The organism is Candidatus Pelagibacter sp. HIMB1695 (assembly GCF_052047655.1).
In the GTDB taxonomy this organism is placed as follows: Bacteria; Pseudomonadota; Alphaproteobacteria; order Pelagibacterales; family Pelagibacteraceae; genus Pelagibacter.
This window is the reverse complement of the sequence record NZ_JBNAJT010000001.1, coordinates 400,934-457,933: the sequence shown is the minus strand read 5'-3', so window position 1 is coordinate 457,933 and position 57,000 is coordinate 400,934. Positions and strand designations below refer to the sequence as shown.

The 57,000-nt window shown below is 29.8% G+C and carries 63 protein-coding genes and 1 pseudogene (2 of these 64 only partly in view); 45 read left to right on the top strand and 19 right to left on the bottom strand.

Annotated features, from left to right (window positions below):
- The 12 genes and pseudogenes from ACTTAX_RS02565 to ACTTAX_RS02510 form a co-directional block, all read left to right on the top strand.
- Positions 1-434 carry the 3' portion of a YtoQ family protein gene (locus ACTTAX_RS02565; RefSeq protein WP_440692613.1) on the top strand. It extends 16 nt beyond the left edge of the window, so only the last 434 of its 450 coding nucleotides appear in the window; its start codon lies off the left edge, out of view; its stop codon occupies positions 432-434.
- Positions 435-450: 16 nt separating this feature from the next.
- On the top strand, positions 451-1,566 hold the full coding sequence (locus ACTTAX_RS02560; RefSeq protein ID WP_440692611.1) for a dienelactone hydrolase family protein: 1,116 nt from the start codon (positions 451-453) through the stop codon (positions 1,564-1,566).
- 9 nt (positions 1,567-1,575) lie between these two features.
- Positions 1,576-2,157, top strand: coding sequence for a hypothetical protein (locus ACTTAX_RS02555; protein ID WP_440692609.1), 582 nt, complete (start codon positions 1,576-1,578; stop codon positions 2,155-2,157).
- Positions 2,158-2,215: 58 nt separating this feature from the next.
- A pseudogene (locus ACTTAX_RS02550) lies at positions 2,216-2,392 on the top strand (YtoQ family protein); the annotation flags it as partial.
- Between the two features lie 406 nt (positions 2,393-2,798).
- Positions 2,799-4,049 (top strand): hypothetical protein, encoded by a 1,251-nt coding sequence (locus ACTTAX_RS02545; RefSeq protein WP_440692607.1) that lies wholly within the window; start codon positions 2,799-2,801, stop codon positions 4,047-4,049.
- Between the two features lie 311 nt (positions 4,050-4,360).
- Positions 4,361-5,203, top strand: a complete 843-nt coding sequence (locus tag ACTTAX_RS02540) for a HalD/BesD family halogenase (RefSeq protein WP_440676756.1) — start codon at positions 4,361-4,363, stop codon at positions 5,201-5,203.
- A 1-nt stretch (position 5,204) separates the two neighbouring features.
- The gene (locus tag ACTTAX_RS02535; protein WP_440692606.1) at positions 5,205-6,101 is read left to right on the top strand and encodes an NAD(P)-dependent oxidoreductase; all 897 of its coding nucleotides are present in this window, start codon (positions 5,205-5,207) and stop codon (positions 6,099-6,101) included.
- Positions 6,098-6,829 (top strand): class II aldolase/adducin family protein, encoded by a 732-nt coding sequence (locus ACTTAX_RS02530; RefSeq protein WP_440692604.1) that lies wholly within the window; start codon positions 6,098-6,100, stop codon positions 6,827-6,829. The genes ACTTAX_RS02535 and ACTTAX_RS02530 overlap by 4 nt, the downstream gene beginning before the upstream one ends.
- Positions 6,829-8,043, top strand: coding sequence for a Coenzyme F420 hydrogenase/dehydrogenase, beta subunit C-terminal domain (locus ACTTAX_RS02525; protein ID WP_440692602.1), 1,215 nt, complete (start codon positions 6,829-6,831; stop codon positions 8,041-8,043). The genes ACTTAX_RS02530 and ACTTAX_RS02525 overlap by 1 nt, the downstream gene beginning before the upstream one ends.
- Before the next feature lie 6 nt (positions 8,044-8,049).
- Complete coding sequence (locus ACTTAX_RS02520; RefSeq protein WP_440692601.1) at positions 8,050-8,439, top strand: DUF2306 domain-containing protein; 390 nt, start codon at positions 8,050-8,052, stop codon at positions 8,437-8,439.
- A 102-nt stretch (positions 8,440-8,541) separates the two neighbouring features.
- Positions 8,542-9,468, top strand: coding sequence for a carbon-nitrogen hydrolase family protein (locus tag ACTTAX_RS02515; protein ID WP_440692600.1), 927 nt, complete (start codon positions 8,542-8,544; stop codon positions 9,466-9,468).
- A 24-nt stretch (positions 9,469-9,492) separates the two neighbouring features.
- A complete protein-coding gene (locus tag ACTTAX_RS02510) occupies positions 9,493-10,122 on the top strand; it encodes a LysE family translocator (RefSeq protein ID WP_440692598.1) in 630 nt (209 codons plus the stop codon).
- Between the two features lie 92 nt (positions 10,123-10,214).
- Here ACTTAX_RS02510 and ACTTAX_RS02505 read toward each other — a convergent pair whose 3' ends face one another.
- Both ACTTAX_RS02505 and ACTTAX_RS02500 read right to left on the bottom strand, forming a co-directional pair.
- Positions 10,215-10,886, bottom strand: a complete 672-nt coding sequence (locus ACTTAX_RS02505; protein ID WP_440692596.1) for a GNAT family N-acetyltransferase — start codon at positions 10,884-10,886, stop codon at positions 10,215-10,217.
- Between the two features lie 28 nt (positions 10,887-10,914).
- A complete protein-coding gene (locus ACTTAX_RS02500) occupies positions 10,915-11,118 on the bottom strand; it encodes a hypothetical protein (RefSeq protein WP_440692594.1) in 204 nt (67 codons plus the stop codon).
- 32 nt (positions 11,119-11,150) lie between these two features.
- Here ACTTAX_RS02500 and ACTTAX_RS02495 point away from each other — a divergent pair, with 32 nt between their 5' ends.
- The 7 genes from ACTTAX_RS02495 to ACTTAX_RS02465 all read left to right on the top strand — a co-directional run bounded on the left by ACTTAX_RS02495 (position 11,151) and on the right by ACTTAX_RS02465 (position 18,221).
- Positions 11,151-11,696: a DUF4174 domain-containing protein gene (locus ACTTAX_RS02495; protein ID WP_440692593.1), complete on the top strand. Its 546-nt coding sequence runs from the start codon at positions 11,151-11,153 to the stop codon at positions 11,694-11,696.
- On the top strand, positions 11,693-12,112 hold the full coding sequence (locus ACTTAX_RS02490) for a hypothetical protein (RefSeq protein WP_440692591.1): 420 nt from the start codon (positions 11,693-11,695) through the stop codon (positions 12,110-12,112). The genes ACTTAX_RS02495 and ACTTAX_RS02490 overlap by 4 nt, the downstream gene beginning before the upstream one ends.
- A gap of 46 nt (positions 12,113-12,158) precedes the next feature.
- A complete protein-coding gene (locus ACTTAX_RS02485; protein WP_440692590.1) occupies positions 12,159-13,505 on the top strand; it encodes an NAD(P)/FAD-dependent oxidoreductase in 1,347 nt (448 codons plus the stop codon).
- Between the two features lie 204 nt (positions 13,506-13,709).
- Positions 13,710-14,822 (top strand): RIP metalloprotease RseP, encoded by a 1,113-nt coding sequence (gene rseP / locus ACTTAX_RS02480; RefSeq protein WP_440692589.1) that lies wholly within the window; start codon positions 13,710-13,712, stop codon positions 14,820-14,822.
- Between the two features lie 157 nt (positions 14,823-14,979).
- Entirely contained in the window at positions 14,980-15,255 is a 276-nt protein-coding gene (locus ACTTAX_RS02475; protein WP_440692587.1) for an HU family DNA-binding protein, read from the top strand.
- Between the two features lie 146 nt (positions 15,256-15,401).
- Positions 15,402-16,703: an ammonium transporter gene (locus ACTTAX_RS02470; protein WP_440692586.1), complete on the top strand. Its 1,302-nt coding sequence runs from the start codon at positions 15,402-15,404 to the stop codon at positions 16,701-16,703.
- A 225-nt stretch (positions 16,704-16,928) separates the two neighbouring features.
- A complete protein-coding gene (locus tag ACTTAX_RS02465) occupies positions 16,929-18,221 on the top strand; it encodes an ammonium transporter (RefSeq protein ID WP_440692585.1) in 1,293 nt (430 codons plus the stop codon).
- 57 nt (positions 18,222-18,278) lie between these two features.
- On the opposite strand, the gene bcp is transcribed toward ACTTAX_RS02465, so the two are convergent.
- Positions 18,279-18,743, bottom strand: coding sequence for a thioredoxin-dependent thiol peroxidase (bcp, locus tag ACTTAX_RS02460; protein ID WP_440692584.1), 465 nt, complete (start codon positions 18,741-18,743; stop codon positions 18,279-18,281).
- A gap of 1 nt (position 18,744) precedes the next feature.
- Entirely contained in the window at positions 18,745-19,758 is a 1,014-nt protein-coding gene (locus ACTTAX_RS02455) for a rhamnosyl transferase (protein WP_440692583.1), read from the bottom strand.
- 88 nt (positions 19,759-19,846) lie between these two features.
- Here ACTTAX_RS02455 and ACTTAX_RS02450 point away from each other — a divergent pair, with 88 nt between their 5' ends.
- Positions 19,847-20,191: a rhodanese-like domain-containing protein gene (locus ACTTAX_RS02450; protein WP_440692581.1), complete on the top strand. Its 345-nt coding sequence runs from the start codon at positions 19,847-19,849 to the stop codon at positions 20,189-20,191.
- Here the strand turns inward: ACTTAX_RS02450 and ACTTAX_RS02445 are convergent.
- Together ACTTAX_RS02445 and ACTTAX_RS02440 are read right to left on the bottom strand one after the other, a co-directional pair.
- Positions 20,188-20,766: a 2-hydroxychromene-2-carboxylate isomerase gene (locus tag ACTTAX_RS02445; protein ID WP_440692580.1), complete on the bottom strand. Its 579-nt coding sequence runs from the start codon at positions 20,764-20,766 to the stop codon at positions 20,188-20,190. The two genes, ACTTAX_RS02450 and ACTTAX_RS02445, sit on opposite strands and share 4 nt — an antisense overlap.
- Complete coding sequence (locus ACTTAX_RS02440) at positions 20,759-21,232, bottom strand: ABA4-like family protein (RefSeq protein ID WP_440692579.1); 474 nt, start codon at positions 21,230-21,232, stop codon at positions 20,759-20,761. The genes ACTTAX_RS02445 and ACTTAX_RS02440 overlap by 8 nt, the downstream gene beginning before the upstream one ends.
- A 24-nt stretch (positions 21,233-21,256) precedes the next feature.
- Here ACTTAX_RS02440 and ACTTAX_RS02435 point away from each other — a divergent pair, with 24 nt between their 5' ends.
- Complete coding sequence (locus tag ACTTAX_RS02435) at positions 21,257-21,820, top strand: regulatory protein RecX (protein WP_440692578.1); 564 nt, start codon at positions 21,257-21,259, stop codon at positions 21,818-21,820.
- Between the two features lie 134 nt (positions 21,821-21,954).
- Here ACTTAX_RS02435 and ACTTAX_RS02430 read toward each other — a convergent pair whose 3' ends face one another.
- Both ACTTAX_RS02430 and ACTTAX_RS02425 read right to left on the bottom strand, forming a co-directional pair.
- Complete coding sequence (locus ACTTAX_RS02430; RefSeq protein ID WP_440692577.1) at positions 21,955-22,719, bottom strand: 3'(2'),5'-bisphosphate nucleotidase CysQ family protein; 765 nt, start codon at positions 22,717-22,719, stop codon at positions 21,955-21,957.
- 4 nt (positions 22,720-22,723) lie between these two features.
- Positions 22,724-22,894, bottom strand: coding sequence for a DUF3553 domain-containing protein (locus ACTTAX_RS02425; protein WP_440634941.1), 171 nt, complete (start codon positions 22,892-22,894; stop codon positions 22,724-22,726).
- A 41-nt stretch (positions 22,895-22,935) separates the two neighbouring features.
- Between ACTTAX_RS02425 and mnmA the strand changes: the two genes are divergently transcribed.
- From mnmA to ACTTAX_RS02360, 13 genes are all read left to right on the top strand, one after another.
- Positions 22,936-24,054, top strand: coding sequence for a tRNA 2-thiouridine(34) synthase MnmA (gene mnmA / locus ACTTAX_RS02420; protein WP_440692575.1), 1,119 nt, complete (start codon positions 22,936-22,938; stop codon positions 24,052-24,054).
- Positions 24,055-24,217: 163 nt separating this feature from the next.
- Positions 24,218-25,393 carry a trans-sulfuration enzyme family protein gene (locus ACTTAX_RS02415; RefSeq protein WP_440692574.1) on the top strand — a complete coding sequence of 392 codons (1,176 nt, stop codon included), beginning with the start codon at positions 24,218-24,220 and terminating at the stop codon, positions 25,391-25,393.
- Positions 25,394-25,396: 3 nt separating this feature from the next.
- The gene (locus ACTTAX_RS02410) at positions 25,397-26,617 is read left to right on the top strand and encodes an MFS transporter (protein WP_440692573.1); all 1,221 of its coding nucleotides are present in this window, start codon (positions 25,397-25,399) and stop codon (positions 26,615-26,617) included.
- Positions 26,618-26,621: 4 nt separating this feature from the next.
- Positions 26,622-27,779 (top strand): chorismate-binding protein, encoded by a 1,158-nt coding sequence (locus tag ACTTAX_RS02405; RefSeq protein WP_440692572.1) that lies wholly within the window; start codon positions 26,622-26,624, stop codon positions 27,777-27,779.
- On the top strand, positions 27,776-28,333 hold the full coding sequence (locus ACTTAX_RS02400; protein WP_440692571.1) for an aminodeoxychorismate/anthranilate synthase component II: 558 nt from the start codon (positions 27,776-27,778) through the stop codon (positions 28,331-28,333). Before ACTTAX_RS02405 ends, ACTTAX_RS02400 begins: the two co-directional genes overlap by 4 nt.
- Positions 28,296-29,045: an aminotransferase class IV gene (locus ACTTAX_RS02395; RefSeq protein ID WP_440692570.1), complete on the top strand. Its 750-nt coding sequence runs from the start codon at positions 28,296-28,298 to the stop codon at positions 29,043-29,045. Before ACTTAX_RS02400 ends, ACTTAX_RS02395 begins: the two co-directional genes overlap by 38 nt.
- Positions 29,042-29,440, top strand: a complete 399-nt coding sequence (locus tag ACTTAX_RS02390; RefSeq protein ID WP_440692569.1) for an HIT family protein — start codon at positions 29,042-29,044, stop codon at positions 29,438-29,440. The genes ACTTAX_RS02395 and ACTTAX_RS02390 overlap by 4 nt, the downstream gene beginning before the upstream one ends.
- A gap of 98 nt (positions 29,441-29,538) precedes the next feature.
- The gene (locus ACTTAX_RS02385) at positions 29,539-30,333 is read left to right on the top strand and encodes an adenylyl-sulfate reductase (protein ID WP_440692568.1); all 795 of its coding nucleotides are present in this window, start codon (positions 29,539-29,541) and stop codon (positions 30,331-30,333) included.
- 33 nt (positions 30,334-30,366) lie between these two features.
- Positions 30,367-30,837, top strand: coding sequence for an adenylyl-sulfate reductase subunit beta (aprB, locus tag ACTTAX_RS02380; protein ID WP_075506608.1), 471 nt, complete (start codon positions 30,367-30,369; stop codon positions 30,835-30,837).
- A complete protein-coding gene (gene aprA, locus ACTTAX_RS02375; protein ID WP_440692566.1) occupies positions 30,837-32,696 on the top strand; it encodes an adenylyl-sulfate reductase subunit alpha in 1,860 nt (619 codons plus the stop codon). The genes aprB and aprA overlap by 1 nt, the downstream gene beginning before the upstream one ends.
- Positions 32,697-32,723: 27 nt before the next feature.
- Positions 32,724-33,074, top strand: a complete 351-nt coding sequence (locus ACTTAX_RS02370) for a hypothetical protein (protein WP_440692565.1) — start codon at positions 32,724-32,726, stop codon at positions 33,072-33,074.
- 53 nt (positions 33,075-33,127) lie between these two features.
- On the top strand, positions 33,128-33,274 hold the full coding sequence (locus ACTTAX_RS02365; protein WP_440692563.1) for a hypothetical protein: 147 nt from the start codon (positions 33,128-33,130) through the stop codon (positions 33,272-33,274).
- Between the two features lie 30 nt (positions 33,275-33,304).
- The gene (locus ACTTAX_RS02360) at positions 33,305-34,384 is read left to right on the top strand and encodes a sulfite exporter TauE/SafE family protein (protein WP_440692561.1); all 1,080 of its coding nucleotides are present in this window, start codon (positions 33,305-33,307) and stop codon (positions 34,382-34,384) included.
- On the opposite strand, the gene ACTTAX_RS02355 is transcribed toward ACTTAX_RS02360, so the two are convergent.
- The 3 genes from ACTTAX_RS02355 to ACTTAX_RS02345 are packed head-to-tail and all read right to left on the bottom strand — an operon-like array spanning position 34,381 to position 36,929.
- Positions 34,381-35,454 (bottom strand): YeiH family protein, encoded by a 1,074-nt coding sequence (locus ACTTAX_RS02355; protein ID WP_440692560.1) that lies wholly within the window; start codon positions 35,452-35,454, stop codon positions 34,381-34,383. The two genes, ACTTAX_RS02360 and ACTTAX_RS02355, sit on opposite strands and share 4 nt — an antisense overlap.
- A 19-nt stretch (positions 35,455-35,473) precedes the next feature.
- A complete protein-coding gene (locus ACTTAX_RS02350; protein ID WP_440693745.1) occupies positions 35,474-36,640 on the bottom strand; it encodes a UxaA family hydrolase in 1,167 nt (388 codons plus the stop codon).
- A gap of 4 nt (positions 36,641-36,644) precedes the next feature.
- Complete coding sequence (locus ACTTAX_RS02345; RefSeq protein ID WP_440692559.1) at positions 36,645-36,929, bottom strand: UxaA family hydrolase; 285 nt, start codon at positions 36,927-36,929, stop codon at positions 36,645-36,647.
- A 119-nt stretch (positions 36,930-37,048) separates the two neighbouring features.
- Here ACTTAX_RS02345 and xsc point away from each other — a divergent pair, with 119 nt between their 5' ends.
- A complete protein-coding gene (gene xsc / locus ACTTAX_RS02340; RefSeq protein ID WP_440692557.1) occupies positions 37,049-38,833 on the top strand; it encodes a sulfoacetaldehyde acetyltransferase in 1,785 nt (594 codons plus the stop codon).
- 6 nt (positions 38,834-38,839) lie between these two features.
- Here xsc and ACTTAX_RS02335 read toward each other — a convergent pair whose 3' ends face one another.
- A complete protein-coding gene (locus ACTTAX_RS02335) occupies positions 38,840-39,256 on the bottom strand; it encodes a MarR family winged helix-turn-helix transcriptional regulator (RefSeq protein ID WP_440692555.1) in 417 nt (138 codons plus the stop codon).
- Between the two features lie 179 nt (positions 39,257-39,435).
- On the opposite strand from ACTTAX_RS02335, the gene sauS reads away from it, so the two are divergent.
- Together sauS and ACTTAX_RS02325 are read left to right on the top strand one after the other, a co-directional pair.
- Positions 39,436-40,857: an acylating sulfoacetaldehyde dehydrogenase gene (sauS, locus tag ACTTAX_RS02330; RefSeq protein ID WP_440692553.1), complete on the top strand. Its 1,422-nt coding sequence runs from the start codon at positions 39,436-39,438 to the stop codon at positions 40,855-40,857.
- Between the two features lie 3 nt (positions 40,858-40,860).
- Positions 40,861-42,372, top strand: coding sequence for an AMP-binding protein (locus ACTTAX_RS02325; protein ID WP_440692552.1), 1,512 nt, complete (start codon positions 40,861-40,863; stop codon positions 42,370-42,372).
- A 1-nt stretch (position 42,373) separates the two neighbouring features.
- Here the strand turns inward: ACTTAX_RS02325 and ACTTAX_RS02320 are convergent, their stop codons facing one another.
- Complete coding sequence (locus tag ACTTAX_RS02320) at positions 42,374-43,348, bottom strand: Gfo/Idh/MocA family protein (RefSeq protein WP_440692550.1); 975 nt, start codon at positions 43,346-43,348, stop codon at positions 42,374-42,376.
- Positions 43,348-43,764 carry a GlcG/HbpS family heme-binding protein gene (locus ACTTAX_RS02315; protein ID WP_440692548.1) on the bottom strand — a complete coding sequence of 139 codons (417 nt, stop codon included), beginning with the start codon at positions 43,762-43,764 and terminating at the stop codon, positions 43,348-43,350. The genes ACTTAX_RS02320 and ACTTAX_RS02315 overlap by 1 nt, the downstream gene beginning before the upstream one ends.
- Before the next feature lie 172 nt (positions 43,765-43,936).
- Here ACTTAX_RS02315 and ACTTAX_RS02310 point away from each other — a divergent pair, with 172 nt between their 5' ends.
- The 7 genes from ACTTAX_RS02310 to ACTTAX_RS02280 all read left to right on the top strand — a co-directional run bounded on the left by ACTTAX_RS02310 (position 43,937) and on the right by ACTTAX_RS02280 (position 50,927).
- The gene (locus ACTTAX_RS02310; protein ID WP_440692546.1) at positions 43,937-44,917 is read left to right on the top strand and encodes a tripartite tricarboxylate transporter substrate binding protein; all 981 of its coding nucleotides are present in this window, start codon (positions 43,937-43,939) and stop codon (positions 44,915-44,917) included.
- Between the two features lie 43 nt (positions 44,918-44,960).
- Entirely contained in the window at positions 44,961-45,467 is a 507-nt protein-coding gene (locus ACTTAX_RS02305; protein ID WP_440692544.1) for a tripartite tricarboxylate transporter TctB family protein, read from the top strand.
- A gap of 1 nt (position 45,468) precedes the next feature.
- Entirely contained in the window at positions 45,469-46,947 is a 1,479-nt protein-coding gene (locus ACTTAX_RS02300; RefSeq protein WP_440692542.1) for a tripartite tricarboxylate transporter permease, read from the top strand.
- A gap of 2 nt (positions 46,948-46,949) precedes the next feature.
- Positions 46,950-47,765 (top strand): cupin domain-containing protein, encoded by an 816-nt coding sequence (locus tag ACTTAX_RS02295; protein WP_440692540.1) that lies wholly within the window; start codon positions 46,950-46,952, stop codon positions 47,763-47,765.
- A 128-nt stretch (positions 47,766-47,893) separates the two neighbouring features.
- Complete coding sequence (locus ACTTAX_RS02290; protein WP_440692538.1) at positions 47,894-48,853, top strand: Bug family tripartite tricarboxylate transporter substrate binding protein; 960 nt, start codon at positions 47,894-47,896, stop codon at positions 48,851-48,853.
- A 49-nt stretch (positions 48,854-48,902) separates the two neighbouring features.
- Positions 48,903-49,427 carry a tripartite tricarboxylate transporter TctB family protein gene (locus ACTTAX_RS02285; protein WP_440692536.1) on the top strand — a complete coding sequence of 175 codons (525 nt, stop codon included), beginning with the start codon at positions 48,903-48,905 and terminating at the stop codon, positions 49,425-49,427.
- On the top strand, positions 49,428-50,927 hold the full coding sequence (locus ACTTAX_RS02280; RefSeq protein WP_440692534.1) for a tripartite tricarboxylate transporter permease: 1,500 nt from the start codon (positions 49,428-49,430) through the stop codon (positions 50,925-50,927).
- Here the strand turns inward: ACTTAX_RS02280 and ACTTAX_RS02275 are convergent.
- From ACTTAX_RS02275 to ACTTAX_RS02255, 5 genes are read right to left on the bottom strand one after another with little or no spacing between them, the layout of a single operon-like run.
- Entirely contained in the window at positions 50,924-51,880 is a 957-nt protein-coding gene (locus tag ACTTAX_RS02275; protein ID WP_440692532.1) for an NAD(P)-dependent oxidoreductase, read from the bottom strand. The genes ACTTAX_RS02280 and ACTTAX_RS02275 overlap by 4 nt on opposite strands.
- The gene (locus ACTTAX_RS02270) at positions 51,877-52,752 is read right to left on the bottom strand and encodes an NAD(P)-dependent oxidoreductase (RefSeq protein WP_440692530.1); all 876 of its coding nucleotides are present in this window, start codon (positions 52,750-52,752) and stop codon (positions 51,877-51,879) included. The genes ACTTAX_RS02275 and ACTTAX_RS02270 overlap by 4 nt, the downstream gene beginning before the upstream one ends.
- A gap of 10 nt (positions 52,753-52,762) precedes the next feature.
- The gene (locus tag ACTTAX_RS02265) at positions 52,763-53,806 is read right to left on the bottom strand and encodes a TauD/TfdA family dioxygenase (RefSeq protein ID WP_440692528.1); all 1,044 of its coding nucleotides are present in this window, start codon (positions 53,804-53,806) and stop codon (positions 52,763-52,765) included.
- 42 nt (positions 53,807-53,848) lie between these two features.
- Positions 53,849-55,492 (bottom strand): gamma-glutamyltransferase family protein, encoded by a 1,644-nt coding sequence (locus ACTTAX_RS02260; protein ID WP_440692526.1) that lies wholly within the window; start codon positions 55,490-55,492, stop codon positions 53,849-53,851.
- Between the two features lie 2 nt (positions 55,493-55,494).
- A complete protein-coding gene (locus tag ACTTAX_RS02255; protein ID WP_440692524.1) occupies positions 55,495-55,938 on the bottom strand; it encodes a cupin domain-containing protein in 444 nt (147 codons plus the stop codon).
- A gap of 126 nt (positions 55,939-56,064) precedes the next feature.
- Here ACTTAX_RS02255 and ACTTAX_RS02250 point away from each other — a divergent pair, with 126 nt between their 5' ends.
- A protein-coding gene (locus tag ACTTAX_RS02250; RefSeq protein ID WP_440692522.1) for an amidohydrolase family protein crosses the window boundary here: on the top strand, positions 56,065-57,000 show its 5' portion. The gene runs 387 nt beyond the window's last position; the window shows 936 of its 1,323 coding nt (coding positions 1-936); it begins with the start codon at positions 56,065-56,067; the stop codon falls past the right edge of the window.

The window sequence follows — 57,000 nt, the reverse complement described above, 5'->3', positions numbered from 1 at the left end:
TAGCAGGAGAAATTCATACAAATTGGCGAGATGAAATTATTGATGAATGTAAAAAACAAAATTTAGACATTCAATTTTCGTCTCCAGTTACTGATCACGCATCTTCAGATGAATGTGGTGTTGAAATTTTAGGTCCTGAAGAGAAAAATTTTTGGAAAGATCGAAAAGGGGCTAATATCAATTCAATTAGAACTAAAAAATCGATCAAAGATTGTGATGTAGTTGTTGTTAAATTTGGTGAAAAATACAAACAATGGAACGCAGCTTTTGATGCAGGGTACGCGGCTGCTTTAAATAAATCAATAATTATTATTCATAATGAAGAGCATCAACATGCTTTAAAAGAGGTAGATGCTGCAGCCTCAGCTGTTGCATCAGACCAAATGCAAGTGGTTCGGATTTTAAAATATGTTCTTCAAGGAAAGCTTAAATAGTTATATAAATAACATTATGAGTATTATAAAAAAATTTTTTGTAATTCTTTTTTTATTTATTTTTTCAAATACTGTTGTTAATGCTGAAACAATTAAACCAAAAAAAACTCCATTAAAAAAATTATCTAAACAGTTGGAAAATGGTAAATTGGTTAAGATTAATTCTTATCAAGCTTCTGATTACAAAGGTATAAAAGAGGGTTGGTATAAAGAGAGCCCAATAATAGTAGATGCTCTTATTACTTATCCAGAAGGAGAAGGTCCATTTCCTTTATTATTAATCGTTCATAGCAGTGGTGGTGCTGATGAATTTACTGCAGATTGGCTAGAATTTATGAGAGATCAACAAAAGCCATTACTAGATATGGGTATAGCAACAATGTATTTAGATAATTTTTCTGCTAGAGGCGCAAAACACACTTACCGTGATCAATCAAAGGCTTCTTTATGGTCTACTTATATAGATGCGTTTATGGCATTAGATTATCTAAGTAAGGATCCAAAAATAAATATTAAAAAAATAGGCATCTCTGGTTATTCAAGAGGTGGAAACCTTTCAATTATGGCAGCAGAAAAAAGATTAAGAGATATTTTAGTTGATAAAGATCTTTATTTTGCAGCATCTCAACCAAGATCTGCTGAATGTGGAATATCTGGAATGTTTAGAAATCCAACTCCAGTTAAAGAAACTAAAATTTGGTATGTACATGGTTTAGCTGAGGATTACACACTACCAGGTCCATGTGTGGAACTTATGGAAAAAATGCAAGCTAAAGGTGCTGATATTGAAATCGATTTAAGAGAAGGATGGTATCATTTATTTACAGGAAATTATGAGCCAGAATTTGCAAAAAGAACTCAATATTTTTGGAAGTGTCCTAATTTCTATACCGAAGATGATGGTAATATGAACAAAGAGTTCGTTGATTTAATTCTAAAAAATACAAAAATCAAAAGTTTGGATGAATATAATGAATTATCTCGTAAAAACCCAAGAAAAGCTTTTAAAACAATGTTTAAAGGTCTTGTAAAAGAAAAATGTATTGGAAAAGGTGTAACTGAAGGTGGTAACCACGGAAAAACTTTTATGCCAGAGTATTTAGCTTTTTGGAGAGAAAATTTATTAAATTAATTTAATTATTTGAAAAATTTTTTTTTAATATCATTTCTAATTTTACTAAATACTAGTCAATCTTTTGGATCAGAAAGATTTATCCCTTTAGAATTATTTACAGGTGGAGAAATAAGAGAAGATAAAGAGATTAAATTTACAAATGCTAATTTGGTATTTGGTGAAAAGAAGAGAAAAAAAATTGTAGGACCTGAGGATTGGAAAAACCCACAAACTGGAGAAACTATAAAAGTTTATAAAAGAACAAGAAAAGGTCAAAGTGGATTAAAAACACAGTTATTTACAGTTACTAATGACGGGCAGTGTATAGGAAGAGTTTGGGATAGTAGAAGAGGAGGAAGAGTAATAAAAAATGGATGTAAATTTCCTCTAGGCGTTTGGAAAGAAGGCGAGACTAGATCTTTTGAAGGTTCTTCTGGCGGTAAACCACGAAAAATAGAATTGACAATTTTAAAATTAGGAAAAAAGCAGAAAGATAAAGTAAAATTTAATTGGAAACTTTATGATGGAAGTGGAAAATTAATGGATGACAATGATTATACTTTCTCCCCTGGAAAAGCTATGAGCAAACTGAATGATAAAAAGCTATAATTTAAATCATTTTACTCAATAGTGCTCCAATGACATCGATCTAATCTACCTAAGATTATGGAATTCAGCTTTCGATGCAGGATATGCATCTGCATTAAATAAATCTATTATAGTTATTCATAGTGACGATCATCAACATGCATTAAAGGAAATAGATGCTGCAGCTTCTGCTGTCACTTCAGATCAATCACAAGTTGTTAGAATTTTAAAATACGTTTTAGAAGGTTCATTATAATTTCGTCTTCCTCCTTTTTAAAAAAAAAGGAGGAAGTATTTATTCAGTTAAAATAATTAATAAGAGATAGAAATAATGATAAAATTTTATTTTAACTACACATTTTTTATTTAGAGAATACTTAATATTAATTACAGTTACTTTAAAATTATATTACATAGTAGATTAATGAAATAACTTTGTTACAAAATAATTACAAATTATTTATTACAATTCAGTTACAATCCACAATTTCAATTCTTAAGATAAGTTATTTATTACAATTCAGTTACAATCCACAATTTCAATTCTAAAAAAAATGATTGTAATATAATTGTTATAATTAAAAAATAAATTTGTAACAGAACTAATACATATCATCTTCCTTGATTTGGTTAATTAATAAAAACAGAAAAAGGAAAACTTAATGATAAAATTTATTTTAGCAGGCCTTCTAGCCTCAACTGCAATTGTTAACATAGCAAATGCAGACTTTTCAGAAATTGGAAAATTTGGGACACCAGCAAATAATCCTAGTGCCGAGGAAACATCAGCAGAAATCATTGCCGCAACTGCGGATGGCATGAAGCTTGTATATAGCGATAGTCCTGCAAATGCATTAGGGATGATTGATATCACTGATCCAGCAAATCCGAAACCATTAGGCTCAATGAGCTTAGGTGGTGAGCCAACTAGTGTTGCGATCAAAAATGGGAAAGCATATGTTGGTATTAACACTTCTCCAGACTACGTAAAACCAAGTGGACACTTGTTAGTTATTGATCTTGCTTCAGGAAAAGAAGTTACAAAAATAGAATTAGGTGGACAACCAGACTCTGTTGCAGTTAGTCCAGATGGAACTTTTGTGGCAGTAGCTATTGAAAATGAGCGTAACGAAGATATCAATGATGAAAAAATTCCACAACTTCCAGGTGGTTTTGTAGCAATTGTTAATTTAGCAGATAACAGTGTTACTAAAGCAGACTTAGTTGGTTTTTCAACTATTGCTCCAAACGATCCAGAACCTGAGTTTGTTGATATCAACAATTTGGGTGAGATAGTTGTTACGATGCAAGAGAATAACTGGATGGCAGTTATTGATCGGAATGGAAATGTAATTTCAGAGTTTGATGCAGGACTTGTAACACTTAAAGGTATTGATAATAAAAAAGATGGTAAACTAAACATGGTTGACACCATTGAAAATGTTAGAAGAGAACCAGATGCAGTTAAATGGATTGGTAATGATCATTTTGCAACTGCAAATGAAGGGGACTACAAACATGAAGCGCCAGGTCAAGCTAAGCGTGGTGGTAGCCGTGGATGGACAATCTTTAATAAAAATGGTTCGGTTGTATACGAGTCAGGTTCATCATATGAAAGAGCACTTGCATCAGCAGGTTACTGGCCAGAAAATCGTGCAGAGAAAAAAGGTGTTGAACCAGAATCAGTTGAAGTAGCAATATACGGTGATACACGTTATATCTTTGTGGGTGCTGAAAGAGCTAACGCTATCGGTGTATATAAAGCAAATGATTTATCAAACCCAGAATTAGTAACTATTTTGCCAACAGGTATTGGACCTGAAGGTTTGGTTGCTATACCTGAACGGAACTTATTTATAAGTGCTAACGAAGTTGATAAAGAAAAATCAGTTACAATTTATAGTCTAGACTAATATTAAATTAAGTTTGTGGGGGCGTTAGCCCCCACTATCTAGATTTAATTATCTTCATTTTCTAAATCAAAAAGAGTTAGATCAAATTATCTTTACCTAGGGTAAAAAATAGAATACGGTTTGCTTATGAATCTTAATCTTTTTACTCACTGTCATAGACTGGCTAGAGTTGGTTTGAGTTCAAAGTTATCATCTAATTTATTTAATTTATTACTACAAAAAGTAGACTGTAAAAATCATATAAATTCTTCAACACCCACGAAATTGTAATCACTTCTTTTTTTAAAAATTAATTTAATTAAAGGAGAATTATGGAAATAAAAAACATTGTTAACTTAAAAGATTACCCAATTGATCAAACAGGATCAAAAGAGTATCAAGATTTAATTACTAAAAATAGAGAGCTACTTGATAAAGATGGATGTTGTGTGCTTCCAAACTTTGTACTTAGCGAGTCTTTGAAAAGAATGAAGGAAGAAGTTGAGAGAAATCTTCCTAAAACTCATTGGACTAAAGATCATCACAACCCATATTTTTCAAAAGATGATGAAAATTTATCTAAAGACCATCCAAAAAGAGTGTTTTCATTTAGAGAAAGTGGATACATCAATTCTGATGATTTAGAAGAACAATCTGATTTAAACAAAATTTACGAGTCTGAGGAAATGTTAAAATTTATTTCAGATAGTTTAGGAGTTTTTCCTCTTTATAGATGGTCAGATCCTTTAGGTAAAAATCCATACAGTATCATGCATAAAGATCATTACTTTCCTTGGCACTTTGATGGAAATGAATTTACTTTAAGTATTTTAGTTCAAAAAGCAGAGAAAGGCGGGTTGTTTGAATATTCACCTGATTTAAGAAGTACTGAAAATGAAAACTTTGATGAGGTAACTAAAGTACTTCGAGGTTCAAGAGATAAAGTTAAATCATTAGATCTTCAACCAGGGGATCTTCAAATATTTAAAGGAAGATTTTCTATGCATAGAGTAACAAAAATAGAAGGAAATACTTCTCGTTACATTGCACTACCAACATACGTAAAAGATAGTTACAGAGTAAATAAACCAGAACACTCTAAACAAGTTTACGGTAAAGCACTTCCAATTCATTATGAGCGAAATAATGTTGAAGTAGATGGGTTAATGGATTGATATGAAAATAGGTTTTATTGGTTTAGGAAATATGGGGATGCCTATGGCATTAAATCTACATAAATTTAAAAAAATAGATTTATTAGGTTATGATATAAGTGCTAAATCTTTAAAACAATTTAAATCAAAAAAAGGAAAAGCAACAAGCTCATTAGACGAATTAATCAGGTTTTCAGATGTAATTATCACCTGTGTTCCGGGACCAAAACAAATTAAAGCATTATCAATTGGTAAAGGTAAAATTATTGATCAATTAGGTAAAAATAAAATTTGGATTGATTGTTCTACTAATTCTTTAACTTGCTTTAATCTTTTAAAACAAAAGTTAAGCAAAAAAATAAATCAATTTGTTGATGCAACGATATCAGGTGGAAATTTAAAGGCTCAATCAGGTGATTTATCAATATTTATTGGAGGTAATAAAAAGACAGTTAATAAGCTTAAGTTTGTCTTTAATATATTAGGTAAAAACATCTATTATCTTAATAAACCAGGTGCTGGTTATGCTGCTAAAATTGCACAAGTTAGCCTTTGTTATTTAAACTATTTATCACTCTCAGAGTCGCTGATGCTTGGAGTAAAGTCAGGGATTAAACCAAAAACAATGTTAGAGATTATCGATAAAAGTGCAAGTGGGGGTTATACATCAACAAGATACGGACCTAACATGATTAATGGTGATTATGATCCATCATTCTTTTTAGGTTTATCAATGAAAGATTTAAATCTTGCTAATGAAATTATTAAATTACATAAATTAAAACTACCAATAATGAACTTAACTTCAAAAATTTATAACAAAGCAATTAAAAAATATGGAGCAAATTCTAATCACTTAAAAGTAATTAAACTTTTAGAACAAAATAATAAATTAACTTTTTCAAAGGAGGGACGATGAAAAACAATATAAGTGAAGCAGACTGGAAAGTAAGAGTAGACCTTGCTGCCATGTTTAGATTAACCCATATGATGGGTTGGGACGATACGGTTTGGAACCATATCACTGCAAGAGCACCTGGAACAGATCATACATTTTTTATGCATGAGATGGGTTTGTTGTATGAAGAAGTAAAAGCATCAAACTTAATTAAAGTGGATGAGCATGGTAAAGTTTTAGAAGGACCTGAAAAAGCTAATACTGCAGGTTTTATTATTCATAGTGCTATTCATCTAAATCATCCAAATGCAAAATTTGTCTTTCATGCACATCCTCCTTCAGCTTTGGCTGCAACTGCATTGAAAGATGGTATCCCTCATTTAGTTCAAGATAGTTCAATGCTTTATGGAAAAGTGGGTTACCATGAGTGGGAAGGACTATCGATTAATAAAGATGAGAGAGTTAGAATTGCTGAAAACATGGGAGACAATAAGGTTTTAATCATGAAGAACCACGGTCTTCTTACTGTTGGTGCAACAGCTGGGGAAGCTTTTATGAATATGTATTATGCAATTAGAATGTGTGAAGTTGCAGTACAAGCAACGGGATCTGGTTTACCTCTTGAAAGAGCAACAGAGGAGATGTGGAAATTATCTCAAAAACAATATGATTTATTTTCACCAGGATTAAATGAGTGGCCAGCATTACTTAGAAGATGTGATGCAAAAGACCCATCTTATAAAGAGTAATGACAAAAATTAATTCTTTAGATGATATTGTAAAAAACGGCCTTTGTATTGGCTGCGGACTTTGTAAAAGTATTGCAAGAAACTCTCTTCAAATGGAGATGAGTGACAAAGGTAATTTAGAACCTAAAGAATTAACACCAATATCAAATGAAACTTTAGATGAAATTAAAAAAGTTTGTCCTGGAGTTATTGCTGAAGGACCTGAAGATCATAAAGAAAATGAGGGAGCTGATAAAGATTTGGTTTGGGGAAATTATTTTGATTTATATTATTCATGGTCTACTGATCCAAAGATCAGATTTCAAAGCTCAACAGGAGGTTTGTTAAATGGATTATCTTTATATTTATTAGAACAAAAGAAAGTTGATTTTATAATGCATACAGCAGGGGACAAAGATAACCCTATGCGAAACATTGTAAAATACAGTTATAATAAAGAGGACTTAATTAACTGTGAAAGTAGATCAAGATACGGTCCATCTTCCCCTTTAAGTGAATTTCATAAAGCCTTAGATAAAAAACAAACCTTCGCATTTGTTGGTAAACCTTGTGATGCAGGAGCTATTAGATTGCTTGCTAAATCAGATGAAAGAGTTGATCAGTATTGCAAATATATATTCACCCTTGTTTGTGGAGGCTTTCAAGAACTAACAAAATCACAAGAATTTATTGATAGCTTTAATGTCAAAGAAGAAGAGTTAGAAGAATTTAGATATAGAGGATTTGGTAACCCTGGAAGAATGTATATCAAGACTAAAGATCAAAGAGAGTTTGACAAAGATTATAATTCTTTTTGGGGCGATGAAAGTAATTGGAAAGTTCCCTTTAGATGTAAAATATGCCCTGATGCAATAGGAGAAAGTTCTGATATTGCAGCTCTAGATACTTGGAGAGGGGGTTCACCTAAAGAAGAAGATGAAGGGTTTAATGCTGCAGTGATGCGAACTAAAAAAGGAATTAAAGTTTTTAATGAAGCTGTTGAAAGTGGATATCTTGTTAGAGGATATAAAGTAACTATTGAAGACATTAAAGATTTTCAACCTCATCAAACGAGTAAAAAACAAGCTGTTTATGCAAGACATCTTGGGATGAAAAATAATAATGTTCCAACAATCACAACTAAAAATCTTAGAATAGAAGAATTGTATAACTTAAATGATGATGAGTTTAATAAACAACAAGAACAAGGTGTTTCAAAGAGATTAGGAAATTAAGAAAACATGACTTTGTTATTCAATGAAGCACACCCTATACCACTTCATGCTATTATGGCAATGATTGCTATAATTTTAGGTGGCATACAACTTTCTATGAAAAAAGGTGGAGCCATTCATAAATTGTTAGGTCGTATATGGGTAGGTTTAATGTTGATTGTAGCGATAACTTCTTTTTTCATACACGAAACTAAAATGTGGGGAGATTATAGTCCTATACATTTATTGAGTTTGTGGACAATTTTTATACTGGGTGTTGGTGTTTATTATGTACGTGTAGGAAATATTAAACGTCATAAACAAGTAATGATCGCAACTTATTTTTTTGCTTTAATCCTCACAGGCTTTTTTACACTTATGCCAGGACGTATCATGCACCAAATTTTGATTGGCTGACAATTCTATTGCTCCAATAGTGCTCCAATGACATTGGTTCTTGAGTAATTACTTTATTTATGAATTGGATATTGTTAGTCTTTTGAATAAAAAAATTAATTTATGAAAGTAGCTGTAATTCAACATCCACCTAAATATCTTAACTTACAAAAAACTATAGATTTGGGGGTTGAACTTATTGAAACTGCTGCTGGCCAAGGGTCTAAATTAGTTGTGTTTCCTGAGGCTTGGTTTCCTGGATATCCAGAATATGTTTGGAGGTTAAAACCAGGGGGTGAGATGAGCTTAACTGATGATTTGTTTAAAATTTCTCAAGCTAATTCAGTTAATCTTTCAAAAGGTCATATGAAACCCATTCAAGAGGCTGCAAAGAAAAATAAAGTTGTTGTAGTTGCTGGTCACCAAGAAATTGATGGAGAGGTTAGCGGATCAACTCTTTATTGTTCTATCATTATAATCAATAATGATGGAACCATCTTAAATAATCATAGAAAATTGATGCCAACAAATCCTGAACGTATGGTTTGGGGTCCAGGAGATGGTAGTGGTTTAAATGTTGTTGATACAGCAGTAGGTAGAATTGGTGCATTAGCATGTTGGGAAAATTACATGCCACTTGCAAGATACTCTTTGTATTCACAAAATATTGATATTTATATTGCACCAACTTGGGATGAGGGAGAACCTTGGCTTTCAACAATGAAACATATATCTAGAGAAGGAGGTTGTTGGGTCATAAGTTCAGCAACTGCAATACAGGCATCCGATCTACCAGATGACATGCCTCATAAAGATCATTTGTACCCTGATAAAGATGAGTGGATTAATTGTGGTGATGCAATTATTTATAAACCATTTGGTGATTTGCATGCAGGGCCTTTACACAAAGAAAAAGGAATACTCTATAGCGATATTGATATTTCTTTTTCAAAATCTTCTAGAAGAAGATTTGATGCAACAGGTCATTATTCAAGACCAGATGTTTTTAATTTAACCATAGACAAAAGTAAGAAAAAACCAATTTCGTAAAAAATTATTTTTAACTAATTAATTATGACTTTAGATAACTGGGTATTATTTGTTTTTGCGGTTTTAGCTCTTATGAGCACACCTGGGCCAAGTCAATTATTAATGTTATCCAACAGCGCAACTTATGGCCTTAAAAATTCAGTTGCAACAATAGTGGGGGATTTGTCAGCAAATCTTTTACAAATGATAATAGCCACAGCTGGTATTGGGTTATTGATAGCATCATTTGATAATAACATCTTAATCTACATAAAATGGATAGGTGTTACCTATTTAGTTTGGAACGCTTTAAAATTAATTTTTGAAAAAAAGGAAAATACTAACAAATATAAAAAAACAAATAATAAAAAAATTTATAGAAAATTGTTTTTACAAGGTTTTTTAACATCTGCATCAAACCCTAAAGCAATTTTATTTTTTGCTGCTCTGTTTCCACAATTTATATCTGCAAATGGTGATATCTGGATCCAATTTTTAATTTTATCCATTACCTATATTTCAATTGATGGCATATTTCTTCTTTTTTATGGTTTTGCAGCTTCAAAAATTGCCATGATGATAAAAAGTAATTCAAGCTTGATTATTAATAAAGTTGGAGGTTCATTAATGTTAGTTGCGGCATTTTTATTGGGACTAAAAACACTTGATAAATAATTATTAAATTATTTATTACAATTCAATTACAATTCACAATTTAATAAACATTTGCTGCTCCATATACGCGTCAATGACATTAGTAATTGAGTTTAATTTAACTTAAGACTTCTTTTTTGATTTAGATTTTTATCTAAATTTTTGCTTGATAAATATTTCAAATAACCTTTTTTTATCTTTTTCCAATCTTTATCAATAATTGCATACCAGGAAGTATCTCTATTTCTTTTTTTATAAATTGTTGCTTGTCTAAATATACCTTCAAATTTAAAACCTAATCTTAATGCAGCTTTATTCGATTTTTTATTTAAACTATCACATTTCCACTCGTATCTTCTATAACCTAAATTCTCAAAAACATTTTTCATCATAAGGTACATTGCCTCTGTAGCCTCAACTGTTCTTTGAAGATTTTTAGCATAAGTAATCCAACCTACTTCGATTGTTCCAATTTCTGGTTTAATTCTAAGATAACTTGCTAAACCGCAATAGGTTTTAAGCCTTTTTGAGTAAATTGAGTAAAAAAACGGATTACCAGATAATTTTTCTGTAGTTAAATACTTCTTAAAAGAACTAAAAGTCTTATAGGGTCCTGTTGGCATATAAGTCCAATCAATTCCTTTTTTGTCTAAGGAAAAGTTTTTATATAAATCTTTAGCATGTTTTTTTGCGTTAACTGGTTCTAAAGAACAATATTTACCAATTAATTTTTTCTTTGAAGGGTATTTTGCTTTATTAAATTTTACACTAAAGCCTATTTTCATTTTTTTTCCTAACTGATTTATCTCATTATCAGATATCAAATTTTTCTAATAAGAAATTGATTAATAAATTGTAAATGAATGCAAAACTAAAAATATAAAACAGAAAAATTGCAGCTTTAGAATTAAATATGTATCCAGTTGAGGTTAAAAGAACTAAGAAAAAGCTTATCGATAAAGCAAGTTTAGATAGTGCTTTTTTCTTAAAATGAGATTTAACAACTTTTTCCTTCATATATCCTATTAACTAAAATACTTAATATACCAATGAATTTTAAAAAATATATATGGAAATGTAGGTTGTTAGTTTTGAATACTCCAAACTACACTAATCAAGAATATAAAAATTCAAAAGATATTTACCAAAAACACATTAAAGAATTTCATAAACGATTTATTAAATTAGTTACAAAATTAGATAAAGCTAAAAACTTTAGTGTGAGTTTAATTGGCTTTGATGGAACCGAAAAAGCTAAGTTAGATGCAATAAATCTAAAAAAAATATTTACTTTAGTTGATAAAATGCCAATGAATAAAATGATAAAAGATAAAAGTTTTAAACCTTTAAATCTTTCATTATTTTCTGATTATAAACCTAAGACAACTTTACATGGATTAGGTTTTAAGAATAAAGAAAAGGCGCTTTATACAGTTAAAGCTATCAAAAAAAGATCAATTAAGTATCAAGTAAATGTTATTGCAACAATGCTTGGAAGAGCAAAAAATCATCCTAACAAAACTAAAGATATGGATGATGCAATAAGGATCTTTGACAAATGGATGAAAGATTATAAGAGAAGTAAGAACAAATGAAAAAACTACTATCAATAATATTTTTAAGCTTTTTTAGTATGAGTGCTAATGCTGATGATCAACAAACTTTTGTGTTTAATAACCTGCAAGGAGATTTCACGACTTGTTATAGTTATTACTTGTTATCTGAAGAGGGTTTTAAAAAAAGTGGCAGTGCTAACGATGAAACTATAGCAGGGCTTAATAAATCAGCAGATTTATCATTAGAATCTGTTTTTATGATTGGTCAGCAATTAGGTATGAATACAGATACAATGAGAAATAGAGTTAAAACATCCTTTGAAAGTATGAAAAAAGAGATGGGTCAAGATTTTAAAAACTTTTCAGTAGTTTTAGATAAATACGGAATATTTTGTAAGGACTTAATAGAAAAAACAGACGATAGAGTTGTATTCTGGGAAGATAAATTTAAGTAAATTATTATTTAGATAATTAAGGGTTATGTTAACCTAACGTTAACCAATGAGTAATATTTATCATTCAGATATTTATCAGTTCAATAAACCTGTTCCTAGTTACTGGGAAGCAACTTCAAGTGAAAATCTAAATTTAGATAAACTTCAAAAAGATATTAGTTCAGAAATAGTGGTTATAGGTGGGGGTTATACTGGTTTGCTTTGTGCAATAAATTTAATTGAAAATCATAATTTAGATGTAGTTTTGGTTGAGGCTGGAAAAGTAGGTTGGGGTGCCTCTTCTCGAAATGCAGGATTTTGCTGTCTTCCTCCAAGCAAGATGTCTTATAAAAAAATGCAGTCTGTTTATGGAACAGAGGAGACTAGAAAATTTTTTAAAAACTCTGTTGAAGGAGCTAATTATACTAAAGAATTAATAGATAATTATAATATTGATTGTGATGTCACTGGTGAAAATAACTTTGTAGTAGCTCATCATAAAAATAAATTTGATCAAATTAAAGAACAAGCTGAAGTATATAAGTCTGAATTTGGAATAGAGACTAAAGTTTATTCAAAAGAAGAATTTGATGAAGTAGGTCATGGTGGAACTGAGCAATTTGGTGCATTTTCATATAAACCTGGATTTGCAATCAATCCTTTAAAATTTGTAAACGGACTTGCAAAACATGCATTGTCTAAAAAGTTAAAGATGTATGAACATACAAAAGTAGAAAAAATTGATAAAGAAAATGGTTCTTATCTTTTAAAAACTAATGAAGGATCAATAAAGACAAAAAAAATTGTAGTTGCAACTAATGGATTTTATCAAGAAGGATTAATTCCTGAAATAGATGGAAGAGTATTACCTGTAATATCAAATATTATTGTAACAAGACCACTTTCAAATGAAGAACTTAGTTTACATAACTTTAATACTTATGCCCCAATAGCTAATTCTAAAAACCTTTTATATTATTATAGAAAGTTACCTGATAATCGAATTTTATTTGGCACTAGAGGAGATTTTGAAGGAAGTGATCAATCAAATCAAAATAGAGCAAACGATATGGAACAATTTTTAAAAAATATTTTTCCTAAATGGAACAATGTAACAATTGATTATAATTGGAGAGGTTTAATTGCATTATCTCAAAAGCTTACTCCTTCAATAGGTAAAATTGATAATGAAGAGATTTATTATGGATTTGGTTATAGTGGTGTAGGAGTTAGTGCAGCTCCTTGGACTGGAAAACAATTATCTAAGTTAGTTTTCTCATCGAATAGTAAAGATCTCGATATTTCAACAATTTACAAAGGTTTACCTAAGAAATTTATTTTCCCACAATTAAGAGTATTTTATTTCAAGTTAGCAGTGTGGTTTTATAGAATGAAGGATAAGTTTAATATTTAATGATTGAGTTTATAGATATATTTTTTAATCAATATTTAAGGATATTTGTAGGTATTGTCCTTTTAGGTCTTATTTTATTCTCTTTGTATTTTAATTTTAAAAATAAAAAATAATATATTTTCAAAATCTAATGATAAAAAGCGTCAGTATTACTTATTAATGTTAGGTTGTTAATGATTATATATTCATTTAAAATATAAAAATATGCTTAGTTATATACTCCCATTTTTGATTCTTATTTTAGTGGTTGTATTCATCCACGAATATGGACACTATTATTTTGCAAGAAAGTATGGTGTAGGGGTTACTGATTTTTCTATTGGATTTGGAAAAGAATTATTTGGCTGGAATGATAAACACGGGACTAGATGGAAAGTATGTGCAATTCCATTAGGTGGGTATGTTAAGTTTTTTGGAGATCGTAATGTATATTCACAAGCAGATCATGAGGAAATTTTAGAAAAATATAATGAAGAGGAACGTGATAAATTATTTATTTTAAAACCTTTGTATCAAAGAGTGTTAATTGTATTTGGTGGTCCTTTAGCAAACTTTTTATTAGCTTTAGCAATCTTCTTTTGTATTTATACATTTGTTGGAAAAGATTTTACTCCTGCTGTAATTAGTGAGGTTCAAAAAGATAGCCCTGCAATGGTTGGTGGCTTAAAAAACCAAGATATTATTTTAGAAATTGATGGCAATGAAGTTAAAAGCATTATGGAAGTCTCAAAATATATCACAATGTCAACTTCAGACTTTATAGATTTCAAAGTTAAGCGTTCATATCAGGAATTAATTTTAAAAGTAAAACCTAACATTGTTGAAGGTGAGGATGGTTTAGGAAATAAAATTAATAAAAGAATGGTTGGTATAAAATTAAGCGCTTACAATGATAAAATTAATCATGTTAAATTAGGACCAGCACAAGCGTTGTATCATGCAGCAAACGAAGTTTATTTTGTGAGTGTTTCTTCATTGAAATATATTGGTGGAATGATCATGGGTAAAGCAGACACCTCCCAACTTGGGGGTCCTATTAGGATTGCAAAGATATCAGGACAAGTTGCAACCTTTGGAGTTTTAGCTTTTATTAGTATGATGGCTTATATTTCTATAAGTTTAGGCTTAATTAACCTGTTTCCAATACCAATGTTAGATGGTGGACACTTAATGTTTTATGCATTTGAAAAGGTTTTAGGGAGACCTTTATCTCAAAAAACACAAGAAGGCTTTTTTCGAATCGGTTTGTTTTTGTTGTTATCATTGATGTTTTTCACCACCTTTAATGACCTAAAAGACCTTGGTTTATTTAGATAATTTAAATTTCTAAATTGTTAAAAAGATCAATAAAATCAATACTTATTTAAGTTTCAACTAGATATTGTATGTCTTAAAAAAAAAGACACTAAAAAAAAGCTTGATTTATCAACGTTTATGACAAGTATGAATATTAACCAACAAAACCGGAGCTAAAATGAACAAAAAACAACTAATTGCTAAGCTTTCTGGCTCATTAAACTTGAGCAAAGCAGACGCTGAGCGAACTTTTGATACAATTACCAACACTATTTTAGATGCACTAAAAGGTGATGATTCAGTGAAAATCGCTGGATTTGGAACTTACAAAGTAGCTAAAAGAAAAGCTAGAGTTGGAAGAAATCCTAGAACTGGTGAGCAGATCCAAATCGCTGCTTCTCAGAAGGTAAAATTCTTACCAGCGAAAGCTTTAAAAGAAGTATTCAATAAATAATATTCTTCCTAACAGCCCTAAACAATCGTAAAAACTTGTTTAGGGCTGTTACTATATGCAAAAACTGCATACCCAATTTTCCTAATCAGCGTTAGTTTTTAAATTTAATAAATTTATAAACCACCACTTTAACAAGTGGAGGTCTTATGACTAAAATAATAAAGAGAATATCTGCACCATTACTAAGTTTAGTATTTTTACTAAACATGAGTAGTGCGGGTATGGCAGAGACAACAGTTTCTGCTGAAGTGGGGTTTATATTTAACACTCTACTATTTTTAATTTGTGGTTTCCTTGTCATGTTCATGGCAGCAGGTTTTGCAATGTTAGAATCTGGAATGGTAACTTCAAGAAGTGTTTCAGTAATTTGTGCAAAGAATATTGGTTTGTATGCAATTGCTGGAATTATGTTTTGGCTAGTTGGTTACAACTTAGCTTATGGTATTCCAGAAGGCGGATACATTGGATCATTTACACCATGGTCAGATGCAAGTGCAATTGACACTGGTTATTCAGATGGTTCGGACTGGTTCTTCCAAATGGTATTCTGTGCAACAACAGTTTCAATTTGTTCAGGTGCTATGGCTGAAAGAATTAAGTTATGGCCGTTCTTCTTATTTGCAGCTATCTTAGCTGGAATTATTTATCCAATCGTAATGGGTTGGCAGTGGGGTGGAGGCTGGTTAGCAGAAATCGGCTTCTCTGATTTCGCTGGTTCAACTTTAGTACACTCAACTGGTGGTGCTGCTGCTTTAGCTGGTATCATTTTACTTGGTGCTAGAAGTGGAAGATTTGACAGTAAAGGTCAACCAAAAGCGTTACAACCTTTTGCTGCATCTTCAATTCCATTAGTAACAATAGGTGTATTTATCCTATGGTTAGGTTGGTTTGGATTTAACGGTGGTTCACAATTAGCATTAGGTACTTTTGACGATGCAGTTGCGATCTCATCAATCTTTATCAATACAAATCTTGCAGCCTGTGGTGGAGTAATGGCCGCTGGTATCTTAACAAGATTAATGTATGGTAAAACAGATGTTATTCAAATGTTAAACGGAGCAATTGGTGGTCTAGTAGCAATTACTGCAGAACCATTAGCACCATCTCCATTTGCAGCAATTTTAATTGGAGCTGTTGGTGGATTGATCGTAGTGTTTGGAACTAAATTGTTATTCAATTTCAAACTTGATGATGTTGTAGGTGCAATCCCAGCTCACTTATTTGCTGGAATTTGGGGAACACTTGCAGTGCCATTAACAAACGCTGATGCATCGTTCAGTGCACAATTAATTGGTGTACTTTCAATTAACATTTTTGTGTTTGCTGTGTCTTACATCGTATGGTCAATAATGAAAGGTACGTTTGGTATCAGATTAAGTAAAGAGGCTGAAACTAAAGGTACAGACGTTACTGAAACAGGTGTAATTGCTTACGCAATACGTGACTAATTGCATGCAATATAGAGGCTCTTCGATCTCCATGTCGTTATCTCATTGAAGAGCCTCTAAACAAAGAATTAACTCTTATCTCTCTAGTTAGTTAATAACCAAAGGCCCCAAAAATGGGGCCTTTTTTTTATACATATGCTTATTCTTCATAACTCTGTTGACCTATCAGCAGTACTTAAAATTTTAATGTTTATTAAAACGACATGATCAAAAAAAGGAGAGATAATGATTAATCATTTAAAAAAAATATCATCAAGCTTATTAATATTTTTAAGCTTTACTAATTTAGCTTCAGCAGAAACAACAATGTCAGCTGAAGGACAATATATTTTCAACTCATTAGGATTTTATCTTGGTGGTGTTTTAGTTGCATTCATGGCAGCAGGTTTTTGTATGCTTGAAAGTGGACTCGTAACAACTAAAAGTGTTTCAACAATTGCAGCAAAGAATATAGGTAAGTTTGCAATTTGTTCATTAATATTTTTTTTCTGTGGTTATAATTTAGCTTACGGAATTCCTGAAGGTGGGTTTATTGGATCATTCTCAATGTGGAGTGATGCTTCTGATCTTTCAACTGGTTACTCAGATTACTCAGATTGGTTTTTCCAAACAATGTTTGTTTGTGCAACTGCATCAATTGTATCTGGTGCTGTAGCAGAAAGAATTAAAATCTGGCCATTTTTTATTTTTGCAGCGATCATGGCTGGTATTATTTATCCTATTTCAATGGGATGGCAGTGGGGCGGAGGTTGGTTAGCAACTTCAGGCTTCTCTGATTTTGCTGGTTCAACTTTAGTTCATGCATGCGGTGGAGCAGCTGCCTTAGCAGGTGTAATATTATTAGGTGCAAGAGAAGGAAGATTTAATAAAAAAGGTGAAACAAAATCTTTAGTACCTTTTGCGGCATCTTCAATACCACTTGTCACATTAGGTACTTTCTTATTATGGTTTGGTTGGTTTGGATTTAATGGTTTTAGTCAACTTGCTATGGGAACGTTTGATGATGTAAATGCAATTAGTAAAATTGCGGTTAACACTCACTTAGCGGGAGCTGCTGGTACTGTTACTGCTGCAGTCGTTACAAGATTATTAGGTGGTAAAACAGATATCGTAATGATGCTTAACGGAGCTTTAGCAGGTTTAGTTGCAATTACAGCGGAACCTTTAACTCCAAGCCCATTACTTGCAATTGCAATTGGTGCTGTTGGGTCATTAATTATGTACTTTGGTACAAAGTTTTTAGAAAGCAAAAAAATTGATGATGTAGTTGGTGCAATTCCTGTTCATTTATTTGCTGGGATTTTTGGAACTTTAGTTGTGCCATTAAGTAATCCAGATACAAATTTTGGAACTCAGTTAACAGGTGTAATTGCAGTATGTGCATTTAGTTTCATACTTTCTTACATCACATTTAAAGTTCTAAAACAAACAATTGGTCTTAGAATTAGTGCTCAAGCTGAAAAACTTGGAACTGATGTTGCTGAAGTTGGTGTTAAAGCCTACGCAATTAGAGACTAAATTATCTCTCAATATATAACGATTAAAGGCCTCTTAAAAATAAGGGGCCTTTTTTTATTATTTTGATATTTCTTTTAATGTTTCTAGGACTTCTTTGGCGTGGTCTTTGACTTTAACGTTTTCCCAAATTTTTAAAATTTTACCTTTTTTATCAATTAAAAAAGTTGTTCTATTTATTCCCATAAATTCACGACCCATAAATTTTTTTTTACCCCAAACTTTATATTTTTTTAAAACTTTAAGATCTTCATCCGCAAGAAGATCAAATTTAATTTTGTATTTATCTTTAAATTTATCGTGACTTTTCAAACTATCTTTTGATATTCCATATACTTCACAGTCTAGTTTTTTAAATTTAGCTAACAATTTGTTAAAGTCATTAGTTTCAATTGTACATCCAGGCGTATCATCTTTTGGATAAAAATATAAAACTACAAATTTTCCAATTGAATCTTTTAAAGAATAATTTTCTCCAGAAGTCGATTGGATTGTGAAACTTGGTGCTTTTGTATTAGTTTTCATTTTAATATTTATTGTTTTCCCACACTTTAATCCAATCTTTAAGAGGTGACAAACCATAAATTGAATTAATATTTGTTAAATGCATTCCTAATGAAGGCATTGGAGAGAAACACTTAATCTCTTTATATAGTTCGTGGAGTGGTTTTTCATAAGGATTGTAATTATTTAAAAACATTTCTTCATAATAGTCCCAATATTTTTTTAATGTGCTTTTTGAAATCAAATATGTGCATAAAGATTGATTTATTTGTCTCCAGTATTTTTTAAAACCTATTAAATTTATGGTTGGATCAACTTTTATATAAAGATATGGGTAATCTACTGGACACATTACAATCTCTTCATTTAGTTGTGAGCAAATTCTTTGATAACTATAAATCATTTCTATTAACGCATCATGTTCATGAATATAATCGTCTTCAACAAAGTACAACAAATCATAATCAGAATTAACAGCATATTCTTTTGACATAAATATGTGAGAATTATGTGCTAGCATTCTTTGATTGTCTTTAAATTTCATTTTATCAAAGTATTTTTCTTTAACTAAAATAGAAATTTCAAATTCAATATTATTCTTCAAACAAATATTTTCCATTTCATTTATTATTGTTTTTTCAGAATTATCGTCAATTATTTTTAAAAAAATTTTAAAATTGTTAATTTCTTTTTTTAAATTAACAATATTTTTACAAATAGAGTTTAATGATCTTAAAGTGTATTCTTTTTTCTCTTTTTCAAATAATCTTTTTTTATTTTGACTAAGAAGTTTGTTTTCATTGGTAAATGATCTAAAAATTATCAGTAAACTTTCAACTTTTCTTTTAATTTCCACTTCTCCCAATGGTAGAGATATACTTTTTTGATTATGAGTACTTAAATTATCGTTAATATCTTTATTACTTGTTGGTAAAATTAGGTTATTTTGGTCAATTAATTCATAACCAAATTTTCTATTAAGCTTAATAAGAATTTTTTTTAAAATATTTATTTTCTTTAAATTAATTTTTTTCATAAAACAAAAAGTAGTTTTTTTTTTAAAACATGTTAACTAGATATAATTGATTAAACAATAAAACCAGTACAATCAATGGTAAGTAAATATGACTGAAATAAAAACTATAAATGCTGATGAAGCATATCAAATGGTTCAAGAAAACAAATGCAATCTAATTGATATTAGAGAATTAGATGAATTAGAGATGGCTGGAAAAGTTGAAGGAGCTAATCACATACCCATGGGTAATTTAGAAATAATTCTTGATCCAAACAATGATGTTTTTAAGAATGGCCAAATAGATAAAAATAAAGAGATGGTTTTGTTTTGTGCGGGAGGAATAAGATCTGAAATGTCAGTAAAGTCTTTAATAGAAAAAGGTTTTAAAAACATTTCCCACATTGAAGGTGGTTTTGGATCTATCAGCAATAGTAGTTTTAAAATAATTTAAATATTTTTAATTTCATCTAGAGCATATTCCAGACGGTCTTGACCCCAAAAAATTTTATTATTTACTATAAAAGTTGGTGCTCCAAATACTTCCTTTTCTAAAGCATCTTGTGTTAATTGTTTTAATTGATCCTTAATGTCTTGGTTATTTATAGAATAAAAAAAATCATTCTCATTAATTTTTAATTTTTTTAATAAAATTTTGATATTTTCTTCATTGGATAAATCTAGATCTTCTTTCCAATAAGCTTCAAAAAAACTATTTAAGTACTCTTCCTTTTTATTATCTTCAACACAAAGATAACCTCTCATTATTTTTAAAGAGTTTATTGGAAATATTGAATTCCATTTAAAATTAATATTATTTTTTTTTGCAACAAGTTCGCAATCATTTTTCATATTTTTTATTTTATATTTATTAAAAGCAGGAGCAGTAATACCTGCTAAGTTATGAAGTCCACCCAATAATATTGGCTTTAATTTAAAATTAATATTTTTTATTTTTAAAGTTTTTTTATATGCGATGTAAGCATAAGGACTTATAATATCGAAATAAAAATCTATATGATTACTCATATAAATTTAGTTTTTTGGCGTAAAAAATTCTAATTATCCAATAAATTAATATTCCAATAGGTCCAATTAAGTATGTAATAATTAAAGGGACTGACATTAATACTTTGTTTACATAGTATTTTTGAGAGTCTTTAACCATCCATCCACCAACAAATAAATTTATAGCTACAAAATGAGTCCAGAAAAGAGTTAGATATAGATTATCTTCAAACAGCCGGGATAATTCGACCAAACCTAGATACAAACTAAAATTAGCATCAAAGTCATAACCAACTATGAAAGATCTGTATAAAATATAAATATAAACCCCGCCTAATAATAGAAAAGGAAATATAGTAGTTACTACATACCTGCTTAAGTGTGACTGGGGAAATACTATTAAGATGAACCAAAAAGGTATAACTCCTAAATTGATCCACATATAAAGAACATCAATTGTGAAGTAGTTATAAATTTGTTCGATCATATTTATATTATATAAAATCTAACGATGATTCCTATAAGAAATAAGAGAAAAACACTTCAAGTTACTGTTGATGAAATGAGGAATTTTGCGTTTGCATATGTTGAAAAATATGCACCTTCAAAACAACAACTTAAAACATATTTATTAAAAAAATACATGAAACTCTCTGCAACAGACTCTAGAAAAAAAGATGTAAACAAATTAATTGATATTGTTCTATCTGATCTAGAAAAAAATAAATTTATCAATGATCAATTTTATTCAGAAAGTAAAGCAAAGAGTATGATCCAAAGAGGAAACTCTATAAATAAAATTAGAAATTATTTAATGGGTAAAGGAATTGATGATGGTTTTATCAAGGATACAGTTGATAAAATAAAAGAAGATAATTCTGATCAGGATTTTTTTTCAGCTATAAAATTGTGTAAAAAAAAGAGAATAGGACCTTCAAGAGCAGAGGATAATAGAACTTTGTTTTATAAAAAAGATATTTCTTTACTAGCAAGAAATGGATTTGATTTTGAAACATCAAAAAAAGTAATGGATATTGATAAAAATGAATATGAAAAAATAATTAAATTACTTTAATTTTCTTTTTTTCTCTTCATCAACAAGATGATTTATTTTGTTTCTAATATAATTTTTAACAAAAACAAAAACTAGTAATCCAAAAATTGAGACGGATACTATTATAATTAAAATAATTCTTAATTGCTCATCCATTAAATTATATTTTTACTTTTCAAAATTATACTTGGATTTTTTAAATCTTTCTTACCATATAAAATTTCATTACCATCAAAGTCTCTAACAGATCCTCCTGCATTTTCTAAAATGGCATGTCCAGCTGCAATATCCCATTCATAAGCTCGAGGTTCAGCAACATAACCATCAAACTCACATGCAGCAACAACACAAAATTTTAAAGAACTTTTCATTCTAGTATGTTCCTTAACATTCAATTCATCATAAATTTTTTGTATCTCAGGTTTAATTTTATTGCTGTAAGAAATGAAATTAAGTGGCTCTGTTCTTTTAGATGGTGACTCAGAAAGGTTTATCGTTTTGTTGTCAGTAAACTCAAAAGATTTCCCTTTCTCATATGAATAAAACATTCTTTTTTTAGCAGGTGCATTTATTAACCCTGCAACAGGTTTATTGTTAATAATTAAACCTGCATTAATAGTAAATTCTTCTAAATTATTTATGTAATCATAAGTTCCATCTATAGGGTCCACCAACCAAAAATCTTTTAATTTTGAGTTATCTTTATTTTCAGAAGTTTCTTCTGAAATAATTGGAATGTCTGGTGTTACTTTTGATATTTCTGAAGATATGAAATTATTTACTTCAATATCTCCATTACTGACTGGAGTATTGTCAGATTTAATTTCTTTGCTTAATCCTTTTTCTCTTAGTTGAATGGATAAGTCTCCCGCTGATAAAAAAGTATTAACTAAATCTTCAATGATTTTTTGTAAGTCCATCTTTTTATTTACCTATTTTTTTTAATTCTATATTTTTTGCATTTATTACTTTTTTACCTGCATTTTCAAAATTAACAGTAACCTTATCTTTTATAATTGATTGTACTTGTCCAATGCCCCATTCTTTATTCTCAGGATTAGTGACTTTGTCACCTGGTTCATAATCTAAAATCATTTAATTTAACTTATATTGTAAATAAGTATAAATACCACCTAATGAATAAAGAATTAAACTCTATCGGAATTGACAAAAAACCTGAAGATACAACAGTCGTTGTTGCAATGTCTGGTGGTGTAGACTCATCAACTGTAGCTGGGATTATGAAAAATGAAGGTTATAAAGTTATAGGTATAACTCTTAAACTTTATGATGACGGAAAAGAAGTAGCGCAATCTAAACAGTGTTGTTCAGGTCAAGATATAATGGATGCAAAACGTGTTGCTCATAAATTAGGTATTGAGCATAAAATTTTATACTATCAAGATAAATTCAAACAGGGGGTAATAGATAACTTTGTTGATAGTTACTTAAAAGGTGAAACTCCAATTCCATGTGTTCAGTGCAATCAAACAGTAAAGTTTAAAGATTTATTTGAAGTATCAAAAGATCTTAAAGCAGATGCATTAGTTACAGGACATTATGTAAAAAATATTACATCAAACAATACCAATAATATGTATAGAGCAATTGATGAAAATAGAGATCAAAGTTATTTTTTATTCAATACAACAAGAGAGCAATTAGATTATTTAAGATTTCCATTAGGTGGAATGTTAAAAGATAAAACAAGAGAAATTGCTAAAGAGTTGGATTTAAATGTAGCTGATAAACCAGATAGTCAGGATATTTGTTTTGTGCCTAATGGAGATTATGCATCAGTAATTAGAAAATTTAGACCAGACTCTTTTCAAAAAGGGAATATTAAAAATTTAGATGGAAAAGTAATCGGTGTTCATGATGGAATTATTAATTTTACAATTGGACAAAGAAAGGGAATTAAGGTTTCAGATAAAGAAGCTTTATATGTTTTAAAAATAAATTCAGATAAAAATGAAATTTTGGTAGGACCTAAAGAAAACCTTGGAAAAAAAGAAATATCTTTAAAAGATTTAAATTTATTAACTGATAAAAAAGATCTTGATCAAAATATATTTGTAAAGGTTAGATCAACAGGTAGTCTTCTTGAGGCAAAAGTAGATATAAAAGATAACAATACTGCAAATGTTCATCTGTTAAATCCTGAGGATGGAATATCTCCAGGGCAGGCATGCGTATTCTATAGCAAAGACCAATATGGTCATAGAGTTCTTGGTGGTGGTTGGATTAAAGAATAAAAGAATTATTTCTTCTTATTTTTTCTTTTTGCTCTTCTCTTTTTGGAGCCTTGTTTTCTTCGACCCCTATGTTTCTTCGGATAACTCATTTAGTCCTATTTATTAATTTATTGACGTTTTTTACGGGATATAGCATTGTCTTTTAAACATATCAAATTTTATTATGAGCAATTCTTTTAAAACATTTTTAAAACATACTGCTAAAGATTTTCACAATCAGTCTGTAAATCCACCAATTGTGCGTGCATCAACGATTATTTTCAAATCGATGCAAGATATTAGAAAAACCCAAGAGAAAGCTAAAAAAAATCCTACTGGCGGACATTTTGATTATGGAAGACAAGGAACTTCAACGACTCATATATTACAACAAATTTTATCTAAACTAGAGGAAAGTTACTTTACTTTTTTAACACCTACTGGGTTTGGATCTGTATTTCTTGCAATTTTTAGTGTGACAAGACCTGGTGATGAAATAATTGTTGCTGATACAGTTTACAGTCCAACAAGGTTGTTAACAGAAAACTTTTTAAAAGAATTTAAAATCAAAACAACTTTTTATAATCCTCATGATCTTAAGACATTAGAAAAAGCTATTACAAAAAAAACTAAATTAATTTTTGTAGAAAACCCAGGAAGCAATACATTTGATTTCCAAGATTTAGGTAAAATTATTTCAATTGCAAAAAAACATAAAATTTTAACAGCAATTGATAATACTTGGGGAACCCCATATTTTTTAAAACCTATTAAACTTGGTTTTGATATGGCAATTGTTTCAGCAACAAAATATTATTCTGGACACTCTGATGTAATGGGTGGAAGTCTAGCAGTAAATAAAAAAGTTTTTCCCAAAGTTAAAGCAGCAGAAAGAATTACGGGTTTAAGATTAGGACCTGATGATGCTTATTTGATTACAAGGGGATTAAGAACTTTAGATGTAAGATTGGATAGGCACAGAGAAAATGCAAAAAAAGTAGCAGAATTTTTATCTAAATTTAAAAATATAAAATTGCTTTATCCATACAAAAAAGACTCTTACAATTTTAGAATGTGGAAGAAATATTATTCAGGTGCTTCAGGTTTAATGGGTTTAAGAATTAAAGCCAAAAGTGAAAAAGCAGTTGTTAAATTTGTAAATAATTTAAATTTATTTGGACACGGTTATAGCTGGGGAGGGTTTGAAAGTTTAGCATTACATCAAAATGTTAGAGAACAAGGAAATAGAAGTTATCTTAAATTAGCAAAAAACGAGTATATAGTTAGATTACACATTGGTTTAGAAGATCCTAGCGACCTTATCGCTGATATTAAGCAGGCCCTAAAACACCTAAAATAATTAATGGCCTCAGAAAAGTTTATTAGAAACAAAACAGCTTTAATTACATTATTGGCAGCATGTTTTGTAGTTTTAGTTTCTTTGGGAGTAAGACAAACCTTTGGGTTATTTTTTTCAGACTTTAAAAATGATTTAAATATTTCCCTTACTGAATCTGGATTGTCAATTGGTCTACAGATGTTGATGTGGGGATTAACAGGACCTATTTTTGGGGCAATTGCAGACAAGTATGGAGGCCATAAAGCTATAATGTTGGCTTTTATATTTTATATTTTAGGAATTTATTTTTTATATGCTGGTCCAAATACCAATCTCTATTTTCAGCTAGATATGGGCATCTTAATCGGTATTGGATTGGGTGGAACCGCTATTAGTATTCCAATGTCTGTTGTAGGAAAACATTTTCCACTATCTAATAGAACAATTGCAATGAGTATAGTCACAGCAGTTGGTTCATTTGGCTACTTTGTTTCACCAATTTTTACAAATTTATCTTTAAATAATAATGGATGGGAAACTACTCTTTTATGGTTTTTATTATTTTTGATTATGGGATTAATTATTTCTTTTTTTGTTAGATCACCTTCTAGTGATCAGATATTAGAAAAACCAAATGGTCAAAGTACTTTACAGGCATTAAATGAAGCCTTTAAAAATAAAAGTTATATATTGCTAACACTAGGTTTTTTTGTATGTGGATTTCACATCACTTTGGTTGGAACTCATGTTCCAACATATGTTATTGATAGAGGATTAGAAAGTTGGACTGCAGCAGCAATTTTATCATTAATAGGATTATTTAATATTTTTGGATCATTATTTAGTGGTTATCTATCAACTAAAATCAGTAAGAAAATTATTTTGAGTGCGATTTATACGCTTAGGGGTTTCTCAATAATTTTCTTCATCTTTCTTCCACCTAGTACACTCAATGCATTTATATTTGGAGCAAGTTTTGGTTTTTTATGGCTATCAACCGTTCCTGCCACAAGTGGTATCGTTGCACATATTTTTGGAACAAAATTTTTAGGTTTATTGTATGGAATAGTATTTTTAAGTCATCAAATAGGTGCTTTTTTTGGCGCTTATCTAGGAGGCTTATTTTATGATCTATATGGATCTTATGATTATGCTTGGTATTTAGCTATCATGTTATCAATATTTGCAGCAACTGTTCATTTGCCTATAAAAGAAGAGCCGGTATTAAGATTAAGAATAGAATAAAAAATTGACACAAAATATTTTACAAAAAATTAATAGCTCCAATAAATCATATATTATCTACAAATCAAAAAAAGGATTTGATCTTTATAGTGAATTTACTGAAAAAAAAATTTTATCATCACAAAATATAGTTAAATTTTTAAATAAATTTAATAATAAAAAAATTAAACCAAAAAAAACTGATTTGTATATTGGATTTTTTGGTTATGAACTTCTTAACAATTTAATAGGGGTAAAAATTCCTAAGCAAAATTCTAATAATTTTCCAAAAGGAATTTTTTATAAACCAAGTAAAATAATTAATTTAAATGAAAAATTAATTGATTTTAATAAAACAAAAAAAAAATACTCTAAATTTAAAATTAATATTAATATAAAAACATATAAAAAAATTTTTGAAAATTTTAAAAAAAAGATAAAAAAAGGGGAAACTTACCAAATTAAAATTTGTACAAAATATAAAAACAATTCAATTATAGATCCATTAGAGTTTTTTTGTAGATTGTCTAAATCTAATTTGGCACCAGAGGCATTTTTAATAAAAGATAAAAATTATTCTATTATTAGCTGTTCGCCAGAAACATTAATTTTAAAGAAGGGTAATATTATTGAAACCAAACCAATAGCTGGAACTTTAAAAAAAAATAAAACTTTAAATAAAAAAAAAGCATTAAATTTTTTTAGAAAAAACATTAAAGAAACAAAAGAGCATAATATGATAGTAGATATGGAGAGAAGCGATTTATCAAAAATATGCTCACCTGGATCAGTCAAAATAGCTAAACAAAAAACTGTTGAGGAATATAAGGATCTTTTTCATTATGTAAGCTTGATAAGAGGTAAAGTAAAAAATAATAAATCCACTTTAGATATTATTAAAGCAATGATGCCTGGAGGTTCAGTTATTGGCTGTCCTAAAATAAGCACACTTAATCTTTTAAATAATCAAGAAAAAGAAAACAGAAACATTTACACAGGTAGTTTTGGTTTTATAAAATTTAATGGAGACATGAGATTTAATATAATTATTAGGTCAATTTTAAATTATAAAAATATGTCTGAAATTTCTGTAGCTTCAGGAGTAGTTGTAGATAGCACTGCAAAACATGAATTTAATGAAAATTATATTAAAGCAAAAGCGTTAATAGATTTGTTCAAATGATATATGTAATTGATCATAAAGACTCCTTTACACATAACGTTGTGCACCAATTTTCTTTATTTGATAGAGTTGAGTGTAGTGATTTTAATGAAATTAAAAAATCAAAATTAAATAAAGCCTCAACTATTGTACTTTCTCCAGGACCAGGTTCACCAAAAGATTATCCCTTAACTACAAAAATATACAAAAAATACAAAGGTAAAAAAAAAATTATTGGAATTTGTTTGGGATTTCAACAAATCCTATTTTCTGAGGGAGGAAAAATAATTGAACAAAATAAAATTTATCATGGCTTCCAATCAGACGTAATAGTAAATGAAAATAGTAAGTTATATAAAAAAGGCCAAATATTTAAAGTTGGGCGATATCATTCCTTAAAATTAAAAGAACCTTTTGAAGCTAAAAATTTTGATATAACTATGAGATGTGCTATTTCGGGTTCCGCAATGTCGATTGAAAATAATACTGATAAAGTTTATGGATTTCAATTTCACCCAGAATCTTTTTTAACAAAAAATGGTAACACTCTTATTAAAAAAATCTTATCAGCTTAGTAATCTTAAAGAGGTTCCTTTCAAAGATCTTTGGGGCTCTAGAGGAGTATTTACCACCATGAGGATGATAGGGAAACCTCCCAATTTATTATTAATAAAACCCCATTTAGAAAATTTAATAAAATCTACAAAAAAATATGGAATTAGAAAAAAAAACTTAAAAAATATTATTTTAGATTTAATTAAAAAAAATACTTTGTACAAAGGTCCTGATAATTTATTTAGAATTGCACTAAATAAAAAACTAATTTCAATATCCATAAGAAAAAGACCAAAAGTTAAAAAAAATTTTAGTCTTTTATTGTTTAAATATAAAAGAATTGAGCCTAATTATAAAAATCTTTATTACAAAAAAATTTTAGCAAAACTTAGTAAAGTCGACTCATCAAAATGTGATATTGCTTTAGTTGTAAACAATAAAATTTTAGAAACTGGTACTTCAAATTTAGTCTTTGTTAAAAATGGAAAAATATTTTCTCCAAAAAAAAATTGTTATTTTGGAAATACACTTAAGTTTTTAAGCAAAAAAATTAAAATTAATTTTAAAGATATATCAATTAAAGAAATTAAGGATTATGAGGAGGTAATTCTTATTGGATCAGGCAAAGGGGTAACACCTGTGTCTAAAATAGATGAATTAAAATGGAAAAATAGAAAAAATATTTTCTTTAATAAACTTAGTAAAATATATAATACTCTAATTTCAACATGAGAGATCCAAACAACCCTTGTTTATTTTGTGACTCAAAAAAAAGTGGTATTGCTCATGAAAATGATCTTGCTTATGCCAGTTATGATTCTTACCCTGTTTGTGATCATCACTGTTTAATAATTCCGAAGCGACATATTAAAGATTATTTTGACATGACTAATGATGAGTTGATCGCCTGCAATGATCTTATCCGAATGATTAAAAATGAAATTTTAGAGAAAGATAATACTGTAAAAGGATTTAATATTGGCACAAATGCTGGAAAAATTGCGGGTCAATCCATTATGCATTGCCATGTTCATTTGATACCAAGAAGAGAAGGTGACGTTGATAACCCTCAAGGTGGGGTAAGATCAGTAATTCCTAATAAGCAACATTACAAACGTAAACCGTAAGTTGTTATTAATGACAATATTGCGCAATAGTTTTGGTTGAACTCTTTATTCAACTAGATTAGAAAATCTCAAACTAACTTTATAAATTATTAAAAATTATGTTATCTACAAATCCTTTTTCAATTTTAGCTGAAACAGTTTCACCTTTTGCAATGCAAAGCTTCATAATTGCTATGGTTATTTTGATTGCAGTTGGAACAGTTATACAGATGATTGTTCACAAAAATGTTACTTATTTTTTTAATAACGCCAAAAAAGCAAAAGCAAATGCTGTTAAGGAATTGAGCACAGGAGAAAGAGCTTCAATTATCGCAAAGACGACAGTTTATGATATCGGCACAACTGCAGAACTTGGATTTGGAAAGAGAAGACTTGCGCACGTTCTTGGAATGTATGGAACAATATTATTTTGGGTTGCATCAGCTGTTTTAGTATTTTGTTATACAGGAGCTGATAAGCCTACTTCATCTACTTGGTCTATGGTTTGGCATGTAGGGGCAATACTTACTTGTATTGGTGGTTATTGGTTCTGGTTTTTCTTAAGAGTAGATGTATCTGCTGAAGCGTACCCATGGTACAGAATAATTAAAGCTGATTTATTTGTTTTAGCTTTATTAGCTTGTTCAACTTTTGGTTTGTTATGGTCTTACACTCAATCTAACGGTCAAGCTGGATTATCTTATTTATTTTTGACTTTATTTGTTCTTTCAAATTTAGTTTTATTTGGAGGAGTTTATTGGTCTAAATTTGCACACATGTTTTATAAACCTGGTGCAGCAATACAAAAAAATTTAGCAGAGGCGGATGGTTCACGAGACAACTTACCTCCTCCTGCTGACGCGCCTGAACAGTTTGGTTTAGGTATTAAAAGAGAGCAACCTAAACACTATTAATATTATGAAATTAAAAAAGGAGAATAAATAATTATGTCAACTTTTGTATACATGACAAGATGTGATGGCTGTGGTCATTGTGTAGATATTTGTCCATCAGATATTATGCATATAGATGAAAATATCAGACGTGCCAAAAATATTGAACCTAACTTTTGTTGGGAATGTTATTCATGTGTAAAAGCATGCCCAAATCATGCAATTGACGTAAGAGGTTATGCCGATTTTGCTCCTATGGGTCATAGCGTTAGAGTTAGAAGAGAAGAAGAAAAAGGAACAATTTCTTGGAAGATAAAATTTAGAAATGGAACTGAGAAAAACTTTGTTTCTCCAATTACTACAAAACCATGGGGAAAATTTATTCCAAAACTTGCTGAAGGTGATAAACCAAATCAAGGTGAGATTAATTCACAAAGACTTTATACTGAGCCAGAAGGTTTAAATATTGATGGTGAATTGCCATCGGTTCCAAAAGAGTCTTTTAAAAAAGGAGTTTATTACTAATGGCTAGACATAAAACACATTACGAAGATTGCGATATATTAGTTGTTGGTGGTGGTATGGCTGGAACGGGTGCTACGTTCGAAGCTAGACACTGGGGAAGAGAGATGAAAATTGTTTGTGTAGAAAAAGCAAACATAGATAGAAGTGGGGCTGTTGCTCAAGGTCTTTACGCAATCAATTGTTACATGGGAATGCAATGGGGAGAAAATCAGCCTGAAGACCATGTTAGATACGCTAGAAATGACTTAATGGGAATGGTTAGAGAAGATTTAGGTTACGACATGGCAAGACATGTAGACTCTACTGTTCACATGTTTGATGAATGGGGTCTTCCAATGATGAAAAATGAGCAAACTGGAAGATATTTAAGAGAAGGTAAATGGCAGATCATGATCCATGGTGAAAGTTACAAGCCAATTGTTGCTGAGGCAGCAAAAAAATCTGCGGATAAAATTTATAATAGAATAATGATCACTCATTTACTTATGGACGAGTCTCAAGATAATAGAATTGGTGGAGCTGTAGGCTTCAACATGAGAACGGGTGATTTTCATGTGTTTAGAGCAAAAGCAGTTATAGTTGCAGCTGGTGGCGCTTCTCACATCTTCAAACCAAGAGCTGTAGGAGAAGGAATGGGAAGAACTTGGTATGCGCCATGGAGTAATGGTTCAGCTTACGCACTTCCGATTGCTGCTGGAGCAAAAATGACACAAATGGAAAATAGAATTGTGTTATGTAGATTTAAAGATGGTTATGGACCAGTTGGAGCTTATTTCTTGCACTTAAAAACATATACTCAAAACGCTAATGGTGAGAATTATGAGAAGAAATGGTATGATCAAACTAAAGAGCTAGTAGGTGAATATATTGATCACCATCCAACACCTACTTGTTTAAGAAATCATGCTTTTATTCAGGAAGTTGCTGCTGGTGGTGGACCAATTCATATGGTTACAACTGAAGCTTTTCAAGATCCACACTTAGAAACAGTTGGTTGGGAGAACTTCTTAGGAATGACTGTTGGTCAAGCTGTAGTATGGGCGTCTCAAAACATTGACCCTAAATACACTAATCCTGAACTAACAACTTCAGAACCTTATGTTATGGGTTCACACGCTACTTGTTCAGGAGCTTGGGTAAGTGGTCCTGAAGATTTATCACCACCGGAATATTTCTGGGGTTATAACAGAATGCTTACAATTGATGGATTATTTGGAGCAGGGGATACTGTAGGTGGAAGTGCTCATAAGTTTTCATCTGGATCATTCACAGAGGGTAGATTGGCTGCAAAAGCTGCAGTTAAATATATTGAGGATAAAAAGGCTGAAGGAGTTAAAGTTTCAGATAAACAATGTGAAGATTTCAAAGCTATGGTTTATAAACCACTTGAAAACTTTACTGTTGCTCAAAACGAAATCACTGGAGGAACTGTTTCTCCTAGTTATATATCACCAATCCAAGGTCTACAGAGATTACAGAAGATTATGGATGAATATGTAGGCGGTATAACGTCTAATTATATGACTAATGGTAACATGTTAAAGAGAGGTCTTGAACTGCTTGAGTGGCTTCAAGAAGATCTTGAGCATGTTGGTGCTGAGGATTATCACCAATTAATGAGAGCTTGGGAATTGAAACATAGAGCTTTAACTTCTCAGTGTGTAACTGAACATACGTTATTTAGAGAAGAAACTAGATGGCCAGGATACTATTACAGAGGTGATCATATGAAACTTGATGACGATAATTGGCATTGTTTGACAGTTTCTAGAAGAGATCCAAAAACTGGCAAATTTAGTATGGAGAAAGTTCCTGTCTACCACATCGTGGATGAGAACGAGAAGAAAAAAGCTTCTTAAAAAACTTTAATAAGAATTAGATAAGTTATGGATATTTTATCAAAAAAAGATGATGAAATATATGAGCTAGCTAAACCTATTTGGTTCAATCTAGTAAAATCCTCAAACCTCAAAGATTATGGTGGATTTACTAGAGATTTTTCAACTCAGATGCTCTTTGGCGCCAATGAAGTAGAGCTTGGAAAGCAATGGGCAAATAACAAGCTAATCACTAATTTAAATGAAACCTTCGAACCATTTGGATGTCTTAGAAGAGGAGATCATGTAACTGTCTTAATTAAACAGACAAACAAAGAGTTACCAGGAGAATTTTTGGGTCGATTAGTTTTAGGTATAGAAGACGAAATGGTTAAAGTTTTTGGTGCTACAATCTATTAAAAATTTTATTAAATTATTTAAATTATTATTTGACAAATAGTATTCTGGGTGTAATGACGGCTCAAATGCAAATTTCAAATATAAAAATTTTAAATAAACTCTCAAATCTTAAAACTTCATTTGTTAAAGCAGGAATTGTTGTAAGCCTAGTAGCTTACTGGGGAGTGATTTTAGTTGGAACTTTTATCACTTTTAATTAAGTTGTTTAATAAACGACTTTTAAATTTAACATGGATGTTTTTTTACCAATAGCTCAAGTATTTGTTAATCCAATTGAAATACTTTTATTAAGTGCAATTGTCGGTGTATTATCTGGTCTCTTTGGAGTTGGTGGTGGATTTTTAATGACACCTTTTTTAATTTTTTTAGGAATACCTCCTGGCTATGCTGTTGCAAACGAAGCCAATAATATTTTGGCAACTTCTGTTTCAGGTTCAACAACGCATTATTTGAAAAATACCTTAGATTATAAAATGGGTTTGATGATTGTTATCGGTGGGGCAATAGGTACTGCAATAGGAATTTATACTTTTTCTTATTTCAAAGGAATTGGTAAAATTGATACAGTGATCTCACTTGCTTACATGTATATACTTGCAATTATTGGTTCTTTAATGTTGGTTGAGAGCTTGGGTGAAATAGATAAAGCAAAGAGAAATGTTTTAGTCAAAAAAAAACTGCATGTTCATTATTGGATACATGGTCTTCCATTCAGGATGCGTTTTCCAAAATCAAAATTATATGAAAGTATTTTCACTCCAATTATAATTGGATTTTTTGTAGGTTTTATTGCTGCAATTATGGGAATTGGTGGAGCATTTATTTTAGTGCCTGCTATGATTTATATTATAAAAATGCCGACTAAACTTGTACCCGGAACTTCTTTATTTGTAACAATTTTCGTAAGTGTAATTGTTACTTTTTTACATTCATTCAATTACGGTTCAATAGATTTGCTTTTAGTATTTATGCTTGTTGTAGGATCAATAATAGGAGTTCAAGTTGGACAAAAACTAGGAGAAAAAATTGATAGCTCCGGTTTAAGAGCATTAATGGCTATTTTGATTTTAGCCGTAGGTGTTGCAATTGCCTATGACTCATTTTTCGCAGATCATTCGTCTGATGAGATTATATCTGAGGTTAATGCTGAGTTAAATTTCTTCTCAACATTTATTTTAGATTTTTCCAACGAGATGCCATTTTTTTATGGTTTATTCTCAATTTTATTTGCAGTTTTTCTAGGTGTGAGTGCCGCATTTATTAGAAGATTTTTTTCAAATCTTAGAAAAAAGGCTAAAGCTGAATTTTAATTAAATAAATAAAGATATATTTCAATAGTACTTAAACATACTATTCCAACTGTAGCCATTCCAATAAAACCAACTACAAATGGCTTATAACCCATATTTTTTATGTCTCTAAGATTTGTAGACATACCAATTGCCGCCATTGCCATTGTTAAGAATATTTTTGAAAAAGATTTAATTCCATCTACAGTGCTAAGCCACAGTTCACTATTGTTTGTAATAAAAAGTTGGTCACCAACATTTCGAAAAATAATCATTGCAACAAATCCAAGAACAAAATAGGGAAAAATATCAATTATTGAATATTTTTTTTCTTTAGATTGGCCTCTATTATAAAGATACGCAAACAGGGGTATCATAATAATCAAAAAAGTATTTCTGATTAGTTTGGTAACTGTTGCTACATTTAAGGTCTCTGGACTATTGAATTGCTGATCATAGATTAATCCAGCAGCTGCAACTTGAGCAGTCTCATGAATAGAGGTTCCTAAAAATAATCCTATTAATAAAGGTTCACCATTAAAATAAAAATTTGCAAAATAAGGATAGATAAGCATCGAAAGAATTCCGAATAGCGTTATGTTTGCAATTGCATAAGAAATTTCATTTTTTTTCGCATTAATTACAGGAGCTGTAGCCATAATTGCAGTTGTACCACAAACTGTACTGCCAATTGATATAAGGTATGCCATGTTCCTTGGTATTTTTAATTTGTTAATAAGAAGTTTAATTACCACCAGTACACTTATGATACATATGATAATTAATGGAATAGCAATTGCGCCAAACTCTAAAAATTCAAAAGGCTTTAATTGGATACCTAAACAAATTATTCCAAGTTTTAGAATATTTTTTTGAGTAAAATCTAATCCCTTAATAAAACTTTCTCTTATTTTAAAAATATTTCCAAAGAACATCCCTAAAAGGATAGCTATCATAGCAGTAGATATAGGACTTTTTTGATATCCTAGTATTTCAGTTCCTATGATATTATTAAAACCTTGCGAAAGAGTGTAAAGAACGAATGCAAGTATTATACCCGGTAAAAATACCAGGTACTTATTTATAACCATAAAAAAAGGTTTTTTTTAATTAAGCACTTCTGTAAAGCTTAGTCATTACAAATTCTCTATGACCCAAAGCTTCAGCACAAGTTAATCTCCCATTTGCTGTTCTAATTGTAGCTTTAATTAGTTCATCTCCAGCTTGATCTAAATTCATTTCTCTTGAAAGTATTTTAGAAACATCACAATCAATATGCTCTCTCATGCTCGCTGCAGTTAATGGATTAGCTGTCAATTTAACAACTGGTTCAATAGGATTTCCTATAATATTTCCTTGTCCAGTTGGAAATAAGTGAATATTAAAACCACCAGCTGCTTGCAATGTTACACACTCAGCTGCAGCTGAAGAGGTATCCATAAAATATAATCCTGGACCTTTTTGAGGTTCTTCTGCAGGTGTTAAAACGTCAACAAACTGTCTAGATCCTATTTTTTGGAAATTACCAAATGCTTTTTCTTCAATTGTGGTTAGTCCCCCAGCAATATTTCCAGCTGTAGGTTGGCTTTCTGATAAATCGTCTGTTGCTTCTTTTAAAATGAAATCATTGTATTCATTCCAAGTTTTTTTGAATTTTTCCTGTGCTTCTGGGGTTTTACCTCTTTTTTCACAAACAGTCTCAGCACCAGTAAGCTCTGAAGTTTCACCAAAACATAAATGGACTCCTAATGGCTCTAATTTATCCATTAGATTTCCAACTGTAGGGTTAGACGCAAGGCCAGAAGTAGTATCAGATTCTCCACATTTTACTGAAATCCAAAGATCACTTATTGGACACTCTTCTCTTTGTTTTTCAGATGCCCACATTGAAAATTCTTGTGCTTTTTTTGAAGCCTTCATGATCGTCTCAATGTCACCAGCACCTTCAATACTAAAACCTTCAACAGGTTTTCCAGTTTTTGCTACCTCATCAACAATTCTTTTTGTCCATTTAGGTTCGATACCAATAATTATAGCTGCAGCAACATTAGGGTTTTTTGCAGTACCTATCATTGTTCTAAAATGTAACTCTAAATCAGCACCAAATTGTAATCTTCCATATGAGTGAGGTAACGCAATTGTGCCTTTTATATTGTTTGCTACTGCTTCAGCACAAGCATTAGAAATATCATCTACTGGTAAAATGATTACGTGATTTCTTGTTCCGGCTCTGCCGTTTTCTCTTTTATAACCTAAAAAACTTTTTGGAATTTCCATAATACTACCACTTCTTTGTTTTAACGTTGTGAACATGAACATGTTCACCCTTTTTTATTAATTTAACTACTTTACCAATGTCGTGACCATATTTAATAATTGTGTCACCTTCATTTAAATCGCTCATCGCAATTTTATGACCTAAAGGGATTTCATCTTCAGATTGAATGTTAACTGTCTTGTCATTTTCCATGATCCAGCATGAACAATCTTGTTTAGGAGTTATTTTTTCAATAACAACTACTCCTACGTTGTCTTTTTCGTCGTGTATAATGATGTCTGTAGCCATAATAATGTTGTGTCGAATTGTTTGTTTGAAATTTTAAAAATCTTATATATTAATCCCAAAAATTGACAAACAAATTTTATAAATTTTAAATAATTATATCTTAGAGAGGTCCTAGTTTTATGACAAAAATGACAACAGAAGAAGCTTTTGTAAAAGTTTTACAAATGCACGGTATTGAGCACGCATTTGGTATTATTGGTTCAGCTTTCATGCCAATATCAGATATTTTTCCTGATGCTGGAATTACTTTTTGGGATGTAGCCCATGAAACAAATGGTGGTTTAATTGCTGATGGTTACACAAGAGCTACAGGTAAAATGTCTATGGTCATTGCACAAAATGGACCAGGAATAACAGGACTAGTAACTCCAATCAAAACTGCATATTGGAATCATACTCCTTTATTGTTGGTAACACCACAAGCTGCAAACAAAACTATGGGTCAAGGTGGATTTCAAGAAGTAGAGCAAATGAATCTATTTAAAGACATGGTTTGTTATCAAGAAGAGGTTAGAGACCCTTCAAGAATGGCAGAAGTTCTAAATAGAGTAATTGAAAAAGCTATAAGAGGTTCAGCTCCTGCGCAAATAAACGTTCCAAGAGATTATTGGTGTCAAGTTATTGATATAGATTTACCTCCAATTGTTAGATTAGAAAGACAAGGTGGAGGTAATGATGCTGTTTCTAAAGCAGCTGATTTATTATCTAATGCGAAATTTCCAGTAATACTTTCAGGTGCGGGTGTTGTTATTGGCGGGGCAATTGATGCTACAAAGAACCTCGCTGAAAAATTAGATGCACCAGTATGTTCTGGATATCAACATAACGATAGCTTTCCAGGAAGTCATCCGCTAGCAGTAGGACCTTTGGGCTATAATGGTTCTAAAGCTGCAATGGAATTGATTTCAAAAGCTGATGTTGTTTTAGCTTTAGGTACAAGATTAAATCCATTTTCAACTTTACCAGGATATGGAATTGATTATTGGCCAAAAAATGCAAGCATCATTCAGGTAGATATTAATCCAGATAGAATTGGTTTAACTAAAAAAGTTACAGTTGGAATAAGTGGTGATGCTAAATTAGTTGCTGAGCAAATTTTAGCAAAACTTTCTTCAACTGCTGGAGATACTGATAGACAAGCTAGAAAAGATTTAATTCACCAAACAAAATCTGCTTGGTTACAAAAGCTTTCAAGCTTAGACCATGAGGATGATGATGAAGGAACAGTCTGGAACAAAGAAGCTAGAGAAAGAGATGCAGATCGTATGTCCCCAAGACAAGCTTGGAGAGCAATTCAATCTGGTATGCCTGATGATGTGATTATATCAAGCGATATTGGAAATAACTGTGCAATTGGAAACGCATACCCAACTTTTGAAAAACCAAGAAAATATTTAGCTCCAGGTTTATTTGGTCCTTGTGGTTATGGATTTCCATCAATACTAGGTGCAAAAATTGGTTGTCCTGATACTCCGGTGATTGGTTTTGCAGGTGATGGAGCTTTTGGAATTAGTATGAATGAAATGAGCTCGTGTGCTAGGGAAGAATGGCCAGCAATTACAATGGTAATATTTAGAAATTACCAATGGGGTGCAGAGAAAAGAAATACTACTCTATGGTTTGATAACAATTTTGTTGGAACAGAGTTAGACCCTGAATTAAGTTATGCAAAAGTAGCTGATGCATGTGGTCTTAAAGGTGTGACGGTTAAAACAATGGAAGAGACAACAAATGCAATCAAGCAATCTTGTGAAGATCAAAAGAAAGGAATTACAACATTTATTGAAGTAATTCTTAACCAAGAACTTGGTGAACCATTTAGAAGAGATGCAATGAAAAAACCAGTTAGAGTTGCTGGTATAAATAAAGAAGATATGAAGAAACAACCTTCCTTAAATACATAGGTTTTTTTATCTTACAAAATTGTTATCCGAGTTAATAAGCATTTTATCTAAAATTTTATTTAAATTTACAATTTCATCATCTGAGAAATTTTCAGATAATTTTTTGTATCTACGGATTTTTATATTTTGTAATTCATTAAATATTTTTTTTCCCTTATCAGTCAATTTAAAGTAGTGCCTTCTTTTGTCTGATGGGAAGTTTATTTTTTTTATTAATTTCATTTCAATAAGTTTTTTGCTTGCTCTACTTATAAATCCTTTATCCATCCAATGTACAGTAGTGAGATCTTTAATGGTAAGTTGATCTTTTACCTGACCAATTAAACTTAAAATAACCAATTCAGGATTACCAATGTTATATTTTCTAAAATTTCTTACAGTATATCTTTTTACTCTTGCTGATAGTTTATTTATTTTGAACATGAAATTGTAATTATAAACCGAATAGTCTTCTAAAGTTTTCCTAGTTTTATAGACACTCGGATCAAATTCGAATTTTTTGTTTTTTTTATACATTATTGAATGATATCTTAATTTTTATTTTTAACAAACTACTGATTTTAACTTTAATAATATAATTATTTTAATAAAGTAAGAATTAAATGAACAAAAAATCTTCAGAAGATATTATTAAAGAATTAGTTTTTAAATCAAGAAAAGCTCAGTCCATTTTTGAAAAATATAACCAACAACAAGTAGATGAAGTAATCACTGCTGTTGCTTGGTCTTTGTGCAAACCTTTAAATAATAAAAAAATTTCAGCTTTAGCAGTTGATGCAACAGGTCTTGGAAATTCAAGTGATAAAATTTTGAAAAACAAAAGAAAAACTCTTGGATTATTAAGAGATCTTCGGAATATAAAAACAGTTGGAGTGATAAGTGAAGATAAGAAAAAAGGAATTGTTGAAATAGCAAAACCAGTAGGTGTTGTAGCAGCGGTAACACCGTCAACAAACCCAGCTGCTACCCCAATCAACAATATTATTAACGCATTAAAAGGAAGAAACTCAATAATTATATCTCCATCACCATCAGGAACTAAAGTTTTTAAAGATTTATTAATACTAATTAATTCTGAATTAAAAAAAGTTGGAGCCCCTGAAGATTTAATTCAAACAATTGGAGGTGAAGTTACAAAGGAACTTACATACAAGTTAATGGAAAATGTTGATTTGGTTATTGTAACTGGTTCAATAAATAACGTTATACAAGCCTCCAAATCTGGAACTAAAGCTATAGGAGTTGGTCAAGGAAACGTTACATCAATAGTTGATGAAAGCGCTGATTTAGAAGAGGCTTTATCTAAAATCAAAAGTTCTAAAATTTTTGATAATGCAACAAGTTGTTCATCAGAAAATAATTTAATTTTAGTTGAAGAAATTTACGATGAAGCAATAAATTTAATGAGAGAAAAGAATGCAATTTTATTAAACAAAGATCAAAAAGAAATTTTACAAAAGAATTTATGGATTGAAGGAAAACTTAATAGAAAAATAATTGCAAAATCAGCAAAATTTATTGCAAAAGAATTAAAAGTTGATGTCAAAGAAGATGTGGAAATCTTAATGGTAGAGGAAAGTGGGGTGGGCAAAAATTATCCTTTCTCTGGAGAAAAATTATCACCGGTTTTATCAGTTTTTAAAGTTAAAAACTTTAATGAGGCAAAGAATTTAGCTAAAGATATTTTAAATTACCAAGGAATAGGTCATTCAGTAGGCATACACACTAAAATAGATAATCGAATACTTGAGCTAGGTATAGATCTACCTGTTTGTAGAGTGATAGTAAACCAAGCACATACATTTGCAACAGGTGGTAGCTTTACAAATGGTTTGCCATTTTCTTTATCAATGGGATGTGGAACATGGCAAAAAAACACTATAGATAATAATTTAAACTATAAACATTTTTTAAATATTACTAAAGTGTCATATTTAATTCCAGGTCAAGAACCTAATCTTAAAGACTATTTTAAAGAATATTGTGAAAAATACGATCCAAATGAATTAGAAAATTTAGAATAAACAATGCAGCTAGACACTGTCAGAGATTATATTAATTTTAATTCACAAAATAAAGAAGACTTAGATTTTATAACCTGTCCACACACAGAAATAAAAATATCAAATAAGGAGCTTAAGATTAATTTAGAAAAATTAAATTATTTTTTAACTGTTGAAAAAAAACAAAAAAAAGGATCATTAATTTGCACCCTTACAGAAAATTCTTTAAGTGGAATTCAATTGATGCTTGGTATCATGTATTCTGGAATGATTCAGGTTCCTTTAAATTTAGTAGCAGGTGAAGATCAATTAGCATACATAATTGAACACTCTGGATCTAAAATATTATTTTCGACAAAATCAAATGTAGAGTTAGCACAAAAAATAATTAAAAAATCTAAATGCGAAATTGAATTGATCGAAATTGATAAAGATAGTTTTGTAAACAAACTGGATAATCAGAAAAAAGATTTATCTGTGATAACCAAATCAACCAATTGTTTATTGATGTATACATCAGGAACCACTGGGAAACCAAAAGGTGTAATGCTTACCCATGATAATGTAATAAATGGTGGTAAAAATGTTATGATTTCTCATAAATTAACTAGTTCTGATAAAGCCATGTGTGTATTACCTCTTTATCATATAAATGGATTGATTGTGACTGTAATGGGACCCTTAGTAAGTCAAAGTTCATTAGTTTTATCTGAAAAATTTTCAGTGACTAATTTTTGGAAACATATAGATGAATTTAATTGCACATGGTTTAGTATAGTACCAACTATTGTATCATCTTTGCTAAACAAGTATTCAGAAAAAGATCTTATAAGTTACAACATATCATCAATTAGATTTGGAAGAAGTGCTTCTGCAGCATTAGCACCAGAAACTCATAAAAATTTTGAAAAAAAATTCAAAATAAAAATGATAGAAACAATGGGGTTAACTGAAACATGCGCTCCAATATTATCTAATCCACCTTCACCAAATCGAATTAAATATGGTTCACCTGGTATACCTTATGGAAATGAAGTGCAAATTTTAAATGAAAAATATGAAGAGGTTGAAAGAAATATAATTGGTCAAATTTGTGTTAGAGGTAAAAATGTTATGAAAGAATATTTTAAAAATCCACATGAAACTAAAAAAAGTTTTTATAAAGATTGGTTTTTGACAGGAGATCTTGGTTTAATGGATGATGATAATTTCGTATTTGTTAAAGGAAGAATAAAAGAATTGATTATAAAGGGAGGGGAAAATATATCACCAAGAGAAATTGATGATATACTTTATCAACATCCAAATATTCTAGAAGCAGCTGCATTCGGAGTAGCTTGTGATCATTATGGTGAAAAAATTGAAGCTGGTGTCGTTCTTAAAAAAAAAGGTATTACTTCAGAAGAAGAAATATTAAATCATTGCAAAAATTTTTTGGGAAACTTTAAATCACCTAATAAAATTCATTTTTTTGAAGAATTACCAAAGGGGTCTTCAGGAAAAATCCAAAGATTAAAAATTTCAGAACTAATTTAAATTATACTTTAATAAATTTAGAATTTAATTTTTTAGACTTAACGCTTGCCTGAAATAATTTAGTGTTTTCTAATACTTCATTAAGATCCACTGGAAACTTTTTATTGTATTTTATACATTTCGCAAATTCCTCGAGCTCTCTTTTTTCAATATTTTTATATTTTAAATTTATATGTTCAATCTTGCTGTTTCCAATCTGCTGAACCAAATCTTTTTCATTAAAAATTTTTATCCATCCACTAGATCCAAATACTTTTAGCTCCCAATATTTGTTTGTAGCTAAAATGGTGCTTAAATATCCCATAGTACCATTTTTGAATTCTAAAATTAGATCAGTTGAGTCGTCAAGTTGTGAGTTTTTTAAAATTTTTTTACTTCTTGCTAATACTTTTTCCACTTTACCATTTAAATTAATCATAAGATCAGTTATATGAATTCCTTTACCTGTCATTCCACCTAAGGGCGTTTCTGAAATTTTGTTTCTCCAGCTTTTCTTATTATCTTTGAAACTACTCTTACCTGAAAAGGAACCTTCAATGTGAGTTATTTTTCCAATTTTATTCTTTTTGATTTGTTTTTTTAAAAATAAGTAAGTCTCTAAAAATCTTCTATTCTGTCCTACGGCTAGTAGAATTTTTTTCTTTTTACATATGGAAATAATATTTTTTGCACTTTTAGAATCTAATGCTAAAGGTTTTTCAACAAAAATAGGTTTTTTATATCTGGAAAGAATTTTAATTTCTTTTTCATGAGAACTATGAGGGGTACAAAGAACAAACCCATCAATTTTTTTACTATTTAGTAAATCTTTATGATTTTTATAGATTGAAAGATTGTATCTTCCTGCTTCATTTTTAATTCTTTCAGGATTTCTTGATATTACAGAGTTAAATCTTACTACTTTGCTTTTTTCGTTTACTGATTTTACTAATTCAAGACCCCACTTGCCAAGACCTATTATTGCAAGCTCTATCATTATTTTGTTTCAAAACCATTTTTTTTCACAGCTTCAATACAAATTTTTTCATCATTTTCACCTTTGTCTCCACTTATACCTACTGAACCAATAATTTCATTATTATGCATTATAGGTATCGCTCCTGGATTCGGTAAAATCCTTCCTTTTGATGTTACAGTCAAACCATTTACAAACGCAGGATTATTTTTAGCTTTTTCTCCTAAACCTCTACTAGACTCTCCCATTGCAACACATCCCCATGCTTTGCCTTTAGCAACATCAATTCTAAAAAAACTTGCACCATCTTCTTTAAGAGAAACTACCGTATTTCCATGCTTGTCCAACACAACCACCGCAATCGGTTTAGCATTAGTTGATCTTGCAATTGAAATACATTCATTTGCGATAGATAAAGCTTTTTCTAAGTTGATCATTTTATAAATCCTTTTATTTTTTAGTATTTTTTAAATTTTAACAGTTAATTAATCTAAATTTTATACCAATTTTTAAACATTTAAAACAGATTTAATTAAATAAAATTAAAAAATAGTTAACAAGTCAACTTAATTTTGTTACAGTTTTTGAAATTAAAACATAAGGGGAAATATGAAAAAAATAATAAGTAAATTTTTCTTTTTATCAATTTTTGTTAGCTTAATTTCTCTAGGCGGAATTGCAAATTCTTTTCCAACCAAACCTATTGAATTAATTTGTTCTACCAAAGCTGGCTCAGGAGCTGCTGCTTGGTGTGAAATGATGGCTAACGAAATGTCACAAAAAGGAAGATTGGGAGTTCCAATAACTGTTCTATATAAACCAGGTGGAGCTAATCATGAGGGTGTTGTTTATACAGACTCAAAAAAAGCTGATGGTCATACAATTTTACATATAAATGGTAGTCACTCAGGTTATTTCAACTTACCACATTTTACAAAAACATTTGATGATTTTTCAATGGTAGCTAAGGTTGAACGTCATTTGTATGCAATTGCTGTTAGATGTGATGATGCTGAAATAAAATCATGGTCTGATTTGATTAAAATTGAAAAGGCTAATCCTGGAACACTTTCAATGGGGAGTAATAAACCTGGTTCACTTCATCATAGACAGCATATCCTTATAAATAACGATCAAGGGATTAAAATGAGATTTGTTCCTTACAAAGGTACAGGTGGTGTAGTTAAAGATATAGCTGGTGGTCATTTAAGAGTTGGTTTTGCTCAACCAGGAAAGTGGAACAAACACATTAAATCTGGTGTTGCATGTCCATTAGCTTTATTAAATGAGACTAGACTTGATCATCCTTTGTGGAAAGATGTACCAACCATTGGTGAGTTAGGTGCAAAATATACTATTCCGCATCAATTCCAAGGATTTATGGTTAAGAAAGGTACATCTGATAAGATTATGGATGAAATAGCAAGAGCAGCTAAAGCTGTTATTGATTCAGAGGCTTATCAAGCTTACATAAAAAAACAACCACACGTTATACCAATGTTTGAAGATGATAGAAAATCTATCACAAGCAATTTTCAACAAAGTTTGAAAGATGCTAAGGTCTTCATGAAAGCAAACGGTATAATCTAAAAACTTTTTAACCGGAGCTATTAAATTAGCTCCGGTTTTTATCATGATTAAAATTAACAGTAAAAAAATAGTTTTATTTATTTCATTATTTTTTTTAGTTTTTTTAATTTTTCTATTTTACGAAACAACAAATATGTCCAAATCTATTTTACCCGGATATCCAGGTGACGCCTTTTTTCCAAGACTTATTTTAATTTTTTCAATTTTTTGGACTTCAATTTTATTAATACAAAATTTAATTAAAAATTTTTCATTACTTAAATCAAGTGAGGACAAAGAAACAGATATAGAAATTTATTTTAAAGATATTGTTTTTTTATTTTTTATTTCAATAATTTATATTTTATTTTTAGACTTTATTGGTTTTGAAATTTTAACATTTTCTTTTTTGTTTGTCTTACTTGTAAATAGACTTGATTTAAATTTAGGAAAATCAATCTTTTATTCTTCTCTAATATCTTTTATTTCAATGATAATTTTTTGGTTTGTTTTCATAATTTTTTTAAAAATACCTTTCGCTCTTAAATTTTTACCATTTTTACTTTATTGATATGGAAATTTTACTTAACTTACCCAACTTTATTTTAAATCTTTTTACATTTACAACAGTATTAATAATACTTTCAGGTGTTTTTCTGGGAATATTATTAGGCGCATTACCTGGTTTTGGTAGCGCGCAGTCTCTTGCAATTTTATTTCCTCTCACTTTTGTAATGAGTACCAGCGACTCTCTTATATTTCTGTTAGCAGTTTATTCTGCAGCAGAATATGGTGGGTCAATACCAGCTATTTTAATTAAAACACCTGGAACACCTGCAAATGCAATATCTATACTTGACGGGTATACAATGGCTCAAAAAGGTGAACCAAAAAGAGCTTTACAAGTTTCTTTGATATCTGGTGTATTTGGAGGACTTACTAGCACTTTAATATTTATAGTATCTGGAACCACTCTTGCTTATTTTGGTTTGAAGTTTGGACCAGGTGAAATGTTTGCACTTGGGATTTTTGGTTTATCAATTATAGGAACTTTTTTTGGAAAAAATATTGCCAAAGGTTTTTTTGCTACAGGCTTAGGTTTGCTTTTAGCCACTGTAGGAACTTCTGGTTTTGGAGGAATGAGATTTGTATTTGATCAAGCATATCTAATGGATGGTATCCCTTTGGTTGTAATAGTAATTGGTTTATTAGCATGTCCTGAAGCTTTTAAATTATTAGTAGACTCTAAAAATGAAAAAAAAGTAGATAAAAAAAATTTTTTCCAAAAGTTAGATAAAGGTTTTAGATTGTCTTTTATTAAAAGACTTATCCCAACTTGGATAAGATGTAGCTTGCTTGGAACATTAATTGGCGCAATTCCTGGCGCTGGCGCAGCAATTGGTTCGATGATTGCTTATACACAAGAGAGAAAATGGTCGAAACTATCAGATAAGTTTGGAACAGGGATTGATGAAGGTATAGCTGCACCTGAAACAGCAAATAATTCAGTTGTAGCTGGAACATTAATTCCTACCTTAGCTCTTGGTATTCCTGGCTCAGGAGCTGCTGCAATATTAATTGGTTTAATGATTAGTAAAGGTGTTGTTCCCGGACCTTTTTTATTTGTTGATGAAAAAAATTTAATATCTTTAATTTTTGGTGGTCTAATAGTTACAAATTTATTTTTATTATGTATAGGTTTTTTTGCTACAAATTTATTTGCAAAAGTAACAAGTATTTCCAAAAAAAGATTAGGTTGCTTTGTTATGATATTAATAATCATCGGAACTTATTCATACAGTAATTATGGAGCACATGTTTTAATGGCTCTTATATTAGGATTTCTTGGTTATATATTTATGAAAGTTAATATACCACCAATACCAATTGTATTAGGATTTGTTATGAGTCCTATTATTGAACAAAATTTAAATAGAGCATTAACAATTCATAATGGGGATTTAACTATTGTTTTATTTAGACCAATCACTTTAACAATTTTATTTTTAGCTTTTTTAACAATACTTTATGGTGTAACTACAAGGAGATAATTATGAGTGTATATAAATTTGAAGAATTAAAATCAGTAAAATTAACCCCACATTTATCATCAGGAACTTCACCTATAATTGAGGGTAAGTATGTTTATTACTGCTTAAATCAAAAAGAAGCTGGTACAGGATCTGAATTACATTATCATCCAAATGAACTTTTAATTTTTGCCTTAAGAGGAAAAATTAATGCAGTAGTTGGCAAAGAGAGAAAAATTGTCCATCCAGGAACATTTATTTTAATTCCACCTAATGTGAGACATTCTATGAAAGCTACTGAAGATGAACCTTGCGCATATTTATATATTAAAGATTGCACTTGGACTGTTGTAGGAGTATCAGCAGATGAAGAACTTCCAGATAAACCTATGAGTGTTGAAGAGGTAAATCAAAAATTTGAAAAAGGTGAAATACAAGATAGAAAAAATAAAGGTGCGAATAGCACAAGTGAATCAGGCAATAAATCAATAATTATTGATGGTGTGCCCAACTGTTATTACAAAATTCTAGATAATATTGAACAACCATACAGTGTAGGAAATAATATCACTTCAATACAAGGTGAAAGAATGGATTTTAAATTTTATGAATTAAATAAAAACTATGAAGAAGAACAGGTAAAATCTGATCATGAATATTTTTTTTATATTTTAGATGGAACATTTAAGTTTAAAATAAATGATAAAGAATTTAATGTTGATAAAAGCTCGATAGTTAAAATTCAAAAAGATGAAAACTACAAATTTTCAAATCTATCTCAAAAATCTAGAATTGTTGCAATTAATTCAAATAAATTTTTAGAAAGCAAAATATCTTAAAACTTGTATTAAAAAACAATAATTTAAAGCCTTTTTAATCATTTAGTTGACATGTTAACAAACTATTTTTTGTTGACATGTTAACTACTAATTTATACGTTTTGAGGATAATTTTAAGAAGGGGGATTATGACTAATATAAAAAAAATACTAATCACAATATCAATTTTTCTTTTAGGTTTTGGTCAAGTTGCTAATGCAGCATGGGAGCCTACTAAAGAAGTTGAAATAGTAGCACATGCTAAAGAAACTTCTTCAACGGTTGCTTTTGCAAGAGCAGTAATCAAAGTTATTGAAGAAGAGAAATTATTACCTAATGGCGTAAAGCTAACAATTATAAGAGGTGCAAGAGGTGGAAAAGCTAGAAATTATGTTTTAAATAAAAACAAAGATCCACATGTAATGCAGGTTCTAACTCCATCACAGATTAATAACGTTATCTTAACTGGACAAGAAGTTGGATATCAAAATGCTAAAGGTATTTCTGCATTGGTAGTTTCACCTTTATTGCTAACTGTAAATGCAGACTCAGAATATAAATCTTTAAATGACATAATTAAAAAAGCAAAAGCAAATCCTGGTAAGGTAGTTCAAGGTGGGGGTGACTTTGGTCAAGTAGCATCTTTAGTAGGAAAAATGATGGCTGACGAGAAGGGTGTTGATATAACTTATACCCCGTTTGATGATGAAGGTGTTTTGCAATTGCTTGGTGGTCATATAGATTTTATTTTAGAAAACCCAGGTCAAGTATTTAAATTTGTAAAAGCAGGTAAAATGAGAATTCTTGCCTCATCAGTTAAACTACCATCAATGCCTGAAGTGCCAACTTTTAAAAAAGCTGGATACAAAGGAACAATACTTGCTCAATATAGAGGTTTATGGTTTTCAAATGAAAACTCAAATGCTCAAGCAAACTTCTACAGCAAACTTATGAAGAAAATTGCCAAAACACAATCTTTCCAAGATTATGTTGCAAAAAACAACTTGGCACCAATTTCTATTCATCAATCTAAATTGGATAAAATGTTAGCTGAGGAGCACGCTGCTTATTTCAAATTAAGTACTGAATTAAATTTAATTAAGAAATAAAAAATTATAATATTACCGTAACTTTTAAAAAAGTTACGGTAGTATATTTATGAAACTTTTTTACAAATTATTCTTCTCAAAACAAAATTTATTAGCAACAATTTTTTTAATTACTCTTATTTTATATTTTATTTCCTCCTTTGATTTAGAAAAAACTATTGGTGAGGATGTGGTTGGGCCTTCAAGTTTTCCAATTTTAGTTGCAACTTTTGGTTTTCTTTTATTGACAATATACTTTCTTAAAAGTTTAAAAACTTTAAATGAAAACGATCCTATAACTTTTGAAGTTATTAAAAATAAATTCACAAAAATGGCTCCAATTTTTATAACAATAGTTTTTGTAGTCCTGTTTGAGTTAATTGGTTTCCTTTTTTCAAGTTTTCTTTATTCTTTTTTATTTATTTTGTATTTAAAAAAAACAATAAAATATTCATTTGTTTTTAGTGCAATTATTACTTTGTGTATTTTTATAATTTTTTACTATGGGTTAAATTTTCAAATGCCGATGGGTGAACTGGTTGATACTGATAAACTTTTTCCCTTTTTAGAAGATTTAAAGAAAATGATTTATTAAATGTTTGATACAATATTTATAAATTTGATAGATGGTTTTAAAATCATTCTACAAGTTAAATATTTAATGTATGCACTATTTGGTTCTTTGTTAGGGACTATAGTTGGAGTTTTACCAGGAATTGGTTCTGCAGGTGCTTTAGCAATGATGCTACCGATAATATTGGTGCTTGACCCTTTAGGATCTGTATTTATGTTAGCAGCAACCTACACAGGTGTCATGTATGGTGGATCAACAGCATCCATTCTTTTAAGAGTACCAGGTGACACATCTGCTGTAATAGCCTGTCTAGATGGGCATGAAATGGCAAAACAAGGTAATGCTGGAGCTGCTTTATGTATTGCTGCAATTGGATCTTACATTGCTGGTACAATAGCAGTTGTTGGTTTAATGATTTTAGGGCCATTTGTAGCTGACTTGGCCCTTAAATTTAGTGCACCTGAGTACTTGGCATTATACATCTTTGCAGTTACAGCAGTTTGCAGTTTAGTTGGAAATTCTATGGTTAAGGCTCTTTTAGCAATGGTGTTTGGTTTAATGATATCAACTATTGGTGAAGATTTTATGGGAGTAAAAAGATTTACTTTAGGTATTACAGAACTCTGGGATGGTATACAATTTCTATCAGTTACTTTGGGTCTTTTTGCTATTTCTGAAGTAATAATTAATTCTGAAAATATTTTATCAAATCAAAAAAGAGAAGTATTAAAACACAGAGTATTTATTAAATTAAAAGAGATAGTTTATAGTTTCTGGTCTATAATTAGAGGAGGTTTCATAGGATTTATTATTGGAGTGCTTCCTGGGGCGGGTGCTGGAATTGCATCATTTGTTTCTTATTCAACAGAAAGACAAATAAGTAAAAATCCAGAAAATTTTGGAAAGGGCGAGATAAAAGGAGTTGCTGGTCCAGAGTCTGCAAATAATGCTGCTAGTGCAGGAGCTTTTGTACCCATGTTAGCTTTAGGAGTTCCGGGTTCAGCTACGACTGCTGTAATGTTAGGAGCATTTCTTATGCTAGATATTCAAGCTGGACCTATGTTATTTATTGAAAGGCCAGATGTAGTTTGGGGGCTAGTTGCAGCTCTTTATGTTGGAAATATTTTTTTATTAATTTTAAATCTCCCTCTAATAAGTTTATTTGTTAGAATTTTATATATTCCTATGGCTATATTACTCCCAATAATAACAATAATTTGTATGCTAGGCATATATTCTAGTGACCAACTTACATTAAGTTTATATTTGATGTGTTTATTTGGTATAATTGGTTATTTTATGAGATCTTGTGATTATCCTCTAGCACCAGTGATATTAGGTGTAGTTCTTGGGACAAGAATGGAAGAATCTTTTAGACAAACGATGATTATGAATCAGGGAAATTTTTATCAAATTTTAGATAGGCCAATAGTTTTAATTTTCTTTGGTTTAGCTATAGTTTCTATATTAATTCCTTTGATGTTTAATAAAATTAAATTAGATGCATCAGACGTTGATTAAGAGTAAATTTCTTTATTAATCAATCTAGTATTATCAATTTTTCCTTTAAAAAAGTTTTCTATATTAATTGCACAATGTAATGACATTTCAGCAAGGCACTCTTCAGTATACGCAGCTGAGTGAGGTGTGAGTATTGTGTTATTTAGTTTAAATAGTTCATTATCTGATGAAGGTGGCTCTGGATTAAATACATCTAGTCCAGCATAAAAATTATTATTTTCTTTTAAATGATTGATTAGATCTTTTTCATTAATTAAATCACCTCGAGAAGTATTAATTATTGCACAATCATTTTTTAATTTATCCAAAAAGGTTTTATCAATAAGAGCTTTTTCAGAATCATTAAACGGAATATGCAAACTAATAAAATCATAAATATTTAAATTTTCTTTAATATTTTTAACAATCTTAATGTTCTTAGATAAGTTTTCTAAATTCAAAAATTTATCATATATAAAAACATTCATATTAAAAAAACTACAAATATCTGCAATTTTTTTTCCTATTCTGCCATATCCAAAAATTAAAATATTTTTTTTATTAAGGTCATTGCTATTAAAAGAATTTCTTATCTCAAAATTATTAGATCTCACTTCGGCATCGTAATAGTTAATTTTTTTCGCAATATTTATAATTAAACCAAATGTATGTTCTGCCACTGACGTTGAGTTCACATCCCCAATAATAAAAAGAGGTATTTTTCTTTTATTTATTACATCAAGGTTTACATTATTATAACCAACTCCATGTCTAGCAATAATTTTAAGATTTTTAGATAAATCAATAAATTCTTGATCTACTTTTGTCATTTTTACAATTAAAGCATCGTACGAATTTAATATATTTTTGTAATCATTATTTTGATCACTAACTTCATCAACTTGATATGAAAGATTTTTTAAATATTTTATTCCTGCATTGTGGATTTTGCCTAAAACTAAAACTTTCTTCATATTTTGTTTGACCACATTTTATAAAGTTTTAATTGATCTGAATTTTTTCCAAGTTTATTTTTTGATTTTTTTAAAAGGTTTAAAATATTTGACGATATTGTTGCATTTTTAACATATTTTTTAATTAAATCATTTGCAATCTGCACATCTTTAGTAAGTAAATTAAGTGTAAATCCAGAATTATAATTTTTCATTAATATTCCATCTTTGATTTTTTTAAAATAAGGATGGTTCTTACCTGTTGTTGCTTGATCTATTGCATTAATTAAAAAATTTTTTTTTATTCCAAATTTGAAAGCTGTTGTAATTGCTTCAAGGTAGGTATTTAGAATTGAGGCATTAATAAAGTTATTAAGTGCTTTTAGAGAATGGCCACTACCAAGTTTTCCACACCAAATTATTTTTCCAAAACATTCTAAGACTCTCACTATTTCATTATTTTTCTTAGTTCCACCAAAAAACAAAGTTAGCTCACCAGTTTTTGCAAATTTCACACCTCCAGCTACTGGACAATCGTAAAATTTAATTTTTTTTTGATTTAATTTTTTTCCTATTTTTAAAGTTTCTGTTGGTATTGATGTACTCATATCAATAATAATGGAATTTTTTTTTAATTTTTGCGAAAGTTTGTTATTTTTAAAAATAATATCATTTACTTCTTTACTAGAAGGCACCATTAAAATTACACAGTCTATTTTCTCTATAGAATTTAAAAAATTTTCCTTCTTAATTTTAGTTGTATCGTAAAAAATTTTTAAATTATTTTTATTTATATCGTATGGAAAAATTTTATATTTTTTCTTTACCAAGTGTTTGGCCATGTAAAAGCCCATGTTACCTAAACCAATAAAAGCAATATTCTTTATTTTCATTAAATTTTAATTAATTTGCTTCTAGTGGAATATTTATATTTAAATCTTCTGCAAATACACCACCTCTTTGACCAATTTTAATACTTCCCCATCTGTCTATATATTTTTCTGACAATTCTCTATCTTCATAAGCTGATATCCATAATCTCAAAAGATGTCTTTTTTTACTTATATCTTCGTGATCTTCGTAAGACATTCTGTCGTGAAATAATGTATGATTATAAATTAGCTGTATATCACCTGGCTCAAACATCATTCTCATATAAAGCTTTTCATCATTTGCATATTTATCCACTATGTCTAGTGCTTCCCTTTGTTTTTCAGAAATAGTTACTCCTTCAAATCTTGTGGAGCTTTCTAAATATTGTCTTAAAAAATATGAAGATATTTTTCCATTTTTTTCATAGTAAACAGGTGTCATAGAGTAACCTTTTTGATTACCACCTTCTTCACCTCTTCTATCAAGAGGAAATGGTCCAAATAGAGTAGGTAGGTATTCTGGATGGTTCTCTAAAATTTTGTTAAAAATTGTCATAGAGCTAACCAATAAAGACTCACCTCCTTTTTTGGCTTTATTTAAACACAATAATGAAACTATGTCGCTTCTATCACTATGAAAAGTTTGTCTATAAGTTGTTTCATACACTCTTGCTGTAAAATCTTTTTTGGTGTCTTTACCCAAGTCTTTAATATGTCCTAGCAAATGACCTTTCTTATTTTGAACTCTAAAGTTACCAAAAAAAGAACATAAACCCATATAAGCTGTTATTATTTTCTCTCTTTTCCATTCATTAACTGGCATTCCTCTAATTAATGCAAATCCTCTTCCATTTTTTAATTCATCATCAATTTTGCTTAAGTATTTCTTTTCTAAAATTTTTAAATTAAAATCTTCTTTAGATAAATTTATTAGTTTTTTGTTAGAGGATAAAAATTTTTCAGTGGAGTTTTCAATTTCACTTATATCTTCATTATCTAATTTGTAGATCCAATCTTTTTTCTTCTCTTCTTCAGGCCCATACCAGACACTTTTATCTATGATTTTGGAAAACATTATTTACAAATTAATATATTTAGTTGATAAATCAACTAAAATTTACACTAATCCATTTGCGTGCGAATTTCTTCTCACATCATAACAATTTAAAAAATTACCGGAAGAATTTTTCACAATCCCTTCAACACCACCAACAATGTCAGTCCATTCATCAAAGAAATTGATATTAAAATTTTTATTTTTTATTAAAAATTTAAAATTGTTAAATCGTTTCTCAAAATATACATCTTGAATATTATTTGCAATTTTAAATCTTGGTAAATCAATAGCAGTTTGTAGATTAATTTTATAATTTAAAACATGTGAAAGTACCTGAAAAAGATACTGTATAATGCCAAATCCACCAGGACTTCCAAGCGTCAAATATGGTTCATTATTTTTAAAAACGATAATAGGAGCATGACCTATATTGCATCTTTTATTTGGCTCAATTATGTTGGGAGAATTTTTTAAAGCCATCCACCAAGTTCTGTCATTCATAAATAAACCTGTTTTATCAGCAATTTCACCACAACCGAATTGATAACCGATAGATTGTGTTGCAGAAACTATATTATTATTTTTATCCCAAACACAAAAATGCGTCGTTCCTCCATCCTTTAAGTTTAATTTATTTTTTTTTCTATGATCAAAAGAAATTTTGGCAATTGATTTTAAATATTTTTTACTAATTAATTCAGATTGATTAAAATTTATAAAATCTGGATCTGAGCTATATTTTCTTCTATTTTTTAATATTTTTTGCAAAATAGAAATAAGAATTTCTAAATATTTTTCTGACATAAATTTTACATTTTTCAAATTATAATTTTTTAATAAATTGAAACATTGTAATAAATTAATTCCACTTGTGGGCATTCCTGAAGTAACTAATTTAGAATTTTTATAATTAGTTGAAAATGTGTCTCGTTCAATTACTTTATATTTACTAAAATCATCCTTTGAAAAAAAAGGATTTCTGCTTTTACAATAATTTAATATTTCTTGAATTGTTTTTCCATTTCTAAACTCATTAGATCTATTTTTTGAAAATCTATAAAGTGTTCTGGATAAATCTTTTTGAGTGAAAGTTTCACCAGGTCTTATTTTTTTATTTTCTTTAATTATTTTATTTGTTGATTTAAATTTTGATAATTTGTTATGATAACTATCAAATGCATGAAAAAGATAATCGCTTATAGGAAATCCATTTTTTGCTAAATTTATTGAAGGATTTATTAATTGTTCAAATTTTAATGACCCATATTTACGCCAAGCATAATCTAATAAAAAGGGTGTTCCGGGTATCATAGAGGTTAATATCCCTTCATTTCTAGTATTTACTGGCTCTTCTTTATTAATGAATGACTCGTTTTTTATTTTGAGATATTTTCTTAAATAATTTATGTCAATTTTCTTTGGACAAACTGAATATCCGTCTAAATGAGAAGTTTTCTTATTTTTATCATTGTAATAAAGCCAAGCACTATCACCAGCCAATCCTGACCAATTAGGGCTTGTTACTGCTAATGTAGAAGCAATTGCAACTGATGCATCAATTGCATTTCCACCTTTGTTTAAAATGTTTATACCCACAGTGGTTGCAATAGGATCCATTGAAGTGACGCCACCTTTAGATCCCCATACTTCATGGGTTGGTCTATTATTGAGAAATTTACTTTTAAATTTATTATCTATTTTCAAATTTATTTTGGCTCGAAACCAGGCATATATCTTGGACCATCCATTGTTCCATCTGTAGCCTTGCCAATTATACCATGTGAAAGATCTTTGATAGCAATAAATATTACATCCTCTTCTGGCGTTGCTACCATTGAATGTTCCATATTTGCTGGTACGTAAACAACACTTCCAGCTTTAGCTAAAAATTTTTGACCATCAATTTCAACATCCAAAGTTCCTTGTAATATATAATTAAATTGTTCGTTTGGATGACTATGAGGTCTTGAACCTGTGCCTTTTGCTTTGTTTATATAGCCTACAAGCATTCTTTCACCCTCAACTACCCCACCTTTTGAAGTTGAGTAACCTGTGCCGGCTGGCACTACGTCTAAAGATTTCATTGGAAAACAATACTTGCCAGAACCTGCTTTTGTTGCACCTTCAGTTTTTGTTTTTTTTTCACTCATGTGACTTAAATTAGATGATTGATTGAGAAAGTCAATATATTAGTTGACTAGTTAACTAATTATTTACTTTTAATTAAAAGTATAATAATAATATATTATCTTAATTCAAAAAAATAAATAAATTCTATGAGCGATATTAAAATTATAAAAGTTGGAAAATTGATTGATGGCAATGGGTTTTCTGTAGACAATGGGATCATTGTTGTAGAGGATAAAATTATTAAAAAAGTCGGAAGTGATAAAGAAATTAATTTACAAGAATATAAAAACTATAAATTAATTGATTTAGGAAACGATGTAAGTGCTATACCTGGTATGATGGACTGCCATATTCATTTATGCATGTATAATAACCTAACTTTTAAAAATTATAGAGTAGCTCAATGGGAAATAACTCCTGAATTACAACAAATGTATATGTTGTTTCACGCTCAACTTTGTTTGGATAGAGGAATTACAACATTAAGAGACCTAGGTTTAATGTCAAATAGAGGACTTTTAACAGCTCAATCAACTGCAGTTAAAACCTCAATTGAAAATGAAATTTTATCTGGTCCAAGACTAAAAACTGGAGCATTTACAGTTGGTACAGGTTCTCATTTAGACTTAATTAATCCACGAGGTTCTTTGAGAAATCCAAAAGCAACCGCTGATGGTCCAGATGAAATGAGAAAACTAGCTAGATTAAATTTACTAGAAGGAGCAGATTGGCTTAAAACATGTGCGTCTGGAGGAGGGGGTACTGACAAAGAAGAGCCAGATGTAAGAAACCACACTCAAGAAGAATTAGATACAGTTTGTGATGAAGCTCATGCTTTACATGCTTATTGTTCAATTCATTGTTTTACACCAGATGCTCATAGAATGGCTCTTAAAGCAGGAGCAGATACCATTGAACATATGGTATTTCACGACCAAGATTCTTTAGAAAAATTAGTTGAGGCACAAGTACCAGTAACACCAACTCTTTCTCATAGAACAGATCATGCAATTGATATTCGAAGAGAGATAGGCACTCCTTCTTTTACTTTAGAGAAAATGAAAAGAATTCAACCTGATTGT

Excerpts from the sequence above, each read along its gene's own strand:
- ACTTAX_RS02560 (WP_440692611.1), top strand. The coding sequence starts at position 451 with ATGAGTATTATAAAAAAATTTTTTGTAATTCTTTTTTTATTTATTTTT.
- ACTTAX_RS02545 (WP_440692607.1), top strand. The coding sequence starts at position 2,799 with ATGATAAAATTTATTTTAGCAGGCCTTCTAGCCTCAACTGCAATTGTT.
- ACTTAX_RS02540 (WP_440676756.1), top strand. The coding sequence starts at position 4,361 with ATGGAAATAAAAAACATTGTTAACTTAAAAGATTACCCAATTGATCAA.
- ACTTAX_RS02535 (WP_440692606.1), top strand. The coding sequence starts at position 5,205 with ATGAAAATAGGTTTTATTGGTTTAGGAAATATGGGGATGCCTATGGCA.
- ACTTAX_RS02530 (WP_440692604.1), top strand. The coding sequence starts at position 6,098 with ATGAAAAACAATATAAGTGAAGCAGACTGGAAAGTAAGAGTAGACCTT.
- ACTTAX_RS02525 (WP_440692602.1), top strand. The coding sequence starts at position 6,829 with ATGACAAAAATTAATTCTTTAGATGATATTGTAAAAAACGGCCTTTGT.
- ACTTAX_RS02520 (WP_440692601.1), top strand. The coding sequence starts at position 8,050 with ATGACTTTGTTATTCAATGAAGCACACCCTATACCACTTCATGCTATT.
- ACTTAX_RS02515 (WP_440692600.1), top strand. The coding sequence starts at position 8,542 with ATGAAAGTAGCTGTAATTCAACATCCACCTAAATATCTTAACTTACAA.
- ACTTAX_RS02510 (WP_440692598.1), top strand. The coding sequence starts at position 9,493 with ATGACTTTAGATAACTGGGTATTATTTGTTTTTGCGGTTTTAGCTCTT.
- ACTTAX_RS02505 (WP_440692596.1), bottom strand. The coding sequence starts at position 10,886 with ATGAAAATAGGCTTTAGTGTAAAATTTAATAAAGCAAAATACCCTTCA.
- ACTTAX_RS02500 (WP_440692594.1), bottom strand. The coding sequence starts at position 11,118 with ATGAAGGAAAAAGTTGTTAAATCTCATTTTAAGAAAAAAGCACTATCT.
- ACTTAX_RS02495 (WP_440692593.1), top strand. The coding sequence starts at position 11,151 with ATGAATTTTAAAAAATATATATGGAAATGTAGGTTGTTAGTTTTGAAT.
- ACTTAX_RS02490 (WP_440692591.1), top strand. The coding sequence starts at position 11,693 with ATGAAAAAACTACTATCAATAATATTTTTAAGCTTTTTTAGTATGAGT.
- ACTTAX_RS02485 (WP_440692590.1), top strand. The coding sequence starts at position 12,159 with ATGAGTAATATTTATCATTCAGATATTTATCAGTTCAATAAACCTGTT.
- rseP (WP_440692589.1), top strand. The coding sequence starts at position 13,710 with ATGCTTAGTTATATACTCCCATTTTTGATTCTTATTTTAGTGGTTGTA.
- ACTTAX_RS02475 (WP_440692587.1), top strand. The coding sequence starts at position 14,980 with ATGAACAAAAAACAACTAATTGCTAAGCTTTCTGGCTCATTAAACTTG.
- ACTTAX_RS02470 (WP_440692586.1), top strand. The coding sequence starts at position 15,402 with ATGACTAAAATAATAAAGAGAATATCTGCACCATTACTAAGTTTAGTA.
- ACTTAX_RS02465 (WP_440692585.1), top strand. The coding sequence starts at position 16,929 with ATGATTAATCATTTAAAAAAAATATCATCAAGCTTATTAATATTTTTA.
- bcp (WP_440692584.1), bottom strand. The coding sequence starts at position 18,743 with ATGAAAACTAATACAAAAGCACCAAGTTTCACAATCCAATCGACTTCT.
- ACTTAX_RS02455 (WP_440692583.1), bottom strand. The coding sequence starts at position 19,758 with ATGAAAAAAATTAATTTAAAGAAAATAAATATTTTAAAAAAAATTCTT.
- ACTTAX_RS02450 (WP_440692581.1), top strand. The coding sequence starts at position 19,847 with ATGACTGAAATAAAAACTATAAATGCTGATGAAGCATATCAAATGGTT.
- ACTTAX_RS02445 (WP_440692580.1), bottom strand. The coding sequence starts at position 20,766 with ATGAGTAATCATATAGATTTTTATTTCGATATTATAAGTCCTTATGCT.
- ACTTAX_RS02440 (WP_440692579.1), bottom strand. The coding sequence starts at position 21,232 with ATGATCGAACAAATTTATAACTACTTCACAATTGATGTTCTTTATATG.
- ACTTAX_RS02435 (WP_440692578.1), top strand. The coding sequence starts at position 21,257 with ATGATTCCTATAAGAAATAAGAGAAAAACACTTCAAGTTACTGTTGAT.
- ACTTAX_RS02430 (WP_440692577.1), bottom strand. The coding sequence starts at position 22,719 with ATGGACTTACAAAAAATCATTGAAGATTTAGTTAATACTTTTTTATCA.
- ACTTAX_RS02425 (WP_440634941.1), bottom strand. The coding sequence starts at position 22,894 with ATGATTTTAGATTATGAACCAGGTGACAAAGTCACTAATCCTGAGAAT.
- mnmA (WP_440692575.1), top strand. The coding sequence starts at position 22,936 with ATGAATAAAGAATTAAACTCTATCGGAATTGACAAAAAACCTGAAGAT.
- ACTTAX_RS02415 (WP_440692574.1), top strand. The coding sequence starts at position 24,218 with ATGAGCAATTCTTTTAAAACATTTTTAAAACATACTGCTAAAGATTTT.
- ACTTAX_RS02410 (WP_440692573.1), top strand. The coding sequence starts at position 25,397 with ATGGCCTCAGAAAAGTTTATTAGAAACAAAACAGCTTTAATTACATTA.
- ACTTAX_RS02400 (WP_440692571.1), top strand. The coding sequence starts at position 27,776 with ATGATATATGTAATTGATCATAAAGACTCCTTTACACATAACGTTGTG.
- ACTTAX_RS02395 (WP_440692570.1), top strand. The coding sequence starts at position 28,296 with ATGGTAACACTCTTATTAAAAAAATCTTATCAGCTTAGTAATCTTAAA.
- ACTTAX_RS02390 (WP_440692569.1), top strand. The coding sequence starts at position 29,042 with ATGAGAGATCCAAACAACCCTTGTTTATTTTGTGACTCAAAAAAAAGT.
- ACTTAX_RS02385 (WP_440692568.1), top strand. The coding sequence starts at position 29,539 with ATGTTATCTACAAATCCTTTTTCAATTTTAGCTGAAACAGTTTCACCT.
- aprB (WP_075506608.1), top strand. The coding sequence starts at position 30,367 with ATGTCAACTTTTGTATACATGACAAGATGTGATGGCTGTGGTCATTGT.
- aprA (WP_440692566.1), top strand. The coding sequence starts at position 30,837 with ATGGCTAGACATAAAACACATTACGAAGATTGCGATATATTAGTTGTT.
- ACTTAX_RS02370 (WP_440692565.1), top strand. The coding sequence starts at position 32,724 with ATGGATATTTTATCAAAAAAAGATGATGAAATATATGAGCTAGCTAAA.
- ACTTAX_RS02365 (WP_440692563.1), top strand. The coding sequence starts at position 33,128 with ATGACGGCTCAAATGCAAATTTCAAATATAAAAATTTTAAATAAACTC.
- ACTTAX_RS02360 (WP_440692561.1), top strand. The coding sequence starts at position 33,305 with ATGGATGTTTTTTTACCAATAGCTCAAGTATTTGTTAATCCAATTGAA.
- ACTTAX_RS02355 (WP_440692560.1), bottom strand. The coding sequence starts at position 35,454 with ATGGTTATAAATAAGTACCTGGTATTTTTACCGGGTATAATACTTGCA.
- ACTTAX_RS02350 (WP_440693745.1), bottom strand. The coding sequence starts at position 36,640 with ATGGAAATTCCAAAAAGTTTTTTAGGTTATAAAAGAGAAAACGGCAGA.
- ACTTAX_RS02345 (WP_440692559.1), bottom strand. The coding sequence starts at position 36,929 with ATGGCTACAGACATCATTATACACGACGAAAAAGACAACGTAGGAGTA.
- xsc (WP_440692557.1), top strand. The coding sequence starts at position 37,049 with ATGACAAAAATGACAACAGAAGAAGCTTTTGTAAAAGTTTTACAAATG.
- ACTTAX_RS02335 (WP_440692555.1), bottom strand. The coding sequence starts at position 39,256 with ATGTTCAAAATAAATAAACTATCAGCAAGAGTAAAAAGATATACTGTA.
- sauS (WP_440692553.1), top strand. The coding sequence starts at position 39,436 with ATGAACAAAAAATCTTCAGAAGATATTATTAAAGAATTAGTTTTTAAA.
- ACTTAX_RS02325 (WP_440692552.1), top strand. The coding sequence starts at position 40,861 with ATGCAGCTAGACACTGTCAGAGATTATATTAATTTTAATTCACAAAAT.
- ACTTAX_RS02320 (WP_440692550.1), bottom strand. The coding sequence starts at position 43,348 with ATGATAGAGCTTGCAATAATAGGTCTTGGCAAGTGGGGTCTTGAATTA.
- ACTTAX_RS02315 (WP_440692548.1), bottom strand. The coding sequence starts at position 43,764 with ATGATCAACTTAGAAAAAGCTTTATCTATCGCAAATGAATGTATTTCA.
- ACTTAX_RS02310 (WP_440692546.1), top strand. The coding sequence starts at position 43,937 with ATGAAAAAAATAATAAGTAAATTTTTCTTTTTATCAATTTTTGTTAGC.
- ACTTAX_RS02305 (WP_440692544.1), top strand. The coding sequence starts at position 44,961 with ATGATTAAAATTAACAGTAAAAAAATAGTTTTATTTATTTCATTATTT.
- ACTTAX_RS02300 (WP_440692542.1), top strand. The coding sequence starts at position 45,469 with ATGGAAATTTTACTTAACTTACCCAACTTTATTTTAAATCTTTTTACA.
- ACTTAX_RS02295 (WP_440692540.1), top strand. The coding sequence starts at position 46,950 with ATGAGTGTATATAAATTTGAAGAATTAAAATCAGTAAAATTAACCCCA.
- ACTTAX_RS02290 (WP_440692538.1), top strand. The coding sequence starts at position 47,894 with ATGACTAATATAAAAAAAATACTAATCACAATATCAATTTTTCTTTTA.
- ACTTAX_RS02285 (WP_440692536.1), top strand. The coding sequence starts at position 48,903 with ATGAAACTTTTTTACAAATTATTCTTCTCAAAACAAAATTTATTAGCA.
- ACTTAX_RS02280 (WP_440692534.1), top strand. The coding sequence starts at position 49,428 with ATGTTTGATACAATATTTATAAATTTGATAGATGGTTTTAAAATCATT.
- ACTTAX_RS02275 (WP_440692532.1), bottom strand. The coding sequence starts at position 51,880 with ATGAAGAAAGTTTTAGTTTTAGGCAAAATCCACAATGCAGGAATAAAA.
- ACTTAX_RS02270 (WP_440692530.1), bottom strand. The coding sequence starts at position 52,752 with ATGAAAATAAAGAATATTGCTTTTATTGGTTTAGGTAACATGGGCTTT.
- ACTTAX_RS02265 (WP_440692528.1), bottom strand. The coding sequence starts at position 53,806 with ATGTTTTCCAAAATCATAGATAAAAGTGTCTGGTATGGGCCTGAAGAA.
- ACTTAX_RS02255 (WP_440692524.1), bottom strand. The coding sequence starts at position 55,938 with ATGAGTGAAAAAAAAACAAAAACTGAAGGTGCAACAAAAGCAGGTTCT.